49 protein-coding genes and 3 pseudogenes (1 of these 52 cut by a window edge) are annotated in these 56778 nt (G+C 71.5%); 24 read left to right on the top strand and 28 right to left on the bottom strand.

Going from position 1 to position 56778, the window contains the following annotated elements:
* Window positions 1–362: 362 nt before the first annotated feature.
* The 6 genes from ACFY32_RS19015 (at window position 363) to ACFY32_RS18990 (ending at window position 8797) form a co-directional block, all read left to right on the top strand.
* A complete protein-coding gene (locus ACFY32_RS19015) occupies window positions 363–533 on the top strand; it encodes a gallidermin/nisin family lantibiotic (RefSeq protein WP_359201059.1) in 171 nt (56 codons plus the stop codon).
* Window positions 534–721: 188 nt separating this feature from the next.
* Complete coding sequence (locus tag ACFY32_RS19010; protein ID WP_390674775.1) at window positions 722–4276, top strand: thiopeptide-type bacteriocin biosynthesis protein; 3555 nt, start codon at window positions 722–724, stop codon at window positions 4274–4276.
* The gene (locus ACFY32_RS19005; RefSeq protein ID WP_390674774.1) at window positions 4273–5628 is read left to right on the top strand and encodes a lanthionine synthetase C family protein; all 1356 of its coding nucleotides are present in this window, start codon (window positions 4273–4275) and stop codon (window positions 5626–5628) included. The genes ACFY32_RS19010 and ACFY32_RS19005 overlap by 4 nt, the downstream gene beginning before the upstream one ends.
* 18 nt (window positions 5629–5646) lie before the next feature.
* Complete coding sequence (locus ACFY32_RS19000) at window positions 5647–6642, top strand: ABC transporter ATP-binding protein (protein ID WP_359201053.1); 996 nt, start codon at window positions 5647–5649, stop codon at window positions 6640–6642.
* Window positions 6639–7442, top strand: a complete 804-nt coding sequence (locus ACFY32_RS18995) for an ABC transporter permease (protein ID WP_359201051.1) — start codon at window positions 6639–6641, stop codon at window positions 7440–7442. Before ACFY32_RS19000 ends, ACFY32_RS18995 begins: the two co-directional genes overlap by 4 nt.
* The gene (locus ACFY32_RS18990) at window positions 7439–8797 is read left to right on the top strand and encodes a DUF6895 family protein (RefSeq protein WP_390674773.1); all 1359 of its coding nucleotides are present in this window, start codon (window positions 7439–7441) and stop codon (window positions 8795–8797) included. The genes ACFY32_RS18995 and ACFY32_RS18990 overlap by 4 nt, the downstream gene beginning before the upstream one ends.
* Window positions 8798–8968: 171 nt before the next feature.
* Here ACFY32_RS18990 and ACFY32_RS18985 read toward each other — a convergent pair.
* A pseudogene (locus ACFY32_RS18985) lies at window positions 8969–9097 on the bottom strand (IS5/IS1182 family transposase); the annotation flags it as partial.
* Window positions 9098–9402: 305 nt separating this feature from the next.
* Between ACFY32_RS18985 and ACFY32_RS18980 the strand changes: the two are divergent.
* The 5 genes from ACFY32_RS18980 (at window position 9403) to ACFY32_RS18960 (ending at window position 13004) form a co-directional block, all read left to right on the top strand.
* Window positions 9403–9834 (top strand): hypothetical protein, encoded by a 432-nt coding sequence (locus tag ACFY32_RS18980; RefSeq protein ID WP_359201048.1) that lies wholly within the window; start codon window positions 9403–9405, stop codon window positions 9832–9834.
* Window positions 9835–9885: 51 nt separating this feature from the next.
* Window positions 9886–10794, top strand: coding sequence for a DUF6545 domain-containing protein (locus tag ACFY32_RS18975; protein ID WP_390674772.1), 909 nt, complete (start codon window positions 9886–9888; stop codon window positions 10792–10794).
* Entirely contained in the window at window positions 10787–12187 is a 1401-nt protein-coding gene (locus ACFY32_RS18970) for an NAD(P)/FAD-dependent oxidoreductase (RefSeq protein ID WP_390674771.1), read from the top strand. The genes ACFY32_RS18975 and ACFY32_RS18970 overlap by 8 nt, the downstream gene beginning before the upstream one ends.
* A gap of 121 nt (window positions 12188–12308) precedes the next feature.
* Entirely contained in the window at window positions 12309–12485 is a 177-nt protein-coding gene (locus ACFY32_RS18965; RefSeq protein WP_390674770.1) for a hypothetical protein, read from the top strand.
* A gap of 174 nt (window positions 12486–12659) precedes the next feature.
* Window positions 12660–13004: a hypothetical protein gene (locus tag ACFY32_RS18960; protein ID WP_390674769.1), complete on the top strand. Its 345-nt coding sequence runs from the start codon at window positions 12660–12662 to the stop codon at window positions 13002–13004.
* 44 nt (window positions 13005–13048) lie between these two features.
* Here ACFY32_RS18960 and ACFY32_RS18955 read toward each other — a convergent pair.
* Both ACFY32_RS18955 and ACFY32_RS18950 read right to left on the bottom strand, forming a co-directional pair.
* Window positions 13049–13194 (bottom strand): annotated as a pseudogene (locus tag ACFY32_RS18955) (transporter); the annotation flags it as partial.
* 253 nt (window positions 13195–13447) lie between these two features.
* Entirely contained in the window at window positions 13448–14131 is a 684-nt protein-coding gene (locus ACFY32_RS18950; protein WP_359201040.1) for an NAD(P)-binding domain-containing protein, read from the bottom strand.
* A 74-nt stretch (window positions 14132–14205) separates the two neighbouring features.
* Here ACFY32_RS18950 and ACFY32_RS18945 point away from each other — a divergent pair, with 74 nt between their 5' ends.
* Entirely contained in the window at window positions 14206–14577 is a 372-nt protein-coding gene (locus ACFY32_RS18945; protein ID WP_359201038.1) for a helix-turn-helix domain-containing protein, read from the top strand.
* On the opposite strand, the pseudogene ACFY32_RS18940 reads toward ACFY32_RS18945, so the two are convergent.
* From ACFY32_RS18940 to ACFY32_RS18920, 5 genes and pseudogenes are all read right to left on the bottom strand, one after another.
* A pseudogene (locus ACFY32_RS18940) lies at window positions 14569–15021 on the bottom strand (IS5 family transposase); the annotation flags it as partial. The gene ACFY32_RS18945 and the pseudogene ACFY32_RS18940 overlap by 9 nt on opposite strands.
* A 2462-nt stretch (window positions 15022–17483) precedes the next feature.
* Window positions 17484–18743 carry a Gfo/Idh/MocA family protein gene (locus tag ACFY32_RS18935; protein ID WP_390674768.1) on the bottom strand — a complete coding sequence of 420 codons (1260 nt, stop codon included), beginning with the start codon at window positions 18741–18743 and terminating at the stop codon, window positions 17484–17486.
* 15 nt (window positions 18744–18758) lie between these two features.
* On the bottom strand, window positions 18759–19565 hold the full coding sequence (locus tag ACFY32_RS18930) for a carbohydrate ABC transporter permease (protein WP_359201034.1): 807 nt from the start codon (window positions 19563–19565) through the stop codon (window positions 18759–18761).
* Window position 19566: 1 nt separating this feature from the next.
* A complete protein-coding gene (locus tag ACFY32_RS18925) occupies window positions 19567–20523 on the bottom strand; it encodes a sugar ABC transporter permease (RefSeq protein WP_359201032.1) in 957 nt (318 codons plus the stop codon).
* A complete protein-coding gene (locus ACFY32_RS18920) occupies window positions 20516–21817 on the bottom strand; it encodes an ABC transporter substrate-binding protein (RefSeq protein ID WP_390674767.1) in 1302 nt (433 codons plus the stop codon). The genes ACFY32_RS18925 and ACFY32_RS18920 overlap by 8 nt, the downstream gene beginning before the upstream one ends.
* Before the next feature lie 136 nt (window positions 21818–21953).
* On the opposite strand from ACFY32_RS18920, the gene ACFY32_RS18915 reads away from it, so the two are divergent.
* The 3 genes from ACFY32_RS18915 (at window position 21954) to ACFY32_RS18905 (ending at window position 25256) form a co-directional block, all read left to right on the top strand.
* A complete protein-coding gene (locus ACFY32_RS18915) occupies window positions 21954–23102 on the top strand; it encodes an ROK family protein (protein WP_390674766.1) in 1149 nt (382 codons plus the stop codon).
* Window positions 23103–23206: 104 nt separating this feature from the next.
* The gene (locus tag ACFY32_RS18910; RefSeq protein WP_390674765.1) at window positions 23207–24487 is read left to right on the top strand and encodes a family 16 glycosylhydrolase; all 1281 of its coding nucleotides are present in this window, start codon (window positions 23207–23209) and stop codon (window positions 24485–24487) included.
* A gap of 103 nt (window positions 24488–24590) precedes the next feature.
* Window positions 24591–25256 carry a hypothetical protein gene (locus tag ACFY32_RS18905; protein WP_390674764.1) on the top strand — a complete coding sequence of 222 codons (666 nt, stop codon included), beginning with the start codon at window positions 24591–24593 and terminating at the stop codon, window positions 25254–25256.
* A gap of 393 nt (window positions 25257–25649) precedes the next feature.
* Here ACFY32_RS18905 and ACFY32_RS18900 read toward each other — a convergent pair whose 3' ends face one another.
* The 6 genes from ACFY32_RS18900 to ACFY32_RS18875 all read right to left on the bottom strand — a co-directional run bounded on the left by ACFY32_RS18900 (window position 25650) and on the right by ACFY32_RS18875 (window position 34602).
* Window positions 25650–27347 (bottom strand): subtype B tannase, encoded by a 1698-nt coding sequence (locus ACFY32_RS18900; protein WP_390674763.1) that lies wholly within the window; start codon window positions 27345–27347, stop codon window positions 25650–25652.
* A 730-nt stretch (window positions 27348–28077) separates the two neighbouring features.
* Window positions 28078–29148: an Ldh family oxidoreductase gene (locus ACFY32_RS18895; RefSeq protein ID WP_390674762.1), complete on the bottom strand. Its 1071-nt coding sequence runs from the start codon at window positions 29146–29148 to the stop codon at window positions 28078–28080.
* Between the two features lie 19 nt (window positions 29149–29167).
* Window positions 29168–30877, bottom strand: a complete 1710-nt coding sequence (locus tag ACFY32_RS18890; RefSeq protein ID WP_359201018.1) for a thiamine pyrophosphate-dependent enzyme — start codon at window positions 30875–30877, stop codon at window positions 29168–29170.
* A 13-nt stretch (window positions 30878–30890) separates the two neighbouring features.
* The gene (locus ACFY32_RS18885; protein ID WP_359201016.1) at window positions 30891–31751 is read right to left on the bottom strand and encodes an amidohydrolase family protein; all 861 of its coding nucleotides are present in this window, start codon (window positions 31749–31751) and stop codon (window positions 30891–30893) included.
* Between the two features lie 139 nt (window positions 31752–31890).
* Entirely contained in the window at window positions 31891–33117 is a 1227-nt protein-coding gene (gene lhgO / locus ACFY32_RS18880) for an L-2-hydroxyglutarate oxidase (protein WP_390674761.1), read from the bottom strand.
* A 36-nt stretch (window positions 33118–33153) separates the two neighbouring features.
* Complete coding sequence (locus ACFY32_RS18875; protein ID WP_359201011.1) at window positions 33154–34602, bottom strand: aldehyde dehydrogenase family protein; 1449 nt, start codon at window positions 34600–34602, stop codon at window positions 33154–33156.
* A 241-nt stretch (window positions 34603–34843) separates the two neighbouring features.
* Here ACFY32_RS18875 and ACFY32_RS18870 point away from each other — a divergent pair, with 241 nt between their 5' ends.
* Entirely contained in the window at window positions 34844–35131 is a 288-nt protein-coding gene (locus tag ACFY32_RS18870) for an antibiotic biosynthesis monooxygenase (RefSeq protein ID WP_359201009.1), read from the top strand.
* Between the two features lie 51 nt (window positions 35132–35182).
* Here the strand turns inward: ACFY32_RS18870 and ACFY32_RS18865 are convergent, their stop codons facing one another.
* The 12 genes from ACFY32_RS18865 to ACFY32_RS18810 form a co-directional block, all read right to left on the bottom strand.
* Window positions 35183–36187: a methionine synthase II (cobalamin-independent)-like protein gene (locus ACFY32_RS18865; protein WP_390674760.1), complete on the bottom strand. Its 1005-nt coding sequence runs from the start codon at window positions 36185–36187 to the stop codon at window positions 35183–35185.
* A 2-nt stretch (window positions 36188–36189) separates the two neighbouring features.
* Complete coding sequence (locus ACFY32_RS18860; RefSeq protein WP_359201005.1) at window positions 36190–36660, bottom strand: heme-binding protein; 471 nt, start codon at window positions 36658–36660, stop codon at window positions 36190–36192.
* Window positions 36657–37442, bottom strand: a complete 786-nt coding sequence (locus ACFY32_RS18855; RefSeq protein ID WP_359201003.1) for an alpha/beta hydrolase — start codon at window positions 37440–37442, stop codon at window positions 36657–36659. Before ACFY32_RS18855 ends, ACFY32_RS18860 begins: the two co-directional genes overlap by 4 nt.
* A gap of 33 nt (window positions 37443–37475) precedes the next feature.
* The gene (locus tag ACFY32_RS18850; RefSeq protein WP_390674759.1) at window positions 37476–37847 is read right to left on the bottom strand and encodes a VOC family protein; all 372 of its coding nucleotides are present in this window, start codon (window positions 37845–37847) and stop codon (window positions 37476–37478) included.
* Window positions 37844–38626: a fumarylacetoacetate hydrolase family protein gene (locus ACFY32_RS18845; protein ID WP_359200999.1), complete on the bottom strand. Its 783-nt coding sequence runs from the start codon at window positions 38624–38626 to the stop codon at window positions 37844–37846. The genes ACFY32_RS18850 and ACFY32_RS18845 overlap by 4 nt, the downstream gene beginning before the upstream one ends.
* Window positions 38623–40071: an NAD-dependent succinate-semialdehyde dehydrogenase gene (locus ACFY32_RS18840; protein WP_359200997.1), complete on the bottom strand. Its 1449-nt coding sequence runs from the start codon at window positions 40069–40071 to the stop codon at window positions 38623–38625. Before ACFY32_RS18840 ends, ACFY32_RS18845 begins: the two co-directional genes overlap by 4 nt.
* 42 nt (window positions 40072–40113) lie before the next feature.
* Window positions 40114–41031 carry a VOC family protein gene (locus tag ACFY32_RS18835; protein ID WP_359200995.1) on the bottom strand — a complete coding sequence of 306 codons (918 nt, stop codon included), beginning with the start codon at window positions 41029–41031 and terminating at the stop codon, window positions 40114–40116.
* 120 nt (window positions 41032–41151) lie between these two features.
* Window positions 41152–42063 carry a LysR family transcriptional regulator gene (locus ACFY32_RS18830; RefSeq protein ID WP_359200993.1) on the bottom strand — a complete coding sequence of 304 codons (912 nt, stop codon included), beginning with the start codon at window positions 42061–42063 and terminating at the stop codon, window positions 41152–41154.
* A gap of 168 nt (window positions 42064–42231) precedes the next feature.
* Window positions 42232–43194 carry a sugar ABC transporter substrate-binding protein gene (locus ACFY32_RS18825; RefSeq protein WP_359200991.1) on the bottom strand — a complete coding sequence of 321 codons (963 nt, stop codon included), beginning with the start codon at window positions 43192–43194 and terminating at the stop codon, window positions 42232–42234.
* Between the two features lie 103 nt (window positions 43195–43297).
* Window positions 43298–44320, bottom strand: coding sequence for an ABC transporter permease (locus ACFY32_RS18820; protein WP_359200989.1), 1023 nt, complete (start codon window positions 44318–44320; stop codon window positions 43298–43300).
* Window positions 44317–45828, bottom strand: a complete 1512-nt coding sequence (locus ACFY32_RS18815) for a sugar ABC transporter ATP-binding protein (RefSeq protein ID WP_390674757.1) — start codon at window positions 45826–45828, stop codon at window positions 44317–44319. The genes ACFY32_RS18820 and ACFY32_RS18815 overlap by 4 nt, the downstream gene beginning before the upstream one ends.
* Before the next feature lie 38 nt (window positions 45829–45866).
* The gene (locus tag ACFY32_RS18810; RefSeq protein WP_390674756.1) at window positions 45867–46430 is read right to left on the bottom strand and encodes a carboxymuconolactone decarboxylase family protein; all 564 of its coding nucleotides are present in this window, start codon (window positions 46428–46430) and stop codon (window positions 45867–45869) included.
* A 232-nt stretch (window positions 46431–46662) separates the two neighbouring features.
* On the opposite strand from ACFY32_RS18810, the gene ACFY32_RS18805 reads away from it, so the two are divergent.
* The 7 genes from ACFY32_RS18805 to ACFY32_RS18775 all read left to right on the top strand — a co-directional run bounded on the left by ACFY32_RS18805 (window position 46663) and on the right by ACFY32_RS18775 (window position 53125).
* Window positions 46663–47073 (top strand): cupin domain-containing protein, encoded by a 411-nt coding sequence (locus tag ACFY32_RS18805; protein WP_359200983.1) that lies wholly within the window; start codon window positions 46663–46665, stop codon window positions 47071–47073.
* A 286-nt stretch (window positions 47074–47359) separates the two neighbouring features.
* Entirely contained in the window at window positions 47360–48013 is a 654-nt protein-coding gene (locus tag ACFY32_RS18800) for a GntR family transcriptional regulator (protein ID WP_390674755.1), read from the top strand.
* Between the two features lie 48 nt (window positions 48014–48061).
* On the top strand, window positions 48062–48820 hold the full coding sequence (locus tag ACFY32_RS18795; protein ID WP_390674754.1) for a PIG-L deacetylase family protein: 759 nt from the start codon (window positions 48062–48064) through the stop codon (window positions 48818–48820).
* Window positions 48820–49515, top strand: coding sequence for a 4-carboxy-4-hydroxy-2-oxoadipate aldolase/oxaloacetate decarboxylase (locus ACFY32_RS18790; RefSeq protein ID WP_390674753.1), 696 nt, complete (start codon window positions 48820–48822; stop codon window positions 49513–49515). The genes ACFY32_RS18795 and ACFY32_RS18790 overlap by 1 nt, the downstream gene beginning before the upstream one ends.
* On the top strand, window positions 49512–50594 hold the full coding sequence (locus ACFY32_RS18785) for a 4-oxalomesaconate tautomerase (protein ID WP_390674752.1): 1083 nt from the start codon (window positions 49512–49514) through the stop codon (window positions 50592–50594). The genes ACFY32_RS18790 and ACFY32_RS18785 overlap by 4 nt, the downstream gene beginning before the upstream one ends.
* The gene (locus ACFY32_RS18780; RefSeq protein ID WP_359200973.1) at window positions 50591–51544 is read left to right on the top strand and encodes a VOC family protein; all 954 of its coding nucleotides are present in this window, start codon (window positions 50591–50593) and stop codon (window positions 51542–51544) included. Before ACFY32_RS18785 ends, ACFY32_RS18780 begins: the two co-directional genes overlap by 4 nt.
* Window positions 51545–51811: 267 nt before the next feature.
* Window positions 51812–53125 carry an aromatic acid/H+ symport family MFS transporter gene (locus tag ACFY32_RS18775; protein ID WP_359200971.1) on the top strand — a complete coding sequence of 438 codons (1314 nt, stop codon included), beginning with the start codon at window positions 51812–51814 and terminating at the stop codon, window positions 53123–53125.
* Between the two features lie 61 nt (window positions 53126–53186).
* Here the strand turns inward: ACFY32_RS18775 and ACFY32_RS18770 are convergent, their stop codons facing one another.
* Together ACFY32_RS18770 and ACFY32_RS18765 are read right to left on the bottom strand one after the other, a co-directional pair.
* Window positions 53187–53786, bottom strand: a complete 600-nt coding sequence (locus ACFY32_RS18770; protein WP_390674751.1) for a DUF305 domain-containing protein — start codon at window positions 53784–53786, stop codon at window positions 53187–53189.
* Entirely contained in the window at window positions 53762–55102 is a 1341-nt protein-coding gene (locus tag ACFY32_RS18765; protein WP_359200967.1) for a DUF1996 domain-containing protein, read from the bottom strand. Before ACFY32_RS18765 ends, ACFY32_RS18770 begins: the two co-directional genes overlap by 25 nt.
* Before the next feature lie 838 nt (window positions 55103–55940).
* On the opposite strand from ACFY32_RS18765, the gene ACFY32_RS18760 reads away from it, so the two are divergent.
* Window positions 55941–56778, top strand: partial view of a LacI family DNA-binding transcriptional regulator gene (locus ACFY32_RS18760; protein ID WP_390674750.1) — the 5' portion only. Its footprint extends 155 nt past the window's final position; only the first 838 of its 993 coding nucleotides appear in the window; its start codon is at window positions 55941–55943; the stop codon falls past the right edge of the window.

Genomic DNA, 56778 nt, shown 5'->3' with positions numbered 1-56778 from the left:
CTCTCCCGGATCTGGCCGGAATCGTACGTTCTGGCCGCGAAACGCCGGACGGCGGAAGCGGTGTCCAGGCCCAGCCGCGCCTGCGGAACGGGGCCTTCGGGACGGGCCGGGCCCAGTGGCAGGGGTGCCGCGGCCCGCGGGCCGGGCGAGCCCGCGCGAGTCGGCCGGGACCCGTCGCCCGAGTTCACGGGCCGGGGTCCGGAACGGCGTCGCGGAGGGCCTGGTGGTGCCCGTCTGCCATCGGACTGCCACCCACTGCCAGCCCGGCCCGAAGCCGTTGAGCCGCGGCCGAGGCCCGTGGTTGCGTATTCGACGGATCGCGACCCGACGAACGTCCATTCGGTCTGTACGAAGGAGTCAGTATGGGAATCAACGCCCCCGCCACGGGCCAGAACGACGCGAACCTCTTCGACCTCGACCTGGAGATCGGCGTCGAGAAGTCCGTGGCCGGCCCGGCCATCACCAGCGTGTCGTGGTGCACCCCGGGCTGCACCAGCGAAGGCGGCGGCTCCGGCTGCAGCCACTGCTGCTGACGACGGCACCGGTTCACGCACCCCCGTGGGGCCCGCGGACACCCGTCGGCCCCACGGGGCCGGAACACCCGGCAGGACAGGGCACGCCGCACGAGAACGCCGCACACGAGAGCACGGCACACGGGAACACAGCCCACGCGAACACCGCGCAGGACTCGGGACAGGCCGAGAGGAGCAGGGGGACAGCCATGGGGGAACGGCCGCCCAGGACACCTTTCGAGGCGAACGACGTCTTCCTGTACCGGGCGCCGCTGGGCGGAGCGCCCGCCCTGCCGCTGCCCGGCCCCGGACCGCAGGACCTCGACGCCTGCGCCCGGCTGCTCGCCTCCGTGCCCGCCGACCCCCTGCTCGCCGAGGCGCTCGACCTGGCCTCCCCGAGTCTGAGCGCCCTGGTCCGCCGGGTCGCCGAGCGCGGCGCCGCGGGCGTCAAGGCGGGACAACTGCGCCGCGCGGCGCTCGCCGTGCTGCGCTACGACATCCGCCGGCGCACCCGGCCGACGCCCTTCGGCCTGTTCGCGGGCGTTTCGGCCGGCCGCTTCGACTCCACCGCCGAACTGGAGCACGGCTCCGGCCACCGCACCCGCACCCACGTCGACATGCAGTGGCTGACCAGGATCGGCCACCGCCTCGAGAACGACCCCGCGGTGCTGTCCGCGCTCACCGTCCAGGCGCACCAGGCGCTCAGCGTGCGCGGCGACCGCGTGGTGCTCACCGCCTCCTCCGACCAGGGCGTCCGCCTGACCGAGGGCGGCGAGGCCCGCGCCACCGTGTCCGTGCGCCGCACGCCCGTCGTCGCCCGCGCCCTCGCCGAGTCGGCGGCCCCGCTGCCGTACGAGGAACTGGTCCGGCGCACCGCCGGGGCATTCCCCGGCGCGCCCACGGACCGGGTCCGGGCGCTGCTCGCCGAACTGGTACGCCAGGAACTGCTCGTCACGGGGCTGCGTCCGCCGCTGGACGGCGGCGACCCGCTCGGTCACGTCCTCGGACTGCTGGCGGGGGTCACCGACCCGGCACCGGAAACCCGCCGCGTCCACGAGGCGCTGCGCGAGATCGACGAGGCCCGACGGGTGTACGACGGACGGCCGGTGGGCCTCGGCCGCGCTGAACTGGACCGGCTGCTGCGGCTCACCCGGTCGGTGGAGCCCGACGACACGCCTGTGCACATCGACACCCGCCTCGACACCGGGCTGCACCTGCCGTACGCGGTGCGCGAGGTCGTCGAGCGGGCGATGGGCGTGATGTGGCGGCTGTCCCGGCCGAAGCTGGGCCTCTTCGCCCTGCGCGACTACCACCGGCGCTTCCTCGACGTGTACGGCGCCGACCGGCTGGTGCCGGTCCTCGACCTGCTGGACGAATCCACCGGGCTGGGCGCTCCCGGCGGCTACGGCTGGCCGAACTCCGAGGCCCCGCCCGTGCCGCCCGACGATCCCCGCACCGCCCGCCGGGACCGGGCCATGGCCCGGCTGGTCGCCACCGCGCAGCGCACCGGCGCCCGGGAGGTCGTCGTCGGTGACGAGGACCTGGCCGAGCTGTGCCACGACACGGCCGACCCGGCCGACCTCCAGGGCTCCGCCGAGGTGACCGTGCAGGTGGTCGCCCCCTCGGTGGAAGCCCTGGACGACGGTGAGTTCAGGGTCTACCTCGCACCGTCGCCGGGCTCGCACCGGGCCGGGGCCACCTTCGCCCGGTTCGCCGACCAGCACCCGCACTGGCGGCCCGCGTTCGCCGCGCTGCACCGCGACAGTCCGGTGCACGTCCAGGACGCGGTCCCCGTCGACCTCGCCTTCCGCACCCGCTCGGGGCGGGCCGCCAACCTCGCCCATACCGTTCCGGCCACGGGCCGGCGCATCGGCGTCGGGGTCCCCGACGTCACCGGCGGCGGTGTCGAGGAACTGCGCCTGTCCGACATCGGCGTGGGCGCCGCCCTGGACCGGCTGACCGCCGTCCACCTGCCGACCGGGCGGGAGATCGTGCCCGTGCTCGGCAACATGGTGAGCGCGCCCGCGCAGGCCCCCAACGCCGTCCGCCTGCTGTGGGAGATCGGCCTGGAAGGACAGCGCCTGTGGGAGCCGTGGAACTGGGGCCCGCTCGCCGACGCCCCGTTCGTCCCCCGCGTCAGATACGGCGACTTCGTCCTGGCCTGCGCCGTCTGGCGGCTGGACACCCTGCGCACGCACGCCGGACGACTGCGCTCCACCGGCGACGGGCCCGGCCCCGTATCCCGGATGCCGGGCACATCCCGGACGCCGGACAAGCCCGGCACGCACACGCCCGAGGACACCCGGCCGACCCCCACTCCGGGCGCCCCCGGGGCATCCGACACCCCCACGGCCTCCAGCACACTCCGGGCACCCGACACCCCCACGGCCTCCAGCACACTCCGGGCACCCGACACCCCCACGGCCTCCAGCACACTCCGGGCGCCCGACACCCCCACGGCGTCCAGCACACTCCGGGCACCCGGCACGTCCGGTGCCCCCGCCACGCCCGCCCACAACCGCGCGGCGAAGCCCCCGGCCCCTGCCGGCCAGCCTCCCGGTCCCCGCCCGGACCGCCCCCGCACCGACTGGGACCGCGCCGTCGACGACTGGCGGGCGGAGTGGGCCGTACCCCGGCACGTGCTCGCCGTCACCACCGACCAGCGGCTGCTGCTCGACCTCGACGACACCTGGCACCGCGCCCTCCTCCTCGACCAGGTGCTGCGCCACCCCGACCTGATCGCGCAGGAGGTCCCGGGCGAGGACGAGGGCTGGCTGGACGGCCCCCTGGCCGGGCACACCGCTGAGCTGGTCGTCCCGCTGACCCGCCGGGAGGACGGCGTGCCGCGCCGGCGCCCGTACGCCGGGCACCGGCAGCCGGACCGCACGGTGCACGGACTGGGCGGCGAGTGGCTCTACCTCAAGCTGTACGGGGCGGCACGCACCCAGGACGACCTGCTGCGCGACCACCTCCCCGGCCTGGTCGCCCTGGCCGCCGAACACGGCGCCGACCGCTGGTTCTTCATCCGCTACACCGACGAGGCCGGCCACCACCTGCGGCTGCGCCTGCACGCCGCCCGTCCCGAGGACCTGTGGGCGCGGGCCGCCCCGGCCGTCGGCGCGCTGCTGGTCCGCTGGCAGCGCGAGGGCCTGGTGCGCGGCCACACCGTCGCCCAGTACGACCCGGAGACCGAGCGCTACGGCGGCCCTGAGGCGGGGGCGGCGGCCGAACGGGTCTTCCAGCACGACAGCGAGGCCGCCCTCGAACTGCTGCGGGTGGCCCGGGACCCGGCGAACGACCTCGGCACGGACGACCTGGCCGTCGTCTCCTGCGCCGCCCTGGCCCACGCCTTCGGCCCGCCCTCCCCCGGCAACCCGCTGGTCACCGAGGACTGCGGCGACGACGCGGCCGCGGCCTGGCTGTCCATGACCGGCGCCCGCCGCGACCTGCCCGCCGCGTTCCGCACCCGCGCCGCGCACTGGCGCCGCCTCGTCGATCCTCACGGCGGCTGGCCCGCCCTCGCCGCCGATCCCGCCGGGGCCCGAGCGCTGGCCGCGCTGCGCGCCCGCGACCGGGCGGTCGCCGGACTCGCCGCCCGGATCAGGGAGTCGGGGCCCACCCCGGAGGGACGGGTGGTCGGCAGCCTGCTGCACATGGTCTGCAACCGCCTCTTCGGCGGCGAGGGCGCCCGCGAGCTGACCGTGCTCGGCATCGCCCGGGGCGCCGTACAGGACCACCTCAACCGCCGGAGGCACCAGTCGTGAACGCCGTCACCGCACCCCGGGCGACCCGGGCCGTCGCCCTCGTCGCCGAACGGCTCGCCGACCCCGAGCAGGTGGCCGCCGTCGCCTCCCGCGACGACAACCGCGACCCGGTCTACGACTCCGTCATGTGGGGCCCGCTGACCCTCTCCAACGGCCTGCCCGGCACCGCCCTCCTGTACGGCGAACTCGCCCGCACCGACGAGGGCCGGCGGGCCACCGCGCACCGGCACCTCGCCGCCGCCGGCCGGGCACTGAACGCGGCGCCCAGCAGGGGCCTGTTCTCGGGCCCAGCCGCCCTGCTCGCCGCCGCCCAGACCTGCGCCGGCCCCGAGGGGCACTACGCCTCACTGCGCCACCGGCTGGCCGCCTGGGTCGCCGAGGACCAGACCGAGCGGCTGGCCGTCTTCCGCGCCCGCACCGTTCCCGGCGTCGACTGGGGCGCGTACGACCTGGTCAACGGCCTGTCGGGGACGACCCGGCTGCTGCTCGACGCGGCGGCCGACCCGGCGGAGACCGGCCCCGGCGTCGAGACCGCCCTGACCGAGTCGCTGCGCCACCTCGTCCGGCTCACCGAGCCGGTCGGCGTGGACGGCCACGAGGTGCCCGGCTGGTGGGTGCCGGCCGAGCTGCAGCTCAGCGAGCGCGACCGGGCCGACTACCCACGGGGGGACTTCAACCTCGGCATGGCGCACGGCGTCACCGGCATCCTGGCGGTGCTCTGCTCGGCGTACACGGCCGGCCGCGAGGCGCCTGGCCTGTGCGACGCCGTGCACCGCGTCGCCGACTGGCTGCTGGGCTGGACGCTGCACGACGAGGCGGGGCCGTACTGGCCCGCCCGCGCCGGCTTCGACGACGAGGTGGCCGCCGACCGGCCGCAGCACCTGTTCACCCGCACCGCCTGGTGCTACGGCACCCCCGGGGTGGCCGCCGCCCTGTTCCGCGCCGGCACCGTCCTGGACCGTCCCGAGTGGCGCGCCGCCGCCGTCGAGGCCCTGCGGGCGGCGCTGCGGCGGGACGAGGCACGGTGGGCCGTCGACGGCGCCACCGTCTGCCACGGCTACGCGGGCCTGCTGCGCGTGGTCGCCCGCGTCGCACGGGCCGTCCCCGGCGACACCGTCCTCCGGGACGGCGTCGCCCGGCTCACCGGCCGGGTCCTCGAACACGCCGACGAGCGGGCGCCGTTCGGCTTCCGCCACCTCATGCGCTTCCCGGCCGCCGCCCGCTCCCCGTACCCGCACCGGGCCGTGGACACCGCGGGGATGCTGGAGGGCGCCGCGGGAGTGGCGCTCGCGCTCCTGCCGGTCGATGACACGGCCGCGCTGCCGTGGGACCGCACACTCGGACTGGCCTGACCCGTGGAGGGAACCCCCGTGCCGTCACCCGGACCCGCAGCCGCGCCCGCCGTCCCCCTGCCCGGAGCCGTGCCACCGGCCTTCGAACTGACCGACCTCGTCGTGCGCTACGGCAGGGTCCGGGCCATCGACGGGGTGTCCGTCAGTTCCCCGCCGGGCCGCGTCACCGCGCTTCTCGGCCCCAATGGCGCCGGCAAGTCCTCCCTGCTCGGTGTGTTGTCCACGGCGTCGCGGCCGGACTCGGGCGAGGTCCGCATCTTCGGGCACGACGTGCGCGAGGCCCCGATGGCCGCGCGCCGCCGCCTCGGACTGGTCTTCCAGGAACGGACCCTGGACAAGGAGTTGTCCGTGGAGCGCAACCTCTGGTTCCACGCCCGGCTGTTCGGCATGAAACGGGGCGACGCCCGCTCCCGCATCGACCTCCTGCTGGACCTCTTCGAGCTGACCGACCGCCGCCGGCAGCCGGTCGAGGAACTCTCCGGCGGTCTCTCCCGCCGGGTGGAGATCGCCCGCGCCCTGCTGCACCGCCCCGGCCTGATCGTCCTCGACGAGCCCACCAACGGCCTGGACCCCACCGCGCGGGCGGTGGTCTGGCGCGACCTGCTGCGGCTGCGGGACGAACTCGGCGTCACCGTCCTGTACTCGACGCACTACATGGACGAGGCCGAGTACGCCGACGAGATCGTCATCCTCCGACAGGGCCGCGTCGTGCGCCAGGGCAGCCTCGCCCGGCTCAAGAGCAGCCTGGACTCCTCCCGCATCGTCGTCTCCTGCGCCGACGACGAGGCCGCCGCCCGGCAGCTTCGCGCCGCGGGCTTCGAGCCGCTGACCGAGCCCGGCGGCGTGGCCGTCCACTGCGCCGACCCGGAGTCCCGGATCGCGGAGGTGGTGCGGGCCCTCGACGTCAGGGGCCTCACCGTCGCCGTGCACCACCCCTCCATGAACGACGTCTACCTGGCGGCGGCGGGCCCGCAACGGCCGGGCCCCCGGCCGGAGAAGGTGAGCGCGCCATGACCGCGACCGTCCTCGGCGCCCCGCCGCCGCTCGCCGCCGCCGACGGACGACTCCGGGTCGCCCTCCGCGCCGTCGGCGTCATCGCCCACCGCGACCTGCTGCGCCAGTTCAAGCGACCGGGCGTGCTGTTCAGCCAGGGCGTGCAGATCCTGTTCTTCGTCCTGGTCTACGCCGTCGGCTTCGACGGCATGATCGACTCCGTCGGCGAAGTCCCGTTCAGCGCCTACGTCTTCCCCGGCATCATCGCCATCCAGGTCGTCTCCATCGGCGTCGCCTCGGGACAGACGTACGCCTGGGACCGCGAGTACGGCGTGCTGCGCGAACTGCTCGTCGCCCCGGTGCCGCGGATCTGCCTGCCGCTGGGCAAGGTCGTCGCCGGCGCGGGGATGGTGACGGTGCAGAGCGCGGTGCTGCTCGCCTTCTCGCCGACGGTGGGCGTGCCGCTGACCCCGGGCCGGTTCGCCGCCGCGATGGGCTCCTACGCGCTGGCCGCCGTGGTGTTCAGCGTCATCGGGTTGTGCCTGGCCACCGTCATCAAGCGGGTGCAGACCCTCCAGGCGACCGTCCAACTGGCCATGTTCCCCATGCTGTTCCTGTCCGGCTCGGTGTTCAGCGCGCGGGACGCGCCCGGCTGGCTGTCCGCGATCATGCACCTCAACCCGATGACGTACGCCGTCGACCTGGCCCGCCGGGCGCTGCTGGGCACCCCCGGACTGCTGCCGTGGTGGGCGGACCTGGCCGCGCTGGCCGGCATCCTGGTGGCGGTCCTCGCCGTCCTGCGCCTGCGGAGCGGCCGATGACCGCCGCATCCGCGCCGCCGGTCCCCGCCCCGCGCTCCTCCTGCGAGGGCCCGTCCTGGCCCCCGCTGCCGGCCCACGCGGTACCGGAGGAAGGGGACGGCGCGGCACGGGTGCGGGCCCCCGGCTCCCCGCCCGACGCCGACACGGCACCGGAGCGGGTCCTGACCGGCGCGCTGCGCTGGACAGAGGCCAACCTGGAGTGGTTCCGGCCCGAGCGCTGGGAGGAGTACCTCCCGCCACGGCCCTTCCGCCCCGGTCCGCTGCTCGAACTCCTCGGGCTGCTCCGCGTCCTGGACCGCGACGGCGTCCTCCCCCGCGGCGCCGCCCTGCCGAGCCGCGCCCTCGACCTCGCCGCCGAGACCGCCGCGGACCCCGGATTCGCGCGGTCGCTGCGCCGCGGTGACGCCTACTTCCCGTACCACCTGGACCTCATCACGCTGCTGGAGCACCTGGGCCGCCCGCAGCCCGGACCGCGGGCCCGCTGCGAGGCGCTGCTGGCCGCCGACGCGGGCGGTCACTGCCACCCGTACAAGCCGGTGCTCAACCGCCTCGAACTGCGCTACTTCCTCGACCGGGGCGGCCTCACCGCCCCGCCCGCCCTGCCCACGACCGAGGCGCTCTACCGGCAGAGCGTCGCCGCGCTGGCCCCGGACGCCCTGCAACTGACCGAAAGCGAGACGTACGCCCTCACCCACGCCGTGTTCTACGCGACGGACTTCGGCCGCCACCCGGCCGCCCCGGACGACGACCCGGACACCGCGGCCCGGCTGCGCCGAACCGTGCGCGACCTGCTCGGCGTACACCTCGCGCGAGGCAGCCTCGACCTCTTGGCCGAACTGCTGCTGTGCGCGCGGGCCCTGGCCGAGGGACCGGAGACCTCCCCGGCCGAACGAGCGGCCTGGCAGCAGATGGCCCGTGCGGCACGCCCCGACGGCGCCCTGCCCAGCCCCGTGCACCGTCCGGAGGTCCTGACCTCCCTGACCGGCGACAAGGCCGCCGCGTACCTCTTCGGGACCTGCTACCACACGACCACGGCCGCCGCGCTCGCCGCCGCCACGCTCCGCCGCCGCCCGCCGGACACCCTCCGCCCCGCCACCGGCACTCCCCCGCCGCCGTGCGCGGACCCGGCGGCGATCCGGAGCTGGGCGCGACGGGTGACGGCGCGGGCCGGCACCGCCCCGGCCTCGCTGCTCGCGGCCTGGCGTGACCAGCTCGCCCCCCTGCTGGCCCTCGCCGTCCAGGCCCGCGACCCGCACGTCCTGGCCGACCTCATCGAGGCCGCCGGCTCCCTGGGCGTCACCGCCCGCTCCCCGGCCCGCGAGGCGGCGGCCCTCCTGGCCGCCTGGACCGGCTGACCGGGCCCCCGCGCACGCCGGGAAGCCGGAAGAGGCGCGGCTGGTCCTGCCGGATGAGGTACACCGTGGGCGGTTACCCGAGGGTGTGGAAATCAGCGGTGCCCGGCTCTGCCAAGGAGGAGGACATGTCACTCGCGACCGTGGCGACGGGAACGGGTGTAGGACGCCATTTCACTTGGCCAGGCGGCGGTGACATATGAGGGTTGCGGCGATGGCCGTGAAGGCGAGGAAGTGTTCCGGCTTGCGCTGCCGGCAGCCGTAGCGGCAGGCCCCGCACGAGCCGCCGGCCCACTCGTGGCGGCAACACGAGGACGTCCGCAGCATCGCCCTGCGGCGGGCCCAGCACCTGCCGCAGGAACAGTGGAACGTGCTCAGTGCAACGTTGCAGGCCCTGCTGGAGATCGACGACAAAGAAGGCGAAGAGGAAGACCGATGAGTACGGGACCGAGGACGATGCGCCGACTCAGCGCCCGGCTCCTGAGACACTTCCCGACGCCGGCCGACGACCAGGACGTCATCCCGGCGATAGGTCCCGCCCTGAGCCACGTCCGTGGGCGGCCGGTGCGGTTACGAAAGACCGCCTTCCCCCCAGCCACCGCAGCGGAGTGTGGCTGGACCGCGCCAGCCACGACCTGATCGTCTACGAGGAGGACACCGACCCCGAGCACCACCTGGTGATCGTCGGGCACGAGATCTGGCACATGTTCCAGGGCCACTGTGGCAATGGAGCAGACCACGGTCCCACCGCTTCCCGCGCCGGCAATGACGAAGCCGCACAGACGCTGACGGAATTCCTCGACGGCATCTCCGCCGATGACGGGGACGACTCGCCCGCCACGCGCACGGATGTCTCGCTGCACTTCGCCGCACGCTCCGATGGACGTCAAGCCGACGATGAACTGGACGCCGAGCGCTTCGGCTTCCGCTTCGCCACAGATGTGCGGGCCGCACTGCAACAGGCCCGAACGCCCGGCGACCCGCATGGTCCGGCCGGACGTATCCAGGCATCGATGGGCCATCGGTTCCACCGCGTCTGATGCGGTCCCGGACACCACTGGTCAAGACCGCAGCAGGGGAGAAACAGTCAGGTGGCCTCGGAAGCAAGCAGCGTCGGCTTCTACATCTGCGGTGCGCTGCTCCTCATGGTCTGGGCACTGAAGATTCCCGTGCTCCTCCGCAGACGTCATGACACTCTGTTACGCGCGGCCTGCCTGCTGCTCTTCGCCGCCGGCCAGCTCATGTTCCTCATCGTCCTCTACCTCGTCGCCCAGGCCGTGGCGATGATGGCTGCCAGCACCTTGTGCTGGCGCTGGTCCAGAGAAGTAGGGGGATCACTGCGGGCAGGACCGCGCATCCTCGCCCCTGCCTACCTGATCATCGTGAGCTATGACGTCATCAGACTGATCGCAGTGGCTGCCCGTCGAACGGGGCACGACCTGGGCTACCTCGACGACAGGGTCTCCGTGCATCTCGCTGCCCCCGCATGCCTGCTCGGAGCGCTCGGTTTCGCGGTCCCGCTCCTCGGCCCGAGGCTGGCCGAGAACGCCAGCAGCGTGAGACAGTTCCGGCAGCTCGCCCCACTGTGGCAGACAGTGCGAGACGTGCCCACCCCCGGTGCCGTCCGGGCCTCACTGCCGTGGTGGCGCACTCCCCCGGCCATTCTCCTGACAGGACGGAAAACGGCCATCTACGACGCGATCCTCGCATTGGCCCCGTACTGCGATTCCAAGGTACGTGAAGCCGCCTACTGTGCCGCGCTCCGTCATGGCGAAGAAGAGCACCGGGCTGCTGCAGCGGCCGACGCAGCCGTGATCGCGGTGGCAGCCGCGACCGCCGTCGACGGCAGCAGCCCCGCTGCACGAAGGCCGCACCTGCCGCACCCCCCGACGCGGCCCGAGCAGGACCTGATCCCTCTTTCCCGAGCGCTCACCTCTCCCGTCGTCCAGCAACTCCGCCAACGCCCCACGCCTTCGCAGAAAGCAGCCACCTATGAGTGAAGCGCCCGATCGGGGCTACTTCCGTGCCGTCGTCCTCGGCGGCAGCACCGCCGGTATGCTCGCCGCGGCTGCCGTCAGGCAGTACGTCCGCTCCGTCGAGATCGTCGAGGCACACGAACTGCCCGACGGCCCGCGGCCGCGCACCGGTGTGCCCCAGGCCGCGCACATCCACTTCCTGCAGACGGGCGGCGTCGAGGCCATCGAGGCGCTCCTGCCCGGCACCACCGGCCTGTTGTTGGCCGCGGGCGCGCACCGCGTCCCCGAGACCACTAACATGATCGTCTACTCGCCCGAGGGTTGGTACCGCCGCTGGCGGCGTGCCACCCACTACCTGATCACCGCCAGCCGGGATCTGACCGACTACGTCATCCGTCAACAAGTGCTCAAGGACTCCCGGGTCAGCGTGCGTGCGCACACCAGAGCGGTCGCACTGTGCGGCACTGACCGCCGGATCACCGGTGTCCGCGTCCGCGCCGCCGACGGCAGCGAAACGGAACTCCCCGCCGACCTGGTCATCGACGCCACCGGCCGGGCCTCCCGCACACCCCAGTGGCTCGCCCGACTGGACATCAACACCATCGCGGAAGAACGCATCGACTCCGGCCTCGTCTACGCCAGCCGCGTCTACCGCGCCCCCGTACCCACCCGCGACTGGCCGGTGATCGCCATCCAGGCCGATCCGGAACTCCCGCGGCCCGGCAACGCCGGTGGCATCCTGCCGATCGAGGACGACCGTTGGCATGTCAGCTTGATGGGAGCCCCCGGCGGACAACCCATCCGTGACACCGACGCCTTCGAGCCCTTCGCCCGCACTCTGCGCCACCCCCTCATCGCCGACCTGCTCCGGCACGCCGAACCGCTCACCGATGTCAGCGTCACCCACAGCACCGCCAACCGGCGCTACTACTACGAACGTCTCACCTCATGGCCGGACGGCCTCGTCGCCCTCGGCGACTCCGTCGCCGCCTTCAACCCCTTGTACGGACAAGGTATATCCGCAGCCGCCCAGGGCGCCGTCGCGCTGCGCAGCGTCCTCTCCGCCGGCCCGGCCCCCGGCTTCGCCCGCCGCGCCCAGCGGGCCGTCGCCCGCCGTCTCGCCCCCGCATGGGCACTCGCCGTGGGCCAGGACATCCACTTCCCCACCACCGGCAGACGTCCCACTATCGCCGACCGGGCCTTGCACCGCTACGTCAGCCGCCTGTCCCGCACGGCCACCGGGTCCTTCCACGCGGCAACCGCCCTGACCGACGTGCTGTCCCTCCGCGCGGCACCGCCGTCCCTGGCCAGGCCCAGTGTGCTGCTGACCGCGCTCACCGGCCCGCACCGCCCACCCGTACCACACCCTCCATTCACCCCGGCCGAACGTGGACTGCTCGACAGGCTGAGAAGCTGACCCTGCCGTTCGACGAAGCGGGGCCCTTGGCTACCGCCTCCGGTTGTCTCCCGCGGGCCTGCCGGTGCCCTTCCCGGACGAGTTCGGCTTCGGTTCTTTCCTCAGCGCCCACCCGGGGCGGGTGGACATCACCAGCGGCGGCCATACCCATACCGCCACTGTGGATGTCGAGGTGTGGGACGGACCGCCTCCGGCGCGGGATACGGCCGGGTGGGATGAGCAGGCCGAGGCTGCTCTTGTGACCAGCAGCGGTCAGCTAGCCGAGGAGGACACCATGACGACCGACGACCTCGCCTAGAAGGCCCTGGAGGGACTGGGAGCCGCCCCGCTGTGGCGCTTCTACGGCAACCTGTTCCCCGCCCAGCCCAAGAGCCGCGCCGTCCCCTACCGCTGGAGCTGGCGCGAACTGCGCCCGCACCTCCTGCACTTCTCCAGGACCCTGTCCCTGGAGGAGGCCGAGCGGCGGGTCCTCATGCTCGTCAACCCCGGCCTCACCGACCCCCCGGCCACGGTCAACACCCTCTACGCGGGCCTTCAGATCATCCTGCCCGGCGAGACCGCCCAGGCCCACCGGCACACCTCCAACGCCTTCCGTTTCATCCTCGAAGGCGACGGCGTCATCGCAGTGGCCGTCAACGGGTGCATCGCGCCAACCGCAACGGGCTGGCTACTGGACGCGGGCTGGACACCACGAGCCCTCTACGTCACGACGGGTGCCGTGTTCTGTGCGGCCGGCTTGCTCCTGCTGGCCATGCGTGGGAATCAGTCGACAGCAAAGGCCACCCACGCCACCCAGCCGACACCTTCTTCTCCGTAGGTTCCAATGGCCACCAGTCCCGCGCCGGACGGGCCTCAGCAGCCGTACTCGCTCGCCAGGAACTGGACGCCCAGCAGCGTCTCCATATGCGCCTCGACAAGACCCTGGCGTCGGTCTCTGCCTCAGCCAGACGCGGCGCGACTTCCGCCACGCCGCCGCTGGTGGTGTGGAACAGCCCCAGACCCGGCACCATCCCTCCTCGGTTCGAGAGCAGAAACACCGAGAAGAGCAGCGATTGTTCCCACAACGCTCTGGAACCGCGTGGAGATACCGTGACCGGTGCTACGTCACCGCATGGCCTCCACGCCGCCCCCCAGGTTCCCCCGGGCGAATACGATCCCCCCCATGTGGCCCCCACCGGCACTGAGACACCGGCAGATAAGCCCAAGCCCGCAGCACAGAGGAGATGTCTCCCCTGATAGACCAAGCCCTTCTAAGAACTCCTAACGAAAAGCCTTTTCGGCGTCTTCTGGTTCCTCGTGTCTCGGTCCGGCAGCATAGGCCAGCGGGGGTGCGATGGCTTGGGCATCGGCTCCCTCGCCGACCCATAGCCCGATGAAGAGCGCGGCGGTAGCTTCCAGGAGTCCCGCTCGTTCGAGACCGCCGCCGGCCACAGGCTCGCAGCCGACATGCCGCACCAACCGGTGCACAAAAGCGAGAGCCGTTTCGTCGTCTCCGCAGACCGGAACGGCCAGTGGTCGCCCGTCGAAGACGGGCGGCGACATGCGCCACACGTCCTCATGGCAGAGGTTGAACGCCTTGACTACATGAGTTCCCGGTGCCGCCGCGGCCAGTTGCTGTGCAGCCGAGAGGCCGCCCTGTGTCAGTAGCAGGAAGCCCGGACCGACCGGGTTCGAGCAGTCGATCAGCACCTTGCCGTCCAGGACTGCCCGGAGTTCCCGCGCCACGCTCGCCCCCGCGCCGAAGGGCAGCGCGGCCAGCACCACCTGACCGAACTCGGCCGCCGCACGCAGACTGGCCGCCTTCGCGCTGCCCCCGAGACGCGTCGCGAGCCGCTCCGCCTTGTGCATGTCCCGTCCTCCGATGGCAACATCGTGCCCGGCCCGGACCCAGTGGGCGGCGAGCGCGTCCGCCATGTTCCCCGTGCCCAGTACGCCGATTCTCATCACGCATTTCCTCCCACGACCTGCTTGGACCGTTCCCAGCGACGCTAGAGGGCCTGTCAGGCACCATTTGGTACGTGACGACCGACGCCTTCCTCGCCGACTGCCGTGCCCGCCTGGCTTTCGACCTCCTGTCCAACACCTGGAACGCCGTCGTGCTCTGGGCACTGCGCGACGGCCCCAGACGCCCGGTCGAATTACGCGAGCAGATCGGGGGGATCAGTTCCAAGGTCCTCACCGAGACGCTGCGGCGCTTGCAGTCCAACGGACTGGTGGATCGGCAGGCACACCCCGCAGCCCCACCACGCGTTGAGTACCGACTCACTGCCCTGGGACGGAGTTTGCTGGCACCCATCGACGCTGTCGGGGCATGGGCCTTCGAGCATGGCGATGAGGTCATGGCTGCCCAGGAAGCCGAACGCACCGCCACCGAGTCCCCCTCAGAGTGAGCGCAGACGTCTCCAGCAGATGACTGCGCACCCGAGGGTGAGGAAGGCTACGTGGATGTCGTCGCGGATCTCCCAACGGAATTGCAGGCGGCGGAACCGGTGCAGATGGGCAAAGGCGCGCTCGATGACCCAGCGTTGGGTGCCCAGCCCACAGCCGTGCTCGGTACCTCGGCGGGCGATCAGAGGCTTCACGCCGAGATCCCGGACCAAGCGCCGGTACTTGTCGTGGTCGTAGCCGCGGTCGGCCAGCACCACGTCCGGGCGGCGCGGAGGCCGGCCGCGTTTGCCGCGCACGGGCGGCACGGCTTGGAGGAGTGGAATCAGATGGGTGACGTCGTTGCGGTTGCCGCCGCCGGTCAAGGTGACGGCCGGCGGGATGCCGGTGGCGTCGGTGATCAGATGAACCTTGCTGCCCGTCCTGCCCCGGTCAACGGGGCTTCGTCCGGTCTTGGATTCCCTTTTTACGCCCGCAACCCCCGCTACGAGCACGCTCCCAACCTTTCTCTCACTTGCTGTTGCCCTGTGCTGCTACAAGCGACTCGTCCGCCTCACCACGTAGGACACGGTGTTGAGTGTTACTCCGTGCGTCCTTTTGCCCGCAGGAGGCGCTGCCGGAGTATCTCCTGTTCACTGCTCCGTGCGGGAGCGGCCGGTCGTGGCTTGGGGGCTCTGTCTGCGTGAGCGAGGTTCTGCTCCATGCGCTCGCTGGCGCGCATGATGTCCGTGTCGGCCTGCGGTGCGGGCCAGGCCACGAGGAGGTAGTCCTCAACCGGTTCGGAGCTGGTCTTGTCCGGGAGTCTGCTCCGGCCTCGCGCATGAACGCGGAGCCGGTACCATCCTGGTTCCGCAGGGCTGAGGGAAGGCAGTCCGCCGACCGGACCGTGCTCGAGGGATTCGACCCGCAGGTCGCCTGCGGGGGCATACACGCTGATTTATACGATCTCTTCCCAGAAGCGGTCAGTCGGCGCAGGTGGTGGACCGGTGACGGAGGATGCGGTTGCTCGGATCTCGCCTAGGTGGATTCCCGTGGCGATGAGGGCCCCCTCCGACATGGGGACAGCGAGTCCGTTGCTCCAGTCAGCAGTCTGAACAGGGATCATTCCGGCGTCGAGAATTCCGAAAGTGCCGTCGGTGACGTACACGTTGTGTGCGGCGCCCATGAGGGGATCTCCCGGCTGGTAACGGCATAGCTCCGGTGGAAGCTTGCCATGGTGATCACAGTGCGCGCAGTGCGCCAGGAGGCGGTAACTCTGAAGGGGTCTCCGTCCAACACGCGCTCTCGTCGGAAGAACTGTGTTTTCAGACCGCCTTGAGCTTGGTTCTCCCGTTCCGGGATCATGCAGACGCTCACGCCTGACGAGCCAGTTCCGGAGGAGACGTTGGGCATCTGGCACCCATCAAAGGTGCGCCTTGTACCGCCAGCGGACAATCCATTCCGGGCGTCGCGATGGGGTACTCATCGCAGGACATGAGCCAGACGCTGGGGGCGTCTCCGCAAGCCGAGTCGCGGTTCTTTTTGACGATGGCGGGATCTGTGGTCCGGGTCAGCGGCTTGTCGAACGTGGCGCCGGGCAGGCCGGATGCCTGGACGCGCTCCACGTGGGAGGCAAGGGAAGGATAGGACGCCTTGCTGTAGACGAGTTCCGAGGCGTACCAGGGCACCACACAGCCGACATCGGTTCCAGTCCGTGGCGCAGGTGCCTACAGCGCCGGCTGCGGTGGCAGTGGTGTCGAAGAACGCCTCGCCCGCCCTCCAGGAGTTCAGCGGCAGCAGAGGCTTCCCCGGGAACGACGCGCTCTCCCGTGTGCAGGCCCCGCTCAAGGTCGCCTGCCCGGAGACGGACGCCTTCAGAGCGTCTCCCCAGCCTCCGTACGCAGAGATATCGATCTGATGGGCGAAGGTGCCCAAGCCGGTGTCGCCGTAGCTGTAGTTGATGACGATCATGTCGGCTTTGCCGGTGATCGTCGTCTGGCCGTTCACGGTCTGCCGTGTGGTGTACGTGAGACCGCCTACCGAGCACACCTGGGTGCGAGTGGCAGGGATTATGCCGTTTGCGTCCTCGCACCACTGGGGCGGGTCCACAGCGGCTTGTGCGGCAGGCGCGTTCTGCGGGGCGTGCGCAGGAAGATCGGCTGGCTCAGTTTCCTGCACACACACCGAAGCACCCTCAGGGTCGAGCTCAGTACACGTCTCCTGCTCGGATATCCGAGCCTGCGGCTCATCGAGGTAGGCGGCGGGGCGGTCCGACCCAGGAGTGGCGTGCGACGTCAACTGCTGTACAGCCGCGCTGGTCTCCGCCTGCGTGTCGTGCAACTCCGCGGAGGATGCGGCTTCGGCGGGCAACACGCCGGTGATCATGGCAAGGAAAGCAGTGATCAAGGCTGTGGGTTACAGGCGTAACGTTCCGGCTCTTTTCCGCTGTGACATCAGATCACTCATGTCTCAGATGACGATGCCGTCACTTGGCGACCGGACAGTACCTCAATGAGCGATCAGTCATATGGCGCCTGATCGTCGGCAAGGCCCCTATGGGGACACGCCCTGTGGCTCGGTGGCAGGCGCCATCCCGCAACGACAGTCGACAGGCCCGTGACTGGACACTTCGGTCGAAGATCTCGAGAGTCAGACCCCCGCCCGGGACGGCACTGCACCACCGTCCCATCGATCCCGGTACAGCGGCCATGACTCGATCACTGCCGGATGGCTTCGGCCGAACGTCCTGGACCCATCGCGGTTGTGGTGCCCCCGCCAGCGCCAGCGGGGGCACCGAGCCCAGGGCTGGCCGAATGGCGAGGCCCTTCTTGGGTGAACGGTCGCGCCGCCTTGCGGCTGTTCGCCCGCACCACCGGCACTGGCCATCTGCCGGACCTAGCCGGTGGGCGGCGCCCGGTGGTGGCGGCTTCGGTCAGACGGTTTCCGGGTCCAGTCGCACGACGGTGCTCTGGTGCCGGGACTGCTCGGCGGCCCAGACCACCTGGTGGGAGCGGAGGGTCTCGTAGGGGCCTGAGGTGACCGCGGAGTGATCGCCGGTGGCGACCGCTGTCACGAACGCGCGGAGCAGTTCGTTGTCCGCGCCGCCATGTCCGTCCGCTGCGGAGGCGCCGCCGTCCGGGTCGAGGTCGAAGACCTCGGTGGTGTCGGTGAGGAAGTCGTGCAGGACGATGCGGCGTCCGTCGCCGTCGAGGGAGCCGCCGGTGCCGAAGATCCGGGTCCTGCGGAAGTCGAGGGCGGTGAAGGCGGTCATGGTGAAGGAGGCGGTGACCCCGCCGGCGTACTGGAGGTTGACGACCTGATGGTCCACCACGTCGTTGCGCCCGGAGTAGACGCAGGTGCCGTACGGGCCGTCCGTCAGGGCCTTGCGCAGCCCTGCCTCGGAGACGTCGTCGGTGAGGACGCCGAGGGGCCATCTCTCGTGGACCGGGTCGCCGAGGAAGCGCTCGTAGATGCGGACCGCGGAGTACGCGCAGTCGCGTTCGACGGGGCAGCTCACGCACTGGTCGCCGGCGCCCTCGGGCTTGTTCTCGGGCCGGAAGTGATAAAGGCCGCCGAAGGAGGAGACCTGCTCGACGGGGCGGCCTATCAGATGGCCGAGCCAGTCGATGTCGTGGCACGACTTGGCGAGGAGCATCGAGGAAGACTCCGTCTCGACGGCCCACTGTCCGCGGACGTAGGAGTGCGCCTGGTGCCACCAGCCCACCGGTTCGAGGTGTTCGACGCTGACGACATCGCCGATCCGGCCGCCGTCGACGAGTTCCTTGAGCTTGTGGGAGTAAGGCGTGTAGCGCAGGACGTGGCAGACGGCGAGGAGGACGTCGTTGCGGACGGCGGCGTCGACGATTCGACGCGCCTCGTCCTCGGTGGGTGCCATCGGCTTCTCGAGCAGGAGAGCGTAGCCGCGGTCCGCGAGCGCGACGGCGGGATCAGCGTGCAGCCGGTCGGGAGTGGCCACGACAGCGGCGTCGGCGAGGCGGGGCCGTGCGGCGAGCTGCGCCCAGTCGTGGAAGACGCGGTCGGCCGGCAGGCCGAACTCCTCGGCCAGTGCACGGCGGCGCACCGGGTCCGAGTCGGCGACGGCGGCGATGGTCGCGATCCCCTCGGAAGCTGCGATTCGGGCGTAGGAGGCCCCCCGGGCCCCGGCGCCGACGATCGCCAGAGTGACGGTCACGGAGAAGTGTCCCCCTTATTTGACGGCACCCTGGAGGATGCCCTTGATGAAGTGGCGCTGGAAGAAGAGGTAGAGCAGGACGATCGGGGAGATCACGATGAGCGTGCCGGCGGACAGCAGCGGGATGTTCTTGCCGAACTGCTGCACGAACTTGCCGAGCCCGGAAGGGGCGGTCCGCATCATCGGGTCCTGGATGAGCACCAGAGCCAGCAGGAACTGATTCCACGCCCACATGAAGTAGAGGAGGCCGAGCGTGGTGAGGGCGGGGCCGGCGGTGGGGAGCAGCACCTTGGTCAGCGCGCGCCAGCTTCCGGCGCCGTCCACGGAGGCGGCCTCGCTGATCTCCTGCGGCAGCGACTCGAAGTGGGTCCGCATCCAGAAGACGCCGAAGGGCATGAACAGGCCGATCAACGGCAGGATCACGGCCCAGTAGCTGTTCAGCAGGCCGACGTCGCGCAGGTCGTAGTAGAGCGGGATGACGATGGCCTCGTAGGGCAGCGCCATGCCCAGCATCAGCAGCGCGAACAGCGGCCCCTTCAGGGTCAGGCGCATGGTCGCCAGCCCGTATCCGGCGAGGGTGGCGAGCACCAGGGCGATCGGGACGACGCCGAGGGCGATGATCGCGCTGGACTTCAGGAGTGAGCCGAAGCCGGCCGTGGTCCAGGCGGTGGCGAAGTTCCCCCACTGCGGGTCGTCGGGCCACCCCAAGCCGGGCGAGAGGTCGGTCTGGGGCCGGAGGGCGGCGCTGAACAGGGCGAGGAAGGGGAAGAGGACGGAGGCCGCGGCCAGGAGCAGGGCGAGACGGGGCAGGTGCTTGGTCATTTCATCGCTCCCGGGTGAGCCGGTTCAGCACGTACATGGCCGCGCAGGTGAGAACGGACAGCACGGTGGCGAGCGCGCAGGCGGTGCCGACGCGGCCGGCGGTGAAGACGAGTTCGTAGACCTGGACACCGGGGACCATGGTCGAATAACCGGGACCGCCGCCCGTCATCACGTACACGACGTCGAACCCGGCCAGTGCGGCGATGACGGTGACGGTGCAGGCGACGCCGATCTCGTCGCGCAGCCCCGGAACGGTGATGTGCCGGAATCTGTGCAGCGGGCCGGCGCCGTCGAGTTCGGCGGCCTCGTACAGCGAGGGGTCGATCTTGCCGATGCCGGAGAGCAGCAGCAGGAAGCACAAGCCGGTGGAGACCCAGGTGCCGATCAGGCCCACGGACGGCAGGGCCCAGGTGAAGTCGCCGAGCCAGGCGCGGGCCAGCGAGCCGAGTCCGACGGCGCGCAGCAGTTCGTTGAGCGGCCCGTCCTCGCTGTAGATCCACTTCCACACGACACCGACGGCGACCAGCGGCAGGACCTGGGGCAGGAAGACGACGGTGCGGATGATCGGCATGGCCCGCCACGGTGTGGCGGCGACCAGGGCGGCCAGGACCAGACCCAGGGCGATGGGGATCACCGTGTAGAAGAGGATGAAGACGAACGCGTGCAGCAGGGCGCTGCGCAGTGCGGGTTCGGCGAACACGTCGGCGTAGTTGTCCAGGCCCACCCAGGTGGCGACCCCGACGCCGTTCCACTCCCAGAAGGAGATCCACACGCTGTGCAGCCATGGCGCGATGACGAACGCGAGGTAGAAGAGCAGGGCGGGTGCGACGTAGAGAAGGGGCACGAGCCGGTGGAGGCGGGCGCGGCCGGCCGGTCGCGACACGGCGGCGGGCGGGGCGGCCGGGCGGCGCGGGGTGGTCGCGTCCGCCCGTCCGTCGTGCACGAACACCTCAGCCATGGGTGGCGGCCCACTCGTCCTGGATCGCCTTCACGAAGGCGTCGGTGTCGGTGCGGCCGGCGATGAGTTCCTGGGTGGCCGCGGTGAGCTTGTCGTTCATGGTGGCGGTGGCGTTGTTGTTGAAGCCGACCAGGCCGTTGTCGTCGTTGACCTTCGTCCATGCGGCGACGATGTCCGTCATCACCGTGCCGCCCTCGGGTTCGGCGGCGGTGATGTCGGCGGGCATGAAACCGGCCTTGAACTGCTCGGCGGACGCCTGCGCGGAGTGGAGGAAGTCGAGGAACGCGGCGGCGGCGTCCGGGTGCTTGCTCCTGGCGGAGACCGCGTAGGCGACGGAGGTGCCGATGGCCGTGGCCTTGTCGCCGGGGAAGCCGAAGAACCCGGCGTCCTTGCCGAGCCTGTCGCCGATCTTCGCCGCGTCCCAGTTGCCGTCGACGAAGAACACGCCCTCGCCCTTGGCGAACTTGTCCACCGCCTCTTGCAGTTCGGTGCCGTTGGCGCTCCCCGGCAGGTAGCCCTTCTTCGCCCACTGGGCGAGCTTGTCGACGCCGGTCCGGTTGCCCGGGGTGTCGAAGGTGCTGCCCTTGCGGCCGAAGGTCCACTTGGCCGCGGTGTCGGCGCCGTCCTTCGACTGACCGATGAGCTGCACCGTCAAGGAGGCGTGGCCCAGGGAGTTACCGAGCTGGAGCGGCACCTCGCCGGCCTTCTTGGCCTTGTCGAGGGCGGCCTCGAACCCGGCCAGGGTCGACGGGGGTTCGGTGATGCCCAGTTCGGCGGCCTTGGCCTTGTTGTAGTAGACGCCGACCAGGGAGAACCCGGCGGGCGCCGCGTACAGGTCGCCCTCGCCGAGCGTGGTGCCGTCGGGGGCGACCCGCCACTGGTCGAGCTGGCTGCTCGGGTAGCTCTTCTCCCAGCCGTACGCCTTCGCGTATGGCGACAGGTCGCGGACCAGCTTGTCCTTGACGGTGGTACCGACCGAGTTGAGCAGCGCGATGTCCGGGGCCTGGTCGGAGGCGAGCGCGAGGTTCAGGCTCTTGTTGTAGTCGTCGTAGTTGGTGTCCTGGTACTTGATGCGCACCTGCGGGTGCTCGGCCTCGAACGCCTCGATGATGGCCTTGACCGCGGCGCCGGACTCGGGGGTGGACACCAGCGACAGGGTGACCTTCTCGTCCGGCACGCCGGTTCTCACCGGGCCGGAGGGCTCCACCGCGGTGTCGTTGCCCGCGCCGGGGGCGCAGGCCGCCGCGGTGAGCACGACGAAGACTGCCCCGGCCAGGACGTTTCTGATCTTCACGAGTGGGGTTCTTCCTAGAAAAGGCGGCGGCGCCATGTGACAGGATGACGAGTCGGGACAGTAGCCAGATCTCGCTAGTTATAAAAGAAACATTCTTTCGAAGTGGCGCAGGTCACAACAGCGCCCAGGGGGAGCGATGAACGACATCAGGGTTCTGCCGGGTGGCGACCAGAGCGCGCTGCGGCATCTGAACACCAGCAGGCTCCTGCGCATCCTCTACGACGGCGGCCCGCTGACCGTCAACGCGCTCGCCCGGGTCACCGGACTGTCCCGGCCGACCGTGCGGGGCATCGTCACCGCCCTGCTGGACACGGGGCTGCTCGCGCCGGCCGGCCAGGCGGCGGCGCGCACCGGAGGGCGCCCGGCCCAGCGCTACGCCTTCGACCACAGCGCGGGGGTACTGGCAGGGGTTCGGTTCGACACCGAGGGCGTCTGGGTCCGGCTGACCGACCTGAGCGGCGAGCCGGTGGCCCGCGGCCACCGGCCCCTGCCCGCCGATGCCGGCCCCACGGAGCGCCTCGACGCCGCCGCGGCCGTGGTCGGCGAGCGGGTCGCGGAACGGAAGGTCCCGCTGTGGGCGCTGACCGCGGGCACACCGGGGATCATCGACTCCTCCGGCGTCGTACGGGTGAGCGCGGCCATCCCGGGATGGGCCGGTGTGCGGCTCGGACAGGAGCTGAGCACGCGCCTCGGCTGTCCGGTGACGACCGTTAAGGACACCAACCTGGCGGCCCTGGCGGAGCACCGCATCGGCGCGGCGCGCGGCACGTCCGACCTGCTGTACGTACAGATGGACCGGCGGCTCGGCGTGGGCGTCCTGGTCGGCGGCCTGCCGTTCACCGGACAGAGCGGGGCGGCCGGCGAGATCGGCCGCCATCCGGGACTCGGCTGGGAGGAGGCGCCGACCCGTCTCGCCGCGGCATCCAGTTCGCGGCCCGACCCGCACGACGAGGCCGGGACACTGACCCTGACCCGCGCGCTGCACGGCGACCCCGACGCACAGGCCGCGGCGAGCGCGTACGCACGGACCCTCGCGGACGGCATCGGAGCGATGGTGCTGGCCGTCGACCCCCGGCTGATCGTCCTGGGCGGCGGTCTGGCCGCCCAGGGGACCGCCCTCCTCGAACCGATCGAGCGCCGACTGGAGGAGATCTGTTACGAGGTGCCCCCTGTCGCACTGACCGCCCTGACCGAGGACGCGGTGACCGTCGGCGCCGTCGAGGCCGCCCGGGACCTCGTGAGAGAGCGCATGCCCGCCATGACGGAACAGCTCATGAGCGACTGATCCGACCGCCCGAACGGTTGACACGACGAGCACGTGCGGGCACATTGCGGAGGACTTAACGAAGGAAAGTTTCCTTCGTTAGTTCCTCTCATGAAGGAGACATGGTGAGTCAGCGTCCTCTCCGCGCCGCCCTCGCCGGTGTACTGACCGCCGGGCTCTGTCTGCTCGGTTCGGCGACCGGTGCGCAGACCGCGCAGGCGGCCGACTTCCCCGGCAATCCCACGACCAAGGAGGGCTACACCCTCGACTTCCAGGAGGAGTTCGACGGCACCACGCTCGACACGAACAAGTGGCTGCCGTACTACCTCCCCCACTGGACATCCACCCGGGAGAACGCCAAGGCCCGTTACACGCTCTCGAACGGCGTGCTGACCGAGCGCCTCGACCCCGACACCCCCGCCTGGAACTCCAAGTACGACGGCACGGTCAAGATCTCGAGCATCCAGACGTACAACAAGGACTGGTGGCACCGGTTCAACTCGGCGATGCCGAACGACCACCACGAGCCGGACTTCAACGGGTACAGCACCCAGTACGGCTACTTCGAGACCCGGGCCCGCATGTCGAACGTCGGCGGCGGCGGCCACCAGGCCCTCTGGCTGGTCGGCACCCGGGACACCACCAGCACCTCGGCCAACTCCGAGATCGACTTCATCGAGACGTTCTTCAGCAAGCCCGACACCTGGCGCATCGCCGCGTACGGCTGGGGCGATCCTGAGTTCCTGGGGTCCTGGTCGCTGTCGGAGAGCCCGGTGCCGAGCGGGCAGCCGACGCAGGAGTACCACGTCTACGGCATGGAGTGGACCCCGACCGAGCTGAAGTTCTACTACGACAACCAGCTCTACAAGACCATCAACGACGCGCCGAACATGCCGATGGGCATGATCCTCGGCCTCTACACCGACGCCGGCTCCGGACAGCACAACGACGTCTGGCCGAAGACGTGGAGCGTCGACTACCTGCGCGTGTGGAAGAAGAACGGCGGCTACCCCACCTCCTACGAACGCTTCAAGAACCGCCAGACCGGCCAGTACATGCACATCCAGAGCCGGACCGGGAACGTGCAGTACGGCAGCGTCCCCTCCACGGACCTCACCTCCCAATGGGCCCGTGAGGCCTACGACGGCCGCTACCGCTACAAGAACCGCGCGACCGGCGAGTACATGCACACGGAAGGCGCGACCGGCAACGTCCAGTACGGGGCTGTGCCCACGACGTACTGGAGCAGCCAGTGGGCCGAGGAGACCGTCGACGGCCGCATCCGGTTCCGCAACCGCCAGACGGGCCAGTACATGCACACCGAGAACTCCACCGGGCTCGTACAGTACGGTGCCGTGCCCAGCACGTACTGGAGCAGCCAGTGGACCCGCGAACCGGCGTCCTGAGTATTCCCCGACCGCTCCGGCGCGCCCCGGCCTTCCCGGCCTTCCCGGCCTTCCCGGCAGGGGCGCGTCCCCGGCCCCCAGTCCCAGGAGTCCTTCGTCCGCCATGCGCCTGCCCCGCACCGTCGCCCTCGCCTCTCTGCCGGCCACCCTGGTCCTGCTGCTCACTGGCTGCGACTCCGCACCCCCGGCGAAGCAAACCCCCGCCGCCCGAGCCGCCTCCTCCCCCGCCCCGGACAGCGGACCGCCGACGGGGGCGGCCGCAACGTCCCTGTGGTCCCTCATCGACAGCGGCGGGAAAACGATCAGGACACTGCCCGACGACGATCCGGATGTCACCGCCGTACGCAAGGCGGTCGCGCTGCACTCCGCCGTCACCGACAACCGGGACTTCCGCTCGGTCACCGCAAGCGTGCGCAACGAGTTCGGCTTCTACACCCCCGCCTTCGCGGAACGGCTCGGAGCTGAGGACTACGCCTCCCGCTCGACGGCCTTCTTCGTCACGAACAAGCTGGCCACCCGGCAGAAGAACACCGCCTGGTACCGGTCGACCGTGTACCGGGACCGGACCACCGCCAAGGTCGAGATGGACACCGTCATCGAGTTCACCGCAGGCGACCCCGGATACCTCAAGAAGGGCGGGTTCACCACGAACGTGCCCTACACCCAGCACCGCAGTGTCGACCTGGTCAAAGAGAAGGGGCGATGGATGATCACCGGAATCGAGAAGTCCCCCCTGTCGAAACCGGCCGAACGGCCTGCGGGACCATGAGGGGAAGCAGACGCCGGCCGTCCGCCCCGAAGGGGCCAGGTCACTTCGCCGACGGCTCTGGTACGACGATGCCCGCATCGGATGCCACCCGATGCTCTGGACCAGTCATGACGAGGCTCCGCCGGACTCCCGGCGGAGCCCCGTCATCACACAGCGCTGCCACAAGCCCTGTCACGCGGCTGTCACCGACTACGTCGACTCCCCCGGCTCCGGACCGGCTTGACGTACCACTTCTCCGTCGTCTTCACGTGAGACAGGACGCCCGAGCATCGTACAGACGGACCCTGCGAAGGCCGTTCGCGTCCATGGACCTGTGAGCGCGCGCACCCGCGACTGGCGTCCGTTCGGAGCGGCGCCGAGTTCATCCACGAGCACGTAGCCGGTGGCCTGTCATCACTTGTTCCGGGTGGCGAGCGGGTCCCCGGCCGAGCGGACGACCTCGGCGATCCAGGCCATGGCCTCGGGGACGTCGTAGTTGCCGGCGTGCGGCTGGTTCCAGGCGAGCTGGTAGTTCAAGCTCCTGACCTGCGGGTCGGCGGCGAGTGCCCGGTCGAGGTTGACCGAGACGGTGAACGCGGTGTCGCGGTCGCGGGTGCCGTGGCGGACGTACCAGTTCGGTGCGGTGTCGGCGCTGGTGCCGATGAAGTCCATCGGGTCGATCAGGTGGATCTGGTCGTCGACGGTGGTGCTCTTCTTCGCGGTGTACTGCTTCCAGGTCAGCCCGGTGTCGTCGATGCCGCTGCCGTCGCCGGCGACGTCGTTGTGGTTCCAGCCGTACTCGGTGTAGTTCAGGTATTTCCGGGTCGGCGGGCCGAAGAGGTCGGTCTCGGTGCCGCTGGTGGTGTTGCCGTGGACGCCCACCGCGTCGAACGCGGGGGTCGTCTTGAGCTCGGCCTGGGTGGCGACGAAGGCGAGGTACTTCGCCATGTCGACGGAGCGCACCGTGCCGGTGGCGGTGTCGGCGTCGATCCAGTCGTTGACGTACGACTTGGTGGTGGGTGTGGTTCCGGGGGCGCCGGAGGTGATCTCGAAGGTGCCGCCCAGCGGCGGGATGGTGTGGGCGGGGTCGGCCTTCAGGTAGGTCTCGGCGGAGCGGACGACCTCCTTCTCGATGGTGTCGAGCATGGTGGCGGCGGTGAGCCGGGAGCCGTCGGGGTTGCGCAGCCCGAGGCTCTTCTCGTACGCCGCGAACTGCGCCGCGATCGCGGTGGCGCCCTCGGGCGAGGGGTTCGAGCCGGTGGTGTCGCGGGTGGCGAGGACGTTGTAGAGCCACTCGTAGGCGATGTCGGCGTTGCCGAGGTCGGTGATCGGGCAGTACGCGTTGGCGGCGAAGACGTCGTCACGCAGGGTGCTGCGGCCCCGGACGTCGATGCCGGCGGCTCCGATCGCGGCGAGGTAGGGGGTGTACTCCGCGCTGTTGCCGGAGGCGCCCAGGATCGACACCAGTGCGCCGCCGCCGCTGGTGCCGTTGACGACGATCCGCTCCGCGCTGCCGGGCATCGCGGCGTCGTTGAGGCGCAGGTAGCGCACGGCGGCCTTGGCGTCGACCACCGCCGCGGGGGCCTTGCCGGGGGCCGAGCCGTCGGCGCCGACCAGTCCGCGGCTGCGGTTGGCGACGTCGACGAAGACGTAACCCGCCTTCAGGGCGGCGCCGGCGGTGCTCGTCGAGCTGCTGTAGGAGGTGCCGGCGGTGACGCTCGCCCGTATATGACTGGCCTTCCAGCCGCTGTTGTTGACCGCGAAGTAGATCGGCGTCCGCTGGTCGCCGAAGGCGCTCTCGGGGACGAACACGTTCATGCTCTGGTAGCCGCAGGCGGTGTCGGGGACCGTGGTGGTGCCGCCGCTCGGGCCGCCGGGCTGCTGAGCCGCCGCGGCGACCGGATCGGCCACGTAGCAGATCTCCTTGTACCAGCGCACGTTCATCGGCCGGCCGTCCACCGTGACGGTGATCGTCGTGTACGCGGCGGAGTCGAAGTCCAGCGCGGCGTCCTGGGGGTCCGCCGCATGGACGCGGCCGGTGGTGGGAGCCGCCGCCGCGACGGAGGTCGGCACCGCGGCCACCGCGAGCGCGAGGGAACCCGCGAGCGCCATGCCTCTCAGGAGGCGGCCGCGGGCCGCGGGGCGGCCTGCCCGCGCACCGGCCGGATGAGTCGACGCGTCACGTCCGAAAGACGCAGAGTGCCTCTGCATGGGTCTCCCCTCGTCGAGCACCAAGTGCTTCACCGATGCCTTGAGGTCAAGGCGAGACGCACGGTATAGGATTGTCAACAATATGCCTAGCAATAACGCAGACATTCTCTGGGCTTCCGGCAGACCATGAGCCGGCATCCGGCATCGGCCACGGGGCCGGTCGACGGGACGGCCGCCCAGGACGGCTTCTTCCGCGTCGGTCACGCCGGCGACGGCCGGCAGGGCGGAGCCAGGGCACATACCGGCGGTGTCCAGGGCCGCGCGGACCCGCACGTCCCCGGCGTGCCCCGGACCGGGCCGCCGCCGTTCCCCTGCGCCGGCCGACCGCGCCGCGCCCGGGGGCTCGGCGCGGAAGGGCGCGTGTGAGTCCTGCTCACGGGGCGGCCTTCGAACCGTCCCCCGGCGGTCGGCCTCCCCGTCACAGCCGCGAGCCCCGGCGCTCGCCGCGCAGCAACCACGCCAGGTAGGCCCTGGTCGACAAGTCCGGCGCCACCGCGACCGAGGACACCGTCACCCGTCTCCGGCTCGCGCGCTGACGCCGCCGTTCACCGGTGCCCGTCACCTCCCGCCGTCTCCCGGCGGCGGGAGGTGACGGGCACCGTCGCGGACCCGACGGCGCTCGTCGCCCGGACTACCCGGCGCCGGGCGGTGTGACGCCCAGTCTCCCGGCGCGGTCCGTGAGGTCGCGCCAGACCTTCGGTGCCACCGGCACCCCGTGCTCGCCCCGCTCCGCCGCCACGGCCGCGCTGCGCTCGCCGGGGTAGTACACCCCGTCGGCGCCGTCCGCCACGGGCAGTCCTTTGAGGGTGCCCAGGGTGGCGTCCACGGCCGCGGTGAAGGCGGCCGGGTCACCGAAGGCGGCCGGGTCGACGGCGATGAGCAGGGCGTTCTGGCGGTGCTCGCGGCCGGCCGGATCGTCGGAGTGGAACGCCGAGAAGATCGGCGCGCCGACCAGGACGCTGGTGAGCAGTTCGAAGGCCAGGGACATGCCGGAGCCCTTGGCGCCGCCCAGGGGCAGCGGCATGACCGCCTTCTCCGGGTCGGCGGTGGGGGTGCCGTCCTCGGTGGCGGCGGCGCCGGGCGGCAAGGGCGTGCCGTTGGACCTGGCCTGGCGGATCTTGCCGAGGGCGATGGTGGCCGTCGCCATGTCCAGCAGCAGCGGGGCGTGGTCGGCGGCGGGGACGGCGATGGCCAGGGGGCTGGTGGCCACGGCCGCGCCCTTGGCGCCGGTGTAGGCCATGTTGGGCATGCCGGCGACGAAGCCGAGCCCGACCAGACCCTGTTCGGCGATCTTGGAGACGTAGTAGCCGATGGCGCCGGTGTGGACGGTGCGGCATACGCCGACCGAGGCGATGCCGTTCACCCGGGCGCGCTCGACGGCCTCCTCGGCGGCGATGCTGAGGGCGACCGGGCCGGGGGCGCGGTCGGCGTCGAGGACGGCGGTGGCCGACGTGGCCGAGTCGATCCTCAGGTCGGGCCGGGCGTTGGCCACGCCCTTGGCGAGCAGGTCCAGATAGGCGGGGACGCGGGCGAGGCCGTGCGATTCGACGCCGCGCCGGGCCGCCCAGACGAACACGTCGGCGGTGGTGCGGGCGTGCTCGGGGCTCAGGCCGCCCTTCTCCAGGAGGGCGGTGGCGAAGGCACGCAGGTCCTCGGCGGGGACGCGGACCTTGCCCGGCGTGGGGCTCGGAGTGTCGGTCATGGGGCGGGAGTCTCCTGGGTCAGCGGGTGACGAGGACGTCGACGACGGCGGTGGTGCCGTCCGCCACGGCCTTCAGCGCGCGCTCCAGGGCGGGCGCGAGGGCGTCGGTGGTGTCGACGGTCTCGGTGTGCATGCCGAACGGTTCGGCGAAGGCCGCGAGCCGGGGCAGGCGGCGCAGGTCGGTGCCGAGCCACTCCCCGGTCCCGGCCGCCGCGCCCTCGGGGTAGAAGCGGCGGTGGTTGAGGTTCATCGACTTGTAGACGCGGTTGTTGAAGACCACGATCAGCACCGGCAGGTCATAGCTCCTGGCCGCGTCGTACGACGGGATCACCGGGTTGTAGGCGAACGCGCCGTCGCCGACGGTGAGCACCACCGGGCGTCCGGGCGCGGCGAGCCTGACGCCGAGCGCGACCGCGATGCCCTGGCCGAGACCGCCCTGGACGTAGAAGTACGAGTCGGGTCCGGAGGTCTTGAGGTGGCGCTTGACGATGCGGCTGTGGGTGATCGTCTCGTCGACGACGATGCCGTCCCGGCCGGCCAGCAGGCGGCGCAGGGTGGCGGCGACAAGGACGGGGTCCACTCCTTCGGACCGCTCGGCCTTCGCCTCGGCGGCGGCGATCGCCCCCTGTTCGGCGGCGTGGCGTTCTGCCTGTGCCGCGCGCCGTACGGCCACCGCCTCCTCGTCCAGGTCCTCGGCCCGCTTGGCGAGCTGCCGCAGTGTGTGGGCGACGTTGCCCTCCAGGTAGACGTCCGCGAAGAGCACCTGGTAGACGATGTGCGGGCGCTGCGGCACCTGGTCGATGACGACGATCTTCGCCTTCGACGGTCTGCGGCTCGGCGGGTAGAACGGGGCGCGGCAGTTGACCAGGAGGATCAGGTCCGCCTCGTCCATCCACGGCCCGATGTCGCTGCCGGCGTGCAGCGGGTGGGTGCGCGGGAAGTTGCCGCACACCGCCGAGTCGGGCTCCACGACCGGGATGCTCCACGCCTCGGCGAAGGCGGTCAGCGCCTCGAAACCCCCGGCTTCACGGCCGGCGGTCTCGGTGACGATCACGGGGTTCTTCGCCTCGCGGATCATCGTCGCGACCGGGTCGACCTCCTCGGGTGAGGAGTGCGTGGAGCCCGGCGGTACGACGGGCTTGGCCTCGCGGCCGTCCCAGTCCTCCAGCAGGATCTCCAGCGGGATATTGAGGTAGGCGGGGCCCGCCGGGGCCCGCCACGACAGTTCCGCCGCCCGCGTGATCATGGTGGGGAGGGTGGAGACGTCGCCGGCCGCGGTGGCCCACTTGGTGAACGGCTGGGCCACGTGGTGCGGGCCGCCGACGATGGACAGGTTGCGGTACCACTGGCCGCCCGGGTCGGGGCCGGGGCCGTCGCCGTACGTGGTCGACTCCGAGGAGGCGACAACCATCGGTACGCCCGCGAGGAGGGCGCCGTGCACCGCCATCGAGCCCTGGAGCAGGCCGGGGGCGGCGTGCAGGAGTACGCCCTGCGGGCGGCGGGTGAGCAGGCCGTAGCCGGTGGCCATGCCGACCGCCACCGTCTCGTGCGTGAGGTCGAGGTACTTCGGCGCCGTGTCACCGTCGCGGTGCCGCCGGGCCAGGGACTCCCACACCGGGGCCCATTCGGACCCCGAGGAGCAGAACAGGTAGTCGGCGCCGACGGCGTCGAAGGCGGATACGAAGGCATCACCGCCGTCGGCGCCCGGCTTGTTCGCGCTGTCCGTCATCTCGTGTGCTTCCTCAGCCCTCGTACGGCCAGTCGAGGACCTCGGAGATGCCCCGGCCCATGATCCACTCAAGCTCCTCGGGCGTGAAGTCCCAGTGCTTGGTGAACTGCTCGATGGTGTCGGTGTACGTGATGCCGTGCCCGAGCAGGCGCGTGATGTCGGTGCCGTAGAAGCAGCGCCGCGGCCCCATCTTGTCGACCATCTCGCGCACGTACTTCTGGATGTTGCTGTTCGGGAAGGGGTGCGTGGAGTAGCCGGGCAGCGCCGAGACCTTCACGTAGATGTTCGGGTGGACGTGGAGGCCGGCGGTCTCCGACACCCAGTAGCCGATGGCGTCGTCGACGCAGCGGGCCATGATGCCCATGTGGTCGATGATGATGCTCAGGCCCGGGTGCCTGGCGGCGATCTCGCCGAGTTCACGCTTCCAGATCGGGGCGTGGACCATGGTGGGGATGCCGAGTTCCTCGGCGATCGGCCAGTACCAGTCGTTGGTGCCGTCGATCATCCAGTTGCGGTCCTGCGGCCGGTGGAAGGTGAGGCGGGTGCCCTTGATGTGCGGGTTCTGGGCGAAGTCCTTCAGCATCGCGGTGCCCTCGGCCTCGTCGTCCTGCGGGACGCGGGCCATGATGCCGAAGCGGTCCGGGTGGGCCTCGCACGCCTCCAGGGCGTAGTCGATACGGTTGCCCTCCCAGGACGGCGGGAGGATCAGCGCCCGGTTCACGCCGGCCTCGTCCATGAGCTCCAGGGCCTCTTCGTAGGAGAAGGGGTCCTCACGGTGGCCGTTGAGGCGGATGCGCTCCCGGGCGCCCGGGACCCAGGGGCGGTCCGGGGTCTCTTCCTTCCAGATGTGGATCTGGGTGTCGACGACGAACATGGCGTGACTCGCTTTCTCCGAGGGGTGGTGGGCTGCTGCGGAAGGAACGCTAGGCGGGCCGCGGGGCCCTGCCGAGAGCCCGGGATGCAAGCTGTTGTTGCGCGGAACAGCGCGGTACGCGGGGGACTTTCAGGTGGCGTCACGCGTCGCCGAAAACGGCGTCGACGATGTGCTCGGCGATCGCCATGGAGGCCGTGGCGGCCGGCGAGGGAGCATTGCGCACGGCGGTGAGCCGGCCGACCTGGTGGATGCGGAAGTCGTCCACCAGGGTGCCGTCCCGGTCCAGGGCCTGGGCGCGGACCCCGGCTCCGCCGCGCACCACGTCCCGGGCGCCGACACCCGGGACGTAGCGGGCGGCGTCACGCATGAAGGCCCGGGTGGACAGCGAGCCCCGGTACTCCTTGACGCCGGTGCGCCAGTGCCGGGCCGCCATCCTCCAGGAACCCGGGTAGGCGGCGAGGCCGAGCAGGTCCTTCGGGGAGACCTCGGTGAGCTTGTAGCCCTCCCTGGCCAGGGCCAGGACCGCGTTGGGACCCACCTCGACCGTGCCGTCGACGCGCGGGGTGAAGTGCACGCCGAGAAACGGGTAACGCGGGTCCGGCACCGGGTAGATCAGGCCGCGCACGAGGTGGGTGCGGTCCGGCTTGAGCAGCATGTACTCACCGCGGAACGGGACGATCCTGGGCTCCCGCGTGTCCTGGGCCAGCCTCGCGACCGAGTCGGACTGGAGGCCGGCGCACAGGATCAGCCGGTTCACCTTCACCCTCCCCTGTCCTTCGGCCGGGGGCTCTGCGGGCCGGCCGGAGGCGACCTCGATGCCGCCGGGCACGCCGGTGATGCCGGTGACGGGGAAACCGAGCCTCACCTCGCCGCCGGAGTCGGCGATGTCCTTGGCGAACGCCCGTGCGATCGCCGGATAGTCGGTGATCGCGGTGCGCGGGGAGTGCAGGGCGGCGATGCCGCCGGCATGGGGCTCCAGCTCCTTGATCTCGTCCTTGGAGACCCTGCGCAGATCGGGCACGTGGTTGTTCTTCGCCCGCTCGTACAGGTTCTCCATGCGGCCCAGCTCTTCCTGCCGGACCGCCATCACGAGCTTGCCGGTCTCCCGGTAGGGCAGTCCGCGGTCCTGGCAGTACTCGCGCAGCAGTGCCACCCCGCGTACGGTCAGGTTCGCCTTGAGGCTGCCGGGGGTGTAGTAGAGGCCGGCGTGGACCACGCCCGAGTTGTGGCCGGTCTGGTGGAGCGAGACCTGCTGCTCCTTCTCGAACACCACGACGCGGGTGCCGGGGCGCCTGAGCGCGATCTCACGGCCCGTGGCCAGGCCCACGATGCCGGCGCCGACGATGCCGATCGTCTCGTCAGCCATCGGCATCCTCCTTTCGAATGAGGTGCTCACGCGTGCTCACACGCCGAAGTGGACGGCGACCGTCTTGACGCGGGTGGAGAAACGCAGGACCTCTTCGCCCTGCTCCTTGTAGCCGGTGCCGGAGTCGTGGAAGCCGCCGAAGGGCAGGTGCACGTCCCAGCCGGGCGTGGGATGGTTGACCGCGACCTGGCCGCACTCGGCCTCGTCCACGAAGCGGTAGGCGGTGCCGATGTCGCGGGTGAAGACGGCCGCGGCCAGGCCGTACACGGAGTCGTTGACGGCCTCGACGGCCTGGGTGAAGTCCTCGACGGCGCGGACGGCGAGGACCGGGCCGAACACCTCGTCCCGCCAGACGGCCATCTCGGGAGTGGCATCGCCGAGCACGGTCGGCTGCACGTAGCAGCCGTGCGCGCGCTCGCCCTCGGTGTCGGCGCCGCCCCCGGTGAGGACCACCGCGCCCTCCTCGACCGCCTTGGCCAGGTCGGTGAGGACGCTGTCGCGCTGCCCGGGGCCGGCGAGCGGGCACAGTGTGGTGGCCGGGTCGCCGCCCGGACCGGCTTTGAGCTTCTGGACCTCGGCGACCAGCAGCTCGGTGAACTCCTCGTACACCGGCCGTTCCACGACGACCCGGCTGGTGGCGGTGCAGCGCTGCCCGGCCTGGCCGAAGGCGGCGGCGACGACGGTCTTCGCCGCGGCCGGCAGGTCGGCGTCCTTCAGGACGACGGAGGCGTTCTTGCCGCCCAGCTCGCCCTGGAAGCGGACGTTGCGGCCGGCGAGGCGACGGCGGATGAGGTTGCCGACCTCGTTGGACCCGGTGAAGGTGACGGCGACGATCCGCGGGTCGTCCAGCAGCGCCTCCTCGATCTCCCGGGTGCGGCCGGTCACCACGTTGAGCACACCGGCCGGCAGGCCCGCGTCGTGCAGGGCACGGGCGAAGTGCAGCCCGGACACCGGGGTGTCGGTGGCCGGCTTGAACACCGCCGCGTTGCCGGTCGCGAGCAGCGGGGCGAGCTTGCGGGCCGGGGTGATCAGCGGGTCGTTCCAGGGGCTGATGACCAGGATGACGCCGATGGGCTCGCGCTGGGTGTGCGTTCGGGTGTCGGGGCGGGCGTCGTGCAGGAGGGTGCCGTAGCCCTGGCGGGCCAGTCCGGCGTAGTAGTCGAGGAAGTCGGCGGCCTTGGCGGTCTCACCGCGGGCCTCGGCCAGTGTCTTGCCGTTCTCGGCGGTGACGTCGGCGGCGATCGCGTCCAGCCGTTCGCGGATCAGCCGGGCCGCGCCGGTGAGGACGCGGGCCCGCTCGAAGGGGCTGGTGCGCCTCCAGCGGGCGAAGCCCCGCTCGGCGTGGTCGTAGGCCCGGGTCACGTCCTTGGCGGACAGGGCCGGGACACGGGCGACGGGGGCGCGGACGTCGGCCGGGTCGTGGACGTCGATCCACTCACCGGTCGTCACCCACTCTCCGCCCAGGAGCGTTTCCAGAGTGCGCATCAGATCACTTCCTTCGCCGACCGCGGTGCGGGCGACCGCGGTTCCAACGGGTCGGCCGTGCGGGCCGGATGCGACGACACACCATGCCGGGGTGGCTTCACCAGCCCCGTGGCGGCAGGCATTGGTTGCGTCGCGCGCTGGTCGGGCGGGGCTCGATCCGTGCTGGAATCGGCCGGCCGGACGGTGCGCGCCACGCCGCCGGGAGCCGAGTGAGACGCGCGGAAGAGAATGAGGGAAGAACATGGCCTACGCAGTCGTCGCCCACTACCGCTGCGCGCCCGAGCATGCGGGCGTGGTGCGTGAAGCCCTGCTGAAGGCGCGGCAGGCGACCCGCGCCGAACCGGCGAACCTGATGTACGAGGTGCACTCCGTGGCCGGCGAGCCCGGCGGCTTCCTGCTGTACGAGCGCTACGACGACGTCACCGGGTTCGAGGCGCACAAGGCGGCCCCGCACTTCGCGGAGCAGATCGTCGAGACCGTGTGGCCACTGCTGACGGACCGGTCGGTGGTCTTCGCCGACGTGCTGTGAGAGCGGGGCGGCCGGTCCGTGCAGCAGGTGCTTCCCGGACCGGCCGCCGTCTCAGAACTCGTTGCCCCAGCAGTACCGGGCGACGGTCTCGACCAGCACCAGCTTCCCGCGCTGGGCCTCGGCGTCCAGCAGCGGCCGGGCCGCGACGTCCGCGAAGCCCCGGGAGGGCGCGACGGCCCCGTCCTCCAGGTCGGCGAACGCCTCCAGCGGGTCGATGCGGGACATCACCGTGTCGACGTCCTCCAGTTCCGGGGTGGTCGCGTCGACCACGCCCAGGCAGAAGTCGCGCCCCTCGGGCAGTGCCCGGACGAGGTCCGTCTCGGCCTGGGTGCCCTGGTCGAACGGGAGCACCCAGCGGTCGGCCGGGATCGCGGCGTACATGCGCTCGGCGCGGGCCCGGTCCACCGCGTCCGGCGCGGCCCAGCCGGGCGCCACGCCGATGCGCACGCCCTCGGGGCGCTCGTCGAGCCGTACCGCCGCCGCGTCCACCGCGAGCGCGTCCTCGAAGGACAGCGCGCCGGGGCCGGCCGGGTCGGTGGCGATCTGGTCCAGCAGGAGGGGGTTGTCGAGCTGGATCAGACGGACGCCCCGGGAGACGAGCAGGGCGATCTCCGTCCGGATGATGTCCGCGAGGGCCTCGCCGAGTTCCCGGGCGGATGAGATGCCGAGGCCGGGTCGGTACGTGGTGGCCGCGAGGTACGCCGGGGACGGCAGGGACGCCTTGGGGGCGATGACCGTCAGCTCGGTGAGCCGGGCGGCCCGGTCGGCGACCAGGGGGCCGTCGGCCTTCGGCAGCGACTCGGCGACCCAGCGGACCAGGCCGCCGGGGCCCGTCTCGCCGGTGCGGCGGAAGCCGGAGACGCCGTCGAGGACGGCGCTGCGGAAGTCCTCGCGGGGGAAGTCCCCGTCGGTGACGACGGTGCAGCGCAGCTTGCGCTGGTAGGTGACGGCCTCGCGTACCGCGTCCGCCACGGATCGCGGGTCGTCGCGCACGAGGCCGGCGGGGCGGACCAGGCTGCCGTGGTGGTCGATGCGGTAGTTGAACGTGTCCGCCATGATCAGCCCTCCTTCGCGGCCGGCTCGCCGGCGACGCCCCAGGCGTCGAACCGGAGCTCGTAGCCGAGAGCGGCGAGGACCTCGTCGGCGATGGCCTGGTCCTCCTCGGCGGTGCCGCCGGCGACGCCGAGGCCGCCGATGATCTCGCCGTCCTTCTTGAGGGTGACGCTGCCCTCGGTGGCGAGGATGGGCATGGCCGCGCCGGGCAACTGCGAGAGCTGGGAGAAGAAGACCGGCTGGCTCTCCTGCCACTTCTTCAGCATCGTGCCGGGGCGCTGCATCACGGCGGCGGTGTACGCCTTGGCGCGGGCGATGTCGGGGGTGAGCGGGCGGGCGCCGTCGGAACGGCGGACGGCGACGACGAAGCCGCCGGCGTCGACGACGGCGACGCTCACCGCCTTGCCGATCTCCTCGGCCCGCTTCCGGGCGGCTTCGATGATCTCCTCGGCGGCGGCGAGGGTGACGTTGCTCATGCGGCTTCCTTCGGGGCGGTCAGGGTGCGGCGCAGGCGGGCGATGGCCGCGTTGTACGGCTCGGGCGTCTCCCAGTACATGGAGTGCGGGGCGCCGGGGACGATCTCCAGGTGCGAGCCGGGCAGCAGCTCGTGGGCGCGGGTGACGGTCTTGACGCCGAGGACGGCGTCCTTCTCGCCGGCCAGGAAGGCGACCTTGAGGCCGGACGCCCGGATCTCGCCCAGGGTGGGGCCGTCGGTGTCGAGGTTGCGCAGGTCCTGCATCCTGGCCGCGTTGAACGTGCCCATCTGCTGGAACAGGAAGGTGAGGTCGGCGCGCTCGGTCTGGAACGGCCTGGTCAGCAGGCGGTCGATGACCGGCAGCTTGACGGCCTCGGCGCGGTCGGCGGCGGCCAGTTCCCTCAGCTCGGGGTGGTCGATGCCGCCCAGGGAGTGGCCGAGGACGACGCAGGAGGCCCGCTCGGGCCGCAGCAGGCCGGCGCGCAGCGCGGCGACGGAGCCGATGGACTGGCCGACCAGCATGACGTCGGTGAGGTCCTCCTGGTCGAGGACGGCGACGACGTCCCCGGGGAAGTCCTGGCCGTCGAACTCCGGCATGGAGCTGTCGGACTTGCCGAAGCCGCGCAGGTCGACCGTGACGACGGTGAACTCCTCGCGCAGCGCGGCGACCTGCTGCCACCAGGCGGCGTGGTGGCCGCCGCTGCCGTGCACGAACAGGATCGCCGGGCCGCTGCCGTGGCGCTCGTAGTAGACGGAAATGCCGTCGGAGTCGGCGAAGGGCATGGGAATGAACTCCTGAAGTCCGGTGCTCGGGGCTCAGTTGCGCCGCTCGGCGTGGTGGACCAGCTCGATCATGGTGTGGTCGGGGTCGTGGATGTAGCAGAACCTGGACCGGTTCTCGGGGCGCTCGATCGGGCGGGTGTGCCGGATGCCCAGCTCTTCGAGGTGGGCGAGGAAGCCGTCCCAGTCGTCGACCTCGACGGCGAAGTGGTAGGGCGCCATGCGTTCCATCTCCTCGACCGGCGTGAAGTGCAGGTCGAAGTTCCCGCGGGTCATCAGGACCACGCGCGTGTTGGACTTGGGCATGATCCGCTTCATCCCGAAGACCTTGGTGTACCACTCGGCGGTCCGGTCGGGGTCGGTGGTGGGGAAGTTGACGTGGTGGATGTAGCGGGGAGCCGCGCTCATGACTGATTGCCTCGTTCCTCTTCGAGTCGTACGGGGTTGGAGAGCACACCGATGCCGCCGATCTCGACGTCCACGGTGTCGCCGGGTTCGAGCTGACAGGTCGACTCGGCGCCCATCCACAGCACGTCACCGGGGCGCATGGTGACGTACCGGGTGAGGGCGACGATGTGGTCGAAGGGGTCGAAGACCATGTCGCCGGTGGCGAACTCGGCGCGTACCTCGCCGTTGACGCGGAGGGTGGTGGTCTGCGCGAGGGCGTCGACGTCGGTCTCGATCCAGGGGCCCATGGGCTTGAAGGTGTCGCTGTTCTTGCTGCGCCAGAAGGTGCGGTCCTGGTCCTGCCAGGTGCGGGCGCTGACGTCGTTGCCGATGGTCCAGCCGAAGACGCCCTCGCGGGCCTCGGCACGGGTGGCGTGCCGCAGGGTGCGGCCGATGACGGCGACGAGTTCGGGCTCGGCTTCGAAGCGGCCGGTGACCTCGGCCGGTCTGACGATCGGCGAGAGGTGGCCGGTGAGGGCGTTGTTGGCGCGGTAGCCGACCTCGGGGCGCTCGGGGGTGTCGCCACCGGCGTGGGCGATGTGCCGGGGGTAGTTCAGGCCGACGGCGTAGAAGACGGGCGGGACGACCGGCGGCAGCCAGTGCGCGCCCTCGCGCGGCACGGTGCCGATGACGTGGGTGTCGGCCTCTTGCAGGGGGGAGCCGGACAGCAGCTCGACGTTCCGCTGCCCCACGCGGCCCCACACCGGGTGCCCGCCGACCGAGACACGCGCGTACCTCATGGCACCAGCAGGTGGGAGACGCGCTTGGTGATCAGGTAGGCGTCCAGGGCCTCGGGGCCGCCTTCACGGCCGTAACCGCTGTCCTTGACACCGCCGGAGGGGGCCTCGTGGACCGAGCCGCCGCAGTGGTTGAGGGAGAGGATGCCGGCCTCCAGCTCGTCCGCGAGCCTCTCGGCGGTGGCGGCGGAGCCGGTGAAGCCGTAGGCGGCCAGCCCGTAGGGCAGCGCGTTGGCGATCGCGAGTGCCTCGTCGAGCTCGTGGAAGGCGGCGACCGGCGCCAGCGGGCCGAACGGCTCCTCGTGCATCAGCTCCGCGTCCTCCGGTACGTCGGTGAGGACGGTGGGCGCGAAGAAGTAGCCGGGGCGGTCCAGCCGTTCGCCGCCGGTGAGGACCTTGGCACCGCGGGCGACGGCGTCGGCGGTGAAGCGCTCCATCGCGTCCAGGCGACGCCCGTTGGCGAGCGGGCCCATGGTGGTGCCCTCGGACAGCCCGTCGCCGACGACGACCGCCTCGGCGGCCTCGGCGAACGCGGCGGTGAACTCCTCGGCGATGGAGGCGTGGACGAGGAAGCGGCTGGGCGAGGTGCAGACCTGGCCGGCGTTGGCCCACTTGGCCTGCGCGGCCCTGCGGGCGGCCGTCACGGGGTCGGCGTCGGCGCAGACGATCACCGGGGCATGGCCGCCCAGCTCCATCAGGGAGGGCTTCATGACTTCGCCGGCCCGAGCGGCGAGCAGTCTGCCGACCGGGACGGACCCGGTGAAGGCGACCAGGCGGGTGACCGGGGAGGAGATCAGGTGCGCGGAGACCTCGGCAGGCTCGCCGAAGACGAGGTTGAGAACGCCGGGCGGCAGGCCCGCGTCGGCGTAGCAGCGCACCAGTTCCATCGCGGCGGCCGGAGTCTCCTCGGACGCCTTGACGACGATCGAGCAGCCCGCGGCGAGCGCCGAGGAGATCTTCCGGTTGGGGCCGCCGACGGGGAAGTTCCACGGGACGAAGGCGGCGACCGGGCCGATGGGCTCGCGCCGGACGGTCAGCACGGTGCCGGGGGCGGAGGGGATGATGCGGCCGTAGGCGCGGCGGGCGTCGTCGGCGTGCCAGCGCAGGGTCTCGGCGGTGCGGCGTGCCTCGCCGGTGGACTCCTTCAGCGGTTTGCCCTGTTCCCGGGTGGCGACGCGTCCGATCAGGGCGGCGCGCTCGGCGATCAGGTCGGCGGCGGTGTGCAGGACGCGGGTGCGCTCGGCTATGGGCGTCGCGCGCCAGACCGCGAAGCCCACGGCGGCGGCGTCGAGCGCGCGGTCCAGGTCGGCGGTGGTGGCCAGGGGTACTTCTCCGATCACCTCCTCGGTGGCCGGGTTCACGATGGGAGCGGTGCGTCCGGTGCCGCCCTGGCACCACTCGCCCGCGATGTACATGCGGACGGCGGGGTGGCCGTGGTCGGTGGTCATGGGTGGGTGCCCTCTCAGGCCGGCGGGGTGGTGGTCCGGGAGTCAGGAGGCGGGGGCGTCCTGGTCGCGGTTGGTGCGCAGGGCCCAGATGTGGTGGGGCGGGGTGGTCCCGTGCACGCGGGTCTCGTAGGTCTCGTCGACCCGGTCCATGTCGGCGGCGTACTCGACCCGGCCGCCGCAGGGCGCGTGCAGGAAGCGGAAGACGTTGGAGCCGATGGTGTGCCGGCCCAGCCTGCGGGCCTCGCGCCAGCCGCGCTCGATCATGTGGTTGCCGCCCTCGACCACGTCGTCGAAGCCGGGGACCTCGTAGGCGATGTGGTTCACCCCGGTCCGGTCGGGGCGGTGGCACAGCAGCATGGTGTGCTGGTCGTCGTCACCGGGGGCCTGCATGAAGACGCCCATGGGCTCCACCACGTCGGTCGGGCGGAAGCCGAGGAGACCGGTGTGGAAGGCGACGGCCTCGTCCTTGCCCTCCTTGGCGATGTTGAGGGCGACGTGGCACATGCGCAGGGGGCGGACGCGGGTGATCGGCTCCAGCGCCTCGTTCCACCGGTTCACGCTGCCGGGGGTGTTGGTCCGGCGGGGCTCGACGGCCGCCTTCTTCGGCCGGGCGAGGGTGAGCCCCACGCCGAAGCCGCTGCGGTCGACGGTGTGGTGGACGCCGTCGGCGCTCGTGCGCAGGGGGCGGTCGCGGCCGACGGCGGCGACCAGGCGGTCCAGTTCCTCCTGGGTGTCCACGCCCCAGACCACCTCGCGCAGGGTGGGGCCGTCCTCCACGGGGGGCGGCAGCAGCGGGCCGGGGTCGGTGTCGAGATGGAGGGTCTGTCCGGTGAGCGTCTCGAACACCGCGTGTTCGCCGGTCCGCTCCACCAGCAGCAGGCCGAAGTCGTCGAAGAACCGGACGCATGCGTCGAGGTCGTCGATGCCGTAGGTGACCGATTCGATTCGCTGGATTCCCATGGATTCCTCGTTTCCGTCTCGCCTGGTGAGCGTAGGTTTGCGGGCGCGGGGGGCTCAATGGGCCGAGGACCTCGGGGTGCGCAATCGTTTCTTGCGCTTTCTCACGGCCCCGGCCGGCTGTTACGACCGGACCGTGGGAATGGGGTTCTGCGAGAACCACTCGGCGAGGAATTCCAGGAACACGCTCACTTTGCGCGGGGTGTCCTGCCCGGGGCCGTAGATCGCGTACAGGGGACGGTCGGGCACCGCCAGCTCCGGCAGCAGTTCCCGCAGGGCGCCGGAGGCGAGGTCGTCGCAGACCGGTCGCTGGGGCAGCAGGGCGATGCCGCGGCCGTGCACCGCCGCCTTCTGGAGGGCGATGTAGGAGTTCGACGAGAAGACGATGCTGCGGATCTTGTGCAGGGTGCTCGCGTGGCCGTGGCCGATCCGCCAGACCGGGTCGTTGACGTGCACCAGGCAGTCGTGGGCGGCCAGGTCATTGGGGTGGGTAAGGCAGCCGTGCCGCTCGATGTACTCGTCCGAGGCGCAGAGCACGAAGGGCAGTGAGGAGATCTTCTTCAGCCGGACGCTGGAGTCCCGCAGATCGCGGGTGTGGAAGGCGACGTCGAAACCGCTGTCGAGGAAATCGTAGGTGCGGTCCGACATCCCGCCGAGTTCGAAGCGTATGTGGATTTTGGGATGGGCGGCGGAGAAGGCGGCGATGGCGTCGCCGAGGTCGAGGCTGCCGATCCATTTGGGGCAGATGATGCTGAGAGTGCCTTCGGCGCGGTCGTGGAGCCGGGCGATGCCGGCGTCCTCGGCCTCGATCTCGTCCAGGATGCGGGCGGCGAACACCGCGTAGCGCTGTCCCGGTTCGGTCAGGCTCAACGAGCGGGCGGTGCGGTTCACGAGGCGGACGCCTACCTGCCGTTCCAGCTCGGCGACGTGCCGGGAGACCAGGGAGCCCGAGGACCCCAGCTTCTTGGCGGCCCCGCTGAAACTGCCGACCTGCGCGACGGTGACGAAACTGTGCATGAGGAGCAAGCGGTCCATATGTCCCTCCGAAGGCCGATCCCCGCCCGGCCGGCGCCGGGTGAGGAGCAAGGGCCCACCGCCGGTCACGGACGTGCCCCGGCAGTGACTGTGCGGGGACGCGCGGGTGGCGCGGTGGGATGTGCGGCTCGGACGCGGTGAGACGGGCACCGGTGACCGGTGGGGGCCCTACTTCGGGCAGTACTGGGGAGCCTCGCTCAGGTTGTCCTTGGTGACCAACACAAGTGGAATGTCAGCGATCTTGTCAACACCCTGCTTCTCGTCGAGCAGGCCGATGGTGTTCCTGACCGCGGTCTGCCCGATGGTCATCGCCGAGTTCGCCACGGTGGCGGAGAGGCGGCCGTCCTTCACGGCGGCGACGCCCTCCTCGGTGCCGTTCACGGAGACGATCCTGACGTCCTCGGCGCCGGCGGCGTCGAACGCCTTGCGGACGGCGAAGGCCATCTCCTCGTTGGCGACGAAGGCGTAGTCCAGGCCGGGGTGGGCCTGGATCATGTTCTCGGCGACGTCCTGCGCCTTGGCGGGGTTGAACATGCCGGGCTGGTCGGCGACCACCTCCGCGTTCTTCGGCAGGGCATCCTTGAAGCCGCCCACCAGCAGGTCGGAGGCGGCACCCGGGGCGCCGGCGACGACACCGACCGTCACGTCCTGGCCGGCGGCGTCCTTGCCGATCCATTCGGCGTCCAGGGCGCCGGCCTTCTTCAGGTCGACCACCGCGGCGCCGAGCACGTCGTCCATGTCGGACGTGGCCACGGAGGTCAGATAGATCGGGATGCCCGCGCTCTCGGCCTTGGCCATGTCGCCCTCCAGCGCGTCGACGTTCACGGTCTGGACGATCAGGGCGTCCACGTTCCGGGAGATCATGTCCTCGATGTTGGACAGCTCGGTCCCGGCGTCCTGTTTGGAGTTGGCCGAGTAGACCTTGGCGTCCTGCGCCTCGGCCTCCTGCTCGACCGCCTTGAGCAGACACGTGTGGAAGTGCGTGTTGGAGCCGTTGACGAAGCCGAGGGAGACGGAGCCGTCGGCGGCGCCCCCGCTGTCGTTCTGCGTGCCGCAGCCGGAGAGCACCAGGGCTGCGACGCCGGCGAGCGAGGCCGCGGCGGCGCGGCGGGACCGGGTGAAGGGCTTCATGGGGTGGGCCTTTCCTGCGTCGTTGAAGAGAAGGTGCCTGCGTGGGGGACGCGCCGGGAGGGAGATGCGCGCAGGCGGCGGCCGTTCGCTGTCGGGTACGGCGCTAATGGCCGGGTGCGGACCTGCGCTGGAACTCGTTGACGACCGCCGCGACCAGCAGGACGCCGCCGGTGACGACGAGCTGGTAGTTGCTGTTGACCTGGAGGAGGTTCAGGGCGTTGCCGACGACGCCCAGCAGGATCACGCCGAAGACGGTGCCGACGATGGTGCCGTGGCCGCCGGCGAGCGCGGTGCCGCCGATGACCACCGCGGCGACGGCGGTCAACTGGGTCTGCAGGCCCGCGGTGTTGGGGGCGGCGGCGCCGAGCCGGGAGAGCAGCATCAGGCCGGCCAGTCCCGCCAGCACACCGGCGAGCGCGTACAGGGCGAGCTTGCGGGCGTTCACGTCGATGCCGCTGAGCCGGGCGACGTGCTCGTTGCCGCCCATGGCGAAGGCGTCGCGGCCGAAGGTGGTGAACCGCATGGTCACGCCGGTCAGCGCCAGGACCAGCACCGCCACGACGGTCAGGTAGGGCACCCCCACGACCTCGTCGTTCCCGAGCGCGGACATCCTGTCTCCGATGGTGACGCTCATGCCGTTCAGAACGAGCAACGCGACGCCGTCGAGAAGCATCGCGGAGGCCAGGGTGGCGACGAACGGGGCGACCCGGGTGTAGGTCACCACCAGCCCGTTGACCAGGCCGATCAGGGTGGCCAGGGCCAGGCAGACGACCACGACGGCGGGCGTGGACCAGCCGCCGTCCAGGAGCTGGGCGCCGACGCACAGGGTGACGGCGGCGTTGCCGCCCATGGAGAAGTCCATGCCGCCGGCGGTCATCAGCAGGGTCAGCCCGGCCGCGATGACGGCGTTCACGCTGACCTGCCGCAGCACGTTGAGCAGGTTCTGCGAGGAGGTGAACGCGTCGGCCTGGACGGCGGTGAACAGGCAGACCAGGACCAGGACCAGGATCAGGCCGCCGTGCGGGACGCGCAGCGGGTTCCGGACCCCGGGACGCAGGGCCCCCGAGCGCTGGGGCGGCCCGCCGGCCGCGGTGTCCGGGGAGGCGGAGGGGGTCTTGAGGCTCACTGCGGTCGACCTCCGAGTGCGGTCGCGACGAGCTCGTCACGGGTGATGGCGGTGATGTCGTGTTCGGCGACGGTGCGGCCGGCGCTCACGACGACGACCCGGTCGGCCAGGCGCATGACCTCCTCGGCGGAGGAGGAGGCCAGCAGGACGGCCACGCCGCGGGCGGCGAGGTCGTCGACGAGGGCGTGGATGTCGGCCATGGCGGCGACGTCCACGCCGTTGGTGGGGTCCTCCAGGAAGCAGGCGACCGGTTCGGTCTCCAGCCACTTGCCGAGCAGGACCTTCTGCTGGTTGCCGCCGGACAGCGAACCGACCGGCGGGTTGCCGGTGAGGGCGACCACACCGTAGGCGTCGCGGACCGGGGCGGCACGGCGGGCGAGGTGGGCGGCCCGGTGCCAGCGGCGGCGGGCGAAGCGGTCGCCGGCCAGCATCAGGTTCTCGTCGACCGTCATGCCCTGGACCAGACCGAGCGAGCGGCGGTCGCCGGTGACGCAGCGCAGGCCGCTGGCGAGGGAGGCCGGGACGCGGCCGAAGGGCACGGCGCGGCCGTCGACGCGCACCTCTCCGGCGTCCGGGCGCCGCCGTCCCGACAGCAGGTCGAACAGGCGGGACTGGGCGTCGCCGGCGGGGCCGAGGACGGCGACGATCTCGCCCTTGCGCACCTCGACGGTGAAGTCCCGGATGGCACGGCCCTGGGTGAGCCCGCGGACGACGAGGCCGTGTTCGTCCTTGGGCGCGGGGCGCTCGGGGCGGGTGGAGACCACGTCCCGGCCGACCATGCCGCGCACCAGCGAGGCGCGGTCCAGCTCCGCGGCCGGGGCGCTGCGGACCAGGCCGCCGTCCCTGAGGACGGTGACGCGGTCGGCGAGGGACATGACCTCGTCGATGTAGTGCGAGATGTAGACGACGGCGACGCCCTCGTCCCGCAGGGTCCGCACCAGGGCGCGGACCCGGCCGGCGTCCTGGGCGCTCAGACAGGCCGTCGGCTCGTCGAGGATCAGCACCTTCCCGCCGCGGCGGACCTCGCGGGCCACCTCGACCATGGTCTGCTCGGCGACGGTGAGGGTGCCCGCGATCCTGTCCACGTCGATGTCGATGCCGAGCCCGGACAGTGCCTCGCCGGACCGGGCGCGGACCGCCTTCCAGTGGACGGCGCCGGCCCGGGTCGGCAGGTCGCCGAGCATGATGTTCTCGGCGACGGTGAGGCCCATGGCCAGTTCGCGCCGTTGCGGCACCGAGGAGATGCCGAGTCCGCGGGCCTTGCGCACGGTCAGCCCCGGATGGCGCTGTCCGCCGATGCCGATGGTGCCGGAGTCGGGCTGGTGGACGCCGCACAGGACCTGCACCAGCGTGGACTTGCCGGCGCCGTTCATGCCCATCAGGGCGTGGATCTCGCCGGGGTACAGGTCGAGGTCGACGCCTTTGAGCGCGGCGGCGCCGCCGAAGCTCTTGGTGACGCCCCGTACCCGGACGACGGCCTCGGGCGGCGCGGGTTTCCGGGGGCTCACCGCGGTGCCTCCTTCCGGCCCCGGGTCCGTCAGGCTGCTCACCGCCGGGCCCCGTCGGCGTCCGGGGTGACCCGGCCGTAGCCGCGTACGTCCGGGAAGGGCGGCTCCTTGTCGGCCTGGAGGTCCACCTGGAAGGCGTTCAGACACATGCCGAGCATGGTGAAGTTGCCGAGCGCGCCGATGGTGTCGACCAGGCCCCTGGCCCCGAAGTGCGCCAGGGCGGCGGCGAAGGTGTCGTCGGAGACGAAGTGCTCCTCGAGGATCTCGCGGCAGAACCGGTAGAACGCCCGGTCCGCGGCGTCCTCGAAGACCGCGTCGCGCTTCTCGGCGACGGCCTTGACGGCGGCCTCCGGGACACCGGCCTCGATCGCCTGGCGCACATGCGCGTTCCACGAGTACTGGGCGTCCCAGTTGCGGGCCGCCATCAGCAGGGCCAGCTCGCGCAGGTGCTCGGGGAGGCTGCAGTCGAAGCGGGCGAACGCGCCGAGGGACTCGGCCCGCTCGCACATCTCCGGGCTGTGCAGCCACACCCGGAAGGGACCTCGGACCGCGCCGCGGCGGCCGGCGATACGGGCGGCCAACTCCTTCTGCCGCTGGTCCATTTGATCTTCGGTGAGAACGGGGAGCCTCATCTGGCCGATACCTGCCTTCTCTTTCCGGCGTGTTTCCGCCACGGGTCGAAGCCCTGCGGTGACAGGTGACGGTACAGCCGGGCGAAAGATGCTCACCCCTCCCGGAGCGCAAGGTAAACCTGCATGCCCGAGGGCATCCGTGCGCACCGGGGACGACCTAACGTCGGTCGACGCATCACGTCGAAGTGGAAGGAACCCCTGGATGACCACCATCGTCAAGGCCGCGTCCGTGCCCCTTCTCGACCGGGGCGGGGCGGTCGTCACGACACCGCTGATCACCACGTCGTCGGCGGGCGGGGAGAACCGCATCACCAGCGGCATGAGCGTGTATCCGGTGGGTTCCGGGGCGCCGATGCACTCGCACAACTGCGACGAGCACGTGACGATCCTGGACGGTGAGGCGGAGGTGTGGGTGAACGGCGAGGTGACGAAGCTGGAACGGTACGACACCACGTACATCCCCGCTCCGGTCCCCCACCTGTTCCGCAATGCCGGCGACACACCGCTGCGGATCTTGTGGGTGTACTCCTCGGGCCATGTGACCCGAACGTTCACGGAGACCGGCAGGACGGTGGAGCACCTGTCGGCCGAGGACCGGATGGGCCGCGACTGAGCCGGCCGACCCACGCGAAGCCGTCCCGGTGACCGCGTCACGCGGCGGCTTGGCTTCCCGTGTCGCCAGGGTGACGGGCCGCAAGAGCCGGCCGCCGGCACCGTACGCCCGTTCCGCATCGCCCTGCTGGAGCCGACCGCCCTGGACGGCCCGAACACGCTGCGGCGACGGCGCCACCACCGCCGCCCGCCGTGACTCGCCCCACCCGGGAAAAGTGAGAACAGAATCGTTGACAATTCTGTTCACCTGGATTTAGCGTCGACAGGCACTCACTCAGGGAGGGCAGATGCCGAAGGAAGCCCGTCCAGGCTCCGGAGAGCAGGCCAAGCAGTACGCGCTGGAGCGGCTCAGGAAGGCGATCCTGCGGGGCGAGATGGCGCCGGCCCAGCGGCTGGTGGAGAACGAGCTCGCCGAGAGCTACGGCGTCACGCGGGCCAGCGTGCGTGCCGCACTGCTCGACCTGACCTCCGAAGGGCTGGTCGAGCGGGTCCGCAACCGCGGTTCGCGGGTGCGGGTGGTGACGGTCGAGGAGGCCGTGGAGATCACGGAGTGCCGGATGGCGCTGGAAGGGCTGTGCGCGGGCAAGGCGGCGACCGAGGCCACCGACGCGCAGCTCGACGAGCTGGCCGACCTGGGCAAGGCCATGTCCAGGGCGGTCTCCGACGGCGATCCGGTCACCTACTCCGAACGCAACCAGGACCTCCACGCCCTGATCCGGGACGCCTCCGGCCGGCACACGGCCGTCGGTCTCCTGGAGCGGCTCAACGCCCAACTGGTGCGCCACCGCTTCCACTTGGCGCTGCGGCCGGGCCGTCCGCAGCAGTCCCTGAGTGAGCACCTGGCCGTGATCGAAGCGATCAGGGCCAGGGACCCGCAAGCGGCCGAGACGGCCGTCCGCGCCCACCTCAGCAGCGTGATCGACGCCCTGCGCGCCGACTGAAACGCGCTCCTGGGGCGGGTGCGGCACCTGTCACCAAGGAGATGCAGCATGACCCACGGCAACGGCGCACCCGCCGCCACTCCGCCCCGATCGACCCTCGTCGTCACCGCGCACGCCGGGGACTTCGTGTGGCGGGCGGGCGGAGCCATCGCCCTGGCCGCCTCCCGGGGCGAAAAGGTCACCATCGCGTGCCTGACCTTCGGCGAGCGCGGCGAGTCGGCCAAGGCGTGGCGGGAGGGCAAGAAGCTGGAGGAGATCAAGGCGATACGCCGGGAGGAGGCGGAGAAGGCCGCCGCCGTCCTCGGCGCCGAGGTCCGCTTCTTCGACGCCGGCGACTACCCGCTCGTCGCCACGGCCGAGCTGACCGACCAGCTCGTCGCCGTCTACCGGGAGACGCAGCCGGACGCCGTCCTCACCCACCCCACCGAGGACCCGTACAACGGCGACCACCCGGCCGCCAACCGCATGGCCCTGGAGGCCCGCGTCCTGGCCCAGGCCATCGGCTACCCCGGCGAGGGCGGCATCATCGGCGCCCCGCCCGTCTTCTACTTCGAGCCCCACCAGCCGGAGATGAGCGGCTTCAGGCCCGAGGTGCTGCTCGACATCACCGAGGTGTGGGAGACCAAGCGCAAGGCCATGGAGTGCCTCGGCGCCCAGCAGCACCTGTGGGACTACTACACCGACCTCGCCGTACGCCGCGGCGTGCAGCTCAAGCGCAACGCCGGCCCCAACCTGGGCCTCGCCCACAGGACCATGGCCGAGGCGTACATGCGGCCCTACCCGCAGATAGCGAAGGAGCTCGCCTGATGCCCGGCGTGATCGTCACCGACCCGCCCAAGGCCGAGGCGGAGGACGTCGCCGCGCTCGCCGGCTACGGAACGGCCACCGTCGGTGAGGCCATGGGCCGCACCGGCTTCCTCGGCACGCGTCTGCGCCCGATCCAGCGAGGTGTCCGGGTGGCGGGCACCGCGGTCACGGTGCTGTGCTGGCCCGGCGACAACCTCATGATCCACGCGGCGGTGGAGCAGTGCGGCGAGGGCGACATCCTCGTCGTCACCACCACCTCGCCGTGCACGGACGGCCTGTTCGGCGAGCTGTTCGCCACGGCCCTCGCCCGGCGCGGGGTCCGTGGCGTCGTCCTGAACACCGGTATCCGCGACACCGCCGAACTGCGCGCGATGGGCTTCCCCGCCTGGTCCGCCGCCGTCAGCCCGCAGGGCACGGTCAAGGCGACCGGCGGCAGCGTGAACGTACCGATCGTGATCGGCGGCCAGGTGATCCGCCCCGGTGATGTGATCGTCGCCGACGACGACGGCGTGGTGGTCGTCCCGCGCGAGCGCGCCCGCGACACCGCCGAGGCGTCCGAGGCCCGCGAGCGGAAGGAGGCCGGGGCCCGCGCCGCCTTCCTGGAGGGGCAACTGGGCCTGGACCGCTACGGGCTGCGGGAGACGCTCACCCGCCTCGGGGTGACCTACCGCTCGTACGAGGAGGCCCAATCGTGACCGGCCCCGTGGGGCTCCGCTGCATGCTGATGCGCGGCGGCACCTCCAAGGGCGCCTACTTCCTGGCAGCCGACCTGCCTGCCGAAGCGGCCGTCCGCGACGAGCTGCTGCTGCGGGTCATGGGCAGCCCGGACCCGCGCCAGATCGACGGCCTCGGCGGTGCCCACCCGCTCACGAGCAAGGTCGCGGTGGTGTCCCCGTCGGCCGACCCCGAGGCCGACGTCGACTACCTCTTCCTCCAGGTCGCCGTGGACGAGGCGGAGGTCTCGGACCGCCAGAACTGCGGCAATCTGCTCGCCGGGGTCGGCCCGTTCGCTGTCGAGCGCGGACTCGTACGCGCGGGCGGCAGCGAGACAACCGTGCGCATCCGCATGGTGAACTCCGGTGACTTCGCCACGGCGACGTTCCCGACCCCTGACGGCCGCGTCGACTACAGCGGCGACACGGCAATCTCCGGGGTCCCCGGGTGCGCCGCCGCCGTCGTCATCGGATTCCCGCCGCGCAGAGGGCGGCTGCTGCCCACCGGGAACGTGCGCGACACGGCCGCCGGCACCGAGGTCACGTGCGTCGACAACGGCATGCCGACCGTCCTGATCCCGGCCGAGGCCCTCCAGGTCACCGGCCGGGAGGACCCGAAGGACCTGGAGAGGAACCAGGAACTGACCGCCCGGCTCCACGAGATACGGCTTGCGGCCGGTCACCTGATGGGACTCGGCGACGTCACGGACACCACCGTCCCCAAGCTCACCCTCCTCTCACCGCCCCGCCACGGCGGCGCCGTCACCACCCGCACCTTCATCCCGGCCCGTGTGCACCCCTCCATCGGTGTCCTGGGCGCCGCCGGCGTGGCGGCCGGGCTGCGGATCGAGGGCAGCGTCGCGCACGGCATCGCGGCCCTCCCCGAAGACGGTGACCGGCTCCGCATCGAGCACCCCAGCGGATTCACAGACATCGAGAGCAGCATCGACCCCGCCCCCGAAGACGGCCCCAGAGCCCGTCGCACCGCCGTCGTCCGCACCGCCCGCAAGATCTTCGACGGCACCGTCTTCCCCGTACCACCCACAGGAGGTCGCTCATGACCCCGCCTCTCGGCGACATCGCCCACATCGGCCACGCCCAGATGTTCACTCCGGACCTGGACGCCTCCGTCGCCTTCTTCACCGACTTCCTGGGCCTGACCGTCAACGGCCAGGACGGCGACACCGTCTACTTGCGGACCTTCGACGACTACGAGCACCACAGCCTCGTCCTCACCGCCCGCGATCAGCCCGGCCTCGGCCGCCTCGCCCTGCGCACCTCCGGCGAGGAGGCGCTCCGGCGCCGGGTGCGGGCCGTCGAGGCGGCGGGCGGCACCGGAAAGTGGACCGAGGACGAGCCCGGTCTCGGCCGGCTCTACGTCACCACCGACCCGGACGGCCACGAACACGCCCTGTACTGGGAGAGCGAGCACTACCAAGCCCCGCCGGCGCTCAAGCCCGCTCTCAAGAACCAGCCACAGGCGAAACCCAACCGCGGCGTCGGCGTCCGCCGCCTGGACCACATCAACTTCCTCGCCGCCGACGTCCTCGCCAACGCCGAGTGGCAGGAACAGCTCCTCGGCGCCCGCCCCACCGAGCAGATCCGGCTCGACTCCGGCGAGATCGCGGCACGCTGGCTGACGTACACCGACAAGTCGTACGACGTCGTCTACACGTCCGACTGGACCGGCAGCCAGGGCCGCCTGCACCACATCGCCTTCGCCACCGACACCCGCGAGGACATCCTGCGCGCCGCCGACCTCGCCATCGACACCGGCGTCTTCATCGAGACGGGACCGCACAAGCACGCCATCCAGCAGACGTTCTTCCTCTACGTCTACGAACCCGGCGGCAACCGCGTCGAACTCTGCAACCCGCTCACCCGCCTCGTCCTCGCTCCCGACTGGCCGCTCATCACCTGGACCGAGGAGGAGCGCAAGAACGGCCAGGCATGGGGCCTGAAGACCATCGAGTCCTTCCACACGCACGGCACGCCCCCCGTGCGGCCTTGATCCGATCCGCCCTCCGGCCCCGGGGACGGCGCACCCGCACCCCGGGGCTTAATTGTTGCCTAAATTGTCAACAAAAGCGTTGACGTAGCGGGAGTGGCTTCTTAACGTCTACGCCACAGCGAGCTCGGCTCCCCGCGCGGAGTCCGCAGCTCAGGGGCACGCTCCGCCCGTCCTCCCCACCCGGCCGCGCGAGCCGCACCGGCCCCACTGCCCTTGCAGCCAGGGACCACGGCCCTGTCCTGACGTCCCGCACGAGAGGAAACAACGATGTCCTCCTCCGCCACCTCCCCGCTCGCCCAGGCGACCGGGACAGCGACCCGCCGCAGCCGCACCGCCGTCATCGCCCTGTGCTGGGGACTCGTCCTCCTCGACGGCATCGACACGTTCATCTACGGCTCCGTGCTTCCGAAGATGCTCGGCGGCCACAGCCTCGGCCTCACCCCCGATCTCGCGGGCACGATCGGCAGTTACGCCAACTTCGGCATGCTGCTCGGCACGATCCTGTCCGGCATGGCCTCGAACTGGACCGGCCGTCGCGTCACCGTCTTCCTCAGCGTCGCGATCTTCACCCTCGCCACGCTGGGCACCGGCTGGTCCCAGTCCTCGGGCCAGTTCGGCTTCTTCCGCTTCGTGTGCGGCTTCGGCCTCGGCGCGCTGCTGCCGATCGCGATCTCGTACGGCATGGAGTTCACCTCGCGCGGCCGACGCGCCCTCGCCACCGGCATCATCATGACCGCCCACCAGACCGGCGGCGCCCTGGCCCCGCTGATCACGCTCTGGCTGGTCGACGACCACGGCTGGCGGACGGCCTTCGTCGCCTCCGCGCTGCCCGCTCTGATCCTGCTTCCGGTCGCCGTCAAGCTGCTGCCCGAGTCGCCCACCAACCTGCTCACCCGCGGCCGCCGCGCCGACGCCGAGCTGCTCGCCGCCGCCTACGGCACCGAACTGGCCGAGCCGAAGGCGAACGGCGGGGACAAGCTGGACGCGCTGAAGAACCTCTTCCGCAACCGCCAGTGGTCCACCACCCTGTGCTTCTGGCTGACATCCTTCGCGGGCCTGCTCCTGGTCTACGGAGTCGGCCAGTGGCTGCCGAAGATCATGGTCGAGCTGGGTTACGACACCGGCGACTCGCTGCTCTTCTCGACGTTCCTGAACGTCGGCGGCATCTGCGGCATGCTCATCGCCGGCCGCACCGCCGACCGCATCGGTCCGCGCAAGGTCGTCATCGCCTGGTTCGTCCTGACCGCCGTCTTCGTCTACCTCATGGGCGTCAAGATGTCGGTCGGCGTCCTGTACACGGTGGTCTTCTTCGCCGGGCTGCTGCTCTTCTCCGGCCAGACCATGGTCTACGCGGCGGTCGGCACCCACCACAACGACGAGGACCGCCCCACCGCCCTCGGCTGGGTCTCCGGCATGGGCCGTTTCGGCGCCATCTTCGGCCCGTGGATCGGCGGCGCCCTCATCGAGGCGGGCAACGCCGACATCGGCTTCACCATGTACGCCTGCGCCGCGCTCTTCGGCGCGCTCATGATGACCGCGGCCGCCCTCACCATCAGGACGCGCACGGCCGCGAAGGTCTGACCGCGGGACGGCACCGACGAGGAGCCGTTCCCGGTACTCAGCCGCACTTCCACCGGGTTCTTCACGTCCGGGCCGGGCGACGCGTGCCGGAAGTGTTCCTTCCCGGCACCGGCAAGGCGTCGAGCCGGGTGATCTGCCGGGCCGCGCTCCTCTCGATGGCGGCGGCGAGATCCTGCGCCCGCTCGGCGCTCCCTGACGTGCGTTCACTCGCGCACAGCATGCGGACCTGGACCAGATGGGCCCGCAGACTCCCGGTGAAGAGGCGGTCGAAGTTCTCCCCCGTCGCCGTCCTCGCCCTGCGCACCGTGTCGAGCGTGACCATGCCCGGCATGTCGTGCCCCTCGTGGGGGCGGGTGTCGGGAACACCCGAGACCTCCAGCAGCTCGCGCAGGTCGCCGAGTTCGTCCCTCAGTCTCCTTCCCGCCTCCTCGGCCCACGCGGCCACGGTCGCGTGACCGGCGCGGGCGGGCGCCAAGTCGATGAGCAGCGAGGCCCGTTCGTCCATGGGGATCACCAACTGGAGCCAGGCCGTGTCGGTGTCGTTGAAGGCGGCGGACGCGGTCCCGTCGGTCGCCGGCCGCGAGGCGCAGCCGGCGACCGCCAGGCCCAGGAGCAGGGCGGCCGCCGTCCGCCGGGTCAGAACGTACCGGCGGAGTTGCACTTGGCGCTCTGCACGATGCAGTCCTTCACACGCTGCCCGAGGGCCGCGGTGTCCCAGGCGTTGAAGAAGTCACCATGGATGGACGAGGCCATGCCCGACGCGAGGCTGAACCCGTCGGCGCTCCCGCTGGTCGGGTAGCTGATGACGAACGACACCGAGGGGATGGCGACCGGGTAGGCGCCGCTGCACTTGCCGTCGTAGGTGAAGGCGACGTGCGACTTGTGGTCCGGGCTGTCGAGGTGCTTGCCGTCCCAGCAGTCCGGGAAGACGAGCTGGTACACCAGCTTGGCGGTGGGGGCGCACCGCGGCCAGTTGCCGTCGGCGCTGCGGCCGGTCTCGCCGCCGGGTCCGGCGCACCAGAACTGGTTGGGCGAGCCGGCCGGGGTGGCCACCTGCGACTTGGCGTTGCCCGCGATCATGCGGAAGCCCTGCGGGAAGGGCACGGTCGCCGTGGGGTCGGGCAGCCGCGACCCGTAGTAGACGATCATTCCGTCGGGTTCGACCGCCTTGCCTCGCTCGTAGAGCGTGGGTATCCAGTACGCCGAGAGGTCCTTGGCGGGTGTGCAGGTCGTGCCCGTGTTGCCCAGCAGGCTCTGGGTGGTGGTGAACGCGTCGGTGCTCTTGTTGCCGAAGAAGCTGTGCATGTGGGACGCGCCGGGCAGGCCGGGGGCGACGATCGGGTCGTCCGGCGCGGAGTGGCTGTAGGTGCAGGTGGCGTTGAACTCGGGGACGCGCACGGCGTTGGCGGGCACCGGCGCCGGGGTCATCGCCCGGAACTGGGTGAGCTGGGCCTGCCACTTGGTCTGGTCGACGTCGACCCAGCCCGGCGCGGGCTCGTCGCCGCCGCCGACGAACGAGAACCAGTTGATGTTGACGAAGTCGCCGGGCGTGGTGCTGCGCAGCACCGCGAACACGGTCTGCGGGCCGGTCGGGTGGGTGGTGACGTCGGCGCTGCGCGTCGCCCAGGTCTGCCAGCCGCCGGTGGGGCCGGTCTGGACCACGGCGAGCAGGGGGCCGGTCAGCGAACCGGTGCGCAGTTCGACGGACCCGCTGCCCGTGGCGGCGGCGATGCGCGCCGACACCGTCAGGCGGCCGGCGGGGCCGAGGTCGACCTGGTCGAAGCGCATCCAGTCGCCGTCGGCGAGGTAGGCGGCGTTCTGCCCGCCGCCCATGTCGGCGGTCGTCTCCAGGGTGACGCCGGACTGTGCCGCGTAGGACTCGGCCTGGACGGTGACGGTGGCGGCCCGCGCCGCGGGGGCGCCGAGGGTGAGACCGAGGGCCGCGGCCAGGGCGATCGCCAGGGCACCGGCCAACACGGTACAGAGGGGTAAGGGGTGTCTGCGCATGTCACTTCCTCATCGGAGGGGGTGGGGCGTCGTGCGGCTGCGGTCCGGCCCGGAACCGGGGTGTCCGGGCGGACCTGACAAGGGGGCCGGTGCCAACTGCGCTGCCGGCACACGCGCACGTGGTCGACGAGCGGCCGGGACGGGGACGGCGTCGACGCGTCGGCCGAGCCGGGCCGGCCGCCGCCGGCCGCGAGGTCGCGGATCACGCGGTGCGGGTGGTGGAAGGTCCAGGGTCCGCACGCGCCCACCACCTGGTCCTTGCCCAGGGTGAACGCGGTGCGCCCGTCGAGGCCGGGGACGAGGCCCCGGGGTCGCCACTGCTCCACCGCGGGTCGGGGAGGGCGCCGGACCAGCGCGTGGCCGGGTTGCAGGCGACGGCTCCCGGCGCGATGAACGGGTCCTCGGGAGCGGGCAGGCTGACGAGGACGAGCGGGGGGGGCCGCGACCAGGACGGGTACGCCGAAGCGGCGAAGCAGGGGATGCACACGGGCGACTCCTCAAGGGGGGAAGAGTGAGGGAGCGCTCCCTGAGGGGTGAGAATGGGCCGGTGTCAGTGACCTGTCAAGGCTTTCGGCAACAGGCCGGTAACAGCCTCGACGCATGTGCCGCGGGTCGGGGAACGGTTCCTGAGATCCACTGCGGCGGTGCGCGCGACGCCGCCGACCGGACCGGGAGACAGGCCGGTTGAAGCGAGAAACCGGCAACCAGGCGCACGGTAGGCGTCGTTGACAGGCGGATCGGGCCGAGGTCATCCTGGGAGGAAAACGCTCCCTAGAATCGACGACCGGGCACCGGTGATCGGAAGGCGATGAAACGACCCACGCTTGCGGTGGTCGCCGCCCGAGCCGGTGTGTCCAAGTCGAGCGTCTCCCGGGTCGTCAACGGGGAGACCACCGTCGCGCCGGAGATCCGGGACGTCGTCATGCAGGCGGTGCGGGAACTCGGCTACGTGCCGAACGCCGCCGCCCGCAACCTGGTCACCCGCCGCACGGACGCCGTGGCCGTGGTCGTCTCCGACCCGCCCAAAGGCGTGGTCTCCGACGACCCGCTGTTCTCCACCGTGGTGCGCACCGTCAGCCGGGAGCTGGAGGCCGTCGGCAGACGCGTGGTGCTGATCCTCGCCGAGTCCGACGAGAGCCGGACCCGGGTGGAGCGCTACGTGGCGGGGGGCCACGTGGACGGAGTGATGCTCGTGGCCCTGCACGGCGCCGACCCCCTGCCGGCCGCGCTCGCTCGCATGGGCCTGCCCGTCGCGTCCTTCAACCGCACCGCCGCCACGGACGTCCCGTACGTGGCTCTGGACAACGCGGGAGGTGCGGAGCTGGCCGTACGGCACCTGCTGGAGCGGGGCAGACGCCGGATCGCCACGATCACCGGGCCGCTGGACCTGTACGAGTCGCGGGAACGGCTGGAGGGGTACCGCGCGACGCTGCGGGACACCGGCCGCCGCTCGATCGTCGCGCTGGGCGACTTCACGCGGGTGTCGGGCGCGGAGGCCATGCGGCAGCTCATGGAGGACGACCCGGGCGTCGACGCGGTGTTCGCGGCCAACGACCTCATGGCCATCGGGGCGCTGCGCACCCTGCACCAGGCGGGCCGCCGGGTCCCCGACGACGTGGCCGTGGTCGGGTTCGACGACATCGAGG

This window comes from Streptomyces sp. NPDC000134 (assembly GCF_042899225.1).
Taxonomy (GTDB): Bacteria; Actinomycetota; Actinomycetes; order Streptomycetales; family Streptomycetaceae; genus Streptomyces.
Note: the sequence above shows the minus strand (reverse complement) of the source record. Positions and strands in the feature narration are given on the sequence as shown.

What these genes read in the sequence shown, in the direction of transcription:
- ACFY32_RS18875 (WP_359201011.1), bottom strand. Translation starts at nt 34,602, where the DNA reads ATGCGCACTCTGGAAACGCTCCTGGGCGGAGAGTGGGTGACGACCGGT.
- ACFY32_RS18870 (WP_359201009.1), top strand. Translation starts at nt 34,844, where the DNA reads ATGGCCTACGCAGTCGTCGCCCACTACCGCTGCGCGCCCGAGCATGCG.
- ACFY32_RS18895 (WP_390674762.1), bottom strand. Translation starts at nt 29,148, where the DNA reads ATGACCGACACTCCGAGCCCCACGCCGGGCAAGGTCCGCGTCCCCGCC.
- ACFY32_RS18885 (WP_359201016.1), bottom strand. Translation starts at nt 31,751, where the DNA reads ATGTTCGTCGTCGACACCCAGATCCACATCTGGAAGGAAGAGACCCCG.
- ACFY32_RS18960 (WP_390674769.1), top strand. Translation starts at nt 12,660, where the DNA reads ATGCTCGTCAACCCCGGCCTCACCGACCCCCCGGCCACGGTCAACACC.
- ACFY32_RS18930 (WP_359201034.1), bottom strand. Translation starts at nt 19,565, where the DNA reads ATGACCAAGCACCTGCCCCGTCTCGCCCTGCTCCTGGCCGCGGCCTCC.
- ACFY32_RS18890 (WP_359201018.1), bottom strand. Translation starts at nt 30,877, where the DNA reads ATGACGGACAGCGCGAACAAGCCGGGCGCCGACGGCGGTGATGCCTTC.
- ACFY32_RS18900 (WP_390674763.1), bottom strand. Translation starts at nt 27,347, where the DNA reads ATGGCGCTCGCGGGTTCCCTCGCGCTCGCGGTGGCCGCGGTGCCGACC.
- ACFY32_RS18790 (WP_390674753.1), top strand. Translation starts at nt 48,820, where the DNA reads ATGCCCGGCGTGATCGTCACCGACCCGCCCAAGGCCGAGGCGGAGGAC.
- ACFY32_RS18780 (WP_359200973.1), top strand. Translation starts at nt 50,591, where the DNA reads ATGACCCCGCCTCTCGGCGACATCGCCCACATCGGCCACGCCCAGATG.
- ACFY32_RS18905 (WP_390674764.1), top strand. Translation starts at nt 24,591, where the DNA reads ATGCGCCTGCCCCGCACCGTCGCCCTCGCCTCTCTGCCGGCCACCCTG.
- ACFY32_RS18990 (WP_390674773.1), top strand. Translation starts at nt 7,439, where the DNA reads ATGACCGCCGCATCCGCGCCGCCGGTCCCCGCCCCGCGCTCCTCCTGC.
- ACFY32_RS19015 (WP_359201059.1), top strand. Translation starts at nt 363, where the DNA reads ATGGGAATCAACGCCCCCGCCACGGGCCAGAACGACGCGAACCTCTTC.
- ACFY32_RS18830 (WP_359200993.1), bottom strand. Translation starts at nt 42,063, where the DNA reads ATGGACCGCTTGCTCCTCATGCACAGTTTCGTCACCGTCGCGCAGGTC.
- ACFY32_RS18845 (WP_359200999.1), bottom strand. Translation starts at nt 38,626, where the DNA reads ATGAGGTACGCGCGTGTCTCGGTCGGCGGGCACCCGGTGTGGGGCCGC.
- ACFY32_RS19010 (WP_390674775.1), top strand. Translation starts at nt 722, where the DNA reads ATGGGGGAACGGCCGCCCAGGACACCTTTCGAGGCGAACGACGTCTTC.
- ACFY32_RS18810 (WP_390674756.1), bottom strand. Translation starts at nt 46,430, where the DNA reads ATGGACCAGCGGCAGAAGGAGTTGGCCGCCCGTATCGCCGGCCGCCGC.
- ACFY32_RS18835 (WP_359200995.1), bottom strand. Translation starts at nt 41,031, where the DNA reads ATGGGAATCCAGCGAATCGAATCGGTCACCTACGGCATCGACGACCTC.
- ACFY32_RS18775 (WP_359200971.1), top strand. Translation starts at nt 51,812, where the DNA reads ATGTCCTCCTCCGCCACCTCCCCGCTCGCCCAGGCGACCGGGACAGCG.
- ACFY32_RS18970 (WP_390674771.1), top strand. Translation starts at nt 10,787, where the DNA reads ATGAGTGAAGCGCCCGATCGGGGCTACTTCCGTGCCGTCGTCCTCGGC.
- ACFY32_RS18860 (WP_359201005.1), bottom strand. Translation starts at nt 36,660, where the DNA reads ATGAGCAACGTCACCCTCGCCGCCGCCGAGGAGATCATCGAAGCCGCC.
- ACFY32_RS18950 (WP_359201040.1), bottom strand. Translation starts at nt 14,131, where the DNA reads ATGAGAATCGGCGTACTGGGCACGGGGAACATGGCGGACGCGCTCGCC.
- ACFY32_RS18805 (WP_359200983.1), top strand. Translation starts at nt 46,663, where the DNA reads ATGACCACCATCGTCAAGGCCGCGTCCGTGCCCCTTCTCGACCGGGGC.
- ACFY32_RS18795 (WP_390674754.1), top strand. Translation starts at nt 48,062, where the DNA reads ATGACCCACGGCAACGGCGCACCCGCCGCCACTCCGCCCCGATCGACC.
- ACFY32_RS18850 (WP_390674759.1), bottom strand. Translation starts at nt 37,847, where the DNA reads ATGAGCGCGGCTCCCCGCTACATCCACCACGTCAACTTCCCCACCACC.
- ACFY32_RS18825 (WP_359200991.1), bottom strand. Translation starts at nt 43,194, where the DNA reads ATGAAGCCCTTCACCCGGTCCCGCCGCGCCGCCGCGGCCTCGCTCGCC.
- ACFY32_RS18840 (WP_359200997.1), bottom strand. Translation starts at nt 40,071, where the DNA reads ATGACCACCGACCACGGCCACCCCGCCGTCCGCATGTACATCGCGGGC.
- ACFY32_RS18995 (WP_359201051.1), top strand. Translation starts at nt 6,639, where the DNA reads ATGACCGCGACCGTCCTCGGCGCCCCGCCGCCGCTCGCCGCCGCCGAC.
- ACFY32_RS18800 (WP_390674755.1), top strand. Translation starts at nt 47,360, where the DNA reads ATGCCGAAGGAAGCCCGTCCAGGCTCCGGAGAGCAGGCCAAGCAGTAC.
- ACFY32_RS18865 (WP_390674760.1), bottom strand. Translation starts at nt 36,187, where the DNA reads ATGGCGGACACGTTCAACTACCGCATCGACCACCACGGCAGCCTGGTC.
- ACFY32_RS18855 (WP_359201003.1), bottom strand. Translation starts at nt 37,442, where the DNA reads ATGCCCTTCGCCGACTCCGACGGCATTTCCGTCTACTACGAGCGCCAC.
- ACFY32_RS18915 (WP_390674766.1), top strand. Translation starts at nt 21,954, where the DNA reads ATGAACGACATCAGGGTTCTGCCGGGTGGCGACCAGAGCGCGCTGCGG.
- ACFY32_RS18925 (WP_359201032.1), bottom strand. Translation starts at nt 20,523, where the DNA reads ATGGCTGAGGTGTTCGTGCACGACGGACGGGCGGACGCGACCACCCCG.
- lhgO (WP_390674761.1), bottom strand. Translation starts at nt 33,117, where the DNA reads ATGGCTGACGAGACGATCGGCATCGTCGGCGCCGGCATCGTGGGCCTG.